57 protein-coding genes, 1 tRNA gene and 1 pseudogene (1 of these 59 running past the window's edge) are annotated in these 55259 nt (G+C 61.5%); 32 read left to right on the top strand and 27 right to left on the bottom strand.

The features are described 5' to 3' along the window. Positions 1-994: the 3' portion of a mechanosensitive ion channel family protein gene (locus ACPYOP_RS12245; protein ID WP_481410660.1), read on the top strand. It extends 1181 nt beyond the left edge of the window; 994 of the gene's 2175 nt are visible here — the last part of the coding sequence; its start codon lies off the left edge, out of view; it ends in the stop codon at positions 992-994. A 277-nt stretch (positions 995-1271) separates the two neighbouring features. On the opposite strand, the gene ACPYOP_RS12240 is transcribed toward ACPYOP_RS12245, so the two are convergent. Then, positions 1272-2330, bottom strand: a complete 1059-nt coding sequence (locus ACPYOP_RS12240; RefSeq protein WP_481410659.1) for a LacI family DNA-binding transcriptional regulator — start codon at positions 2328-2330, stop codon at positions 1272-1274. A gap of 88 nt (positions 2331-2418) precedes the next feature. Here ACPYOP_RS12240 and ACPYOP_RS12235 point away from each other — a divergent pair, with 88 nt between their 5' ends. Beyond that, the gene (locus ACPYOP_RS12235) at positions 2419-2778 is read left to right on the top strand and encodes a hypothetical protein (RefSeq protein WP_481410658.1); all 360 of its coding nucleotides are present in this window, start codon (positions 2419-2421) and stop codon (positions 2776-2778) included. A gap of 33 nt (positions 2779-2811) precedes the next feature. Here the strand turns inward: ACPYOP_RS12235 and ACPYOP_RS12230 are convergent, their stop codons facing one another. The 4 genes from ACPYOP_RS12230 to ACPYOP_RS12215 form a co-directional block, all read right to left on the bottom strand. Next, complete coding sequence (locus ACPYOP_RS12230) at positions 2812-3540, bottom strand: SDR family NAD(P)-dependent oxidoreductase (protein WP_481410657.1); 729 nt, start codon at positions 3538-3540, stop codon at positions 2812-2814. After that, on the bottom strand, positions 3537-4658 hold the full coding sequence (locus ACPYOP_RS12225; RefSeq protein ID WP_481410656.1) for an alkene reductase: 1122 nt from the start codon (positions 4656-4658) through the stop codon (positions 3537-3539). Before ACPYOP_RS12225 ends, ACPYOP_RS12230 begins: the two co-directional genes overlap by 4 nt. Before the next feature lie 136 nt (positions 4659-4794). Beyond that, a complete protein-coding gene (locus ACPYOP_RS12220; protein ID WP_481410655.1) occupies positions 4795-5601 on the bottom strand; it encodes an alpha/beta fold hydrolase in 807 nt (268 codons plus the stop codon). An 85-nt stretch (positions 5602-5686) separates the two neighbouring features. Beyond that, entirely contained in the window at positions 5687-6568 is an 882-nt protein-coding gene (locus ACPYOP_RS12215) for a LysR family transcriptional regulator (RefSeq protein ID WP_481410654.1), read from the bottom strand. 98 nt (positions 6569-6666) lie between these two features. Here ACPYOP_RS12215 and ACPYOP_RS12210 point away from each other — a divergent pair. Then, positions 6667-7412: pseudogene (locus ACPYOP_RS12210) on the top strand (sulfite exporter TauE/SafE family protein). A 47-nt stretch (positions 7413-7459) separates the two neighbouring features. Here the strand turns inward: ACPYOP_RS12210 and ACPYOP_RS12205 are convergent. Further along, entirely contained in the window at positions 7460-7912 is a 453-nt protein-coding gene (locus tag ACPYOP_RS12205) for a winged helix-turn-helix transcriptional regulator (RefSeq protein WP_481410653.1), read from the bottom strand. A gap of 109 nt (positions 7913-8021) precedes the next feature. Between ACPYOP_RS12205 and ACPYOP_RS12200 the strand changes: the two genes are divergently transcribed. Beyond that, on the top strand, positions 8022-9332 hold the full coding sequence (locus ACPYOP_RS12200) for an MFS transporter (RefSeq protein ID WP_481410652.1): 1311 nt from the start codon (positions 8022-8024) through the stop codon (positions 9330-9332). Here the strand turns inward: ACPYOP_RS12200 and ACPYOP_RS12195 are convergent. After that, complete coding sequence (locus ACPYOP_RS12195) at positions 9329-10213, bottom strand: LysR family transcriptional regulator (RefSeq protein WP_481410731.1); 885 nt, start codon at positions 10211-10213, stop codon at positions 9329-9331. The genes ACPYOP_RS12200 and ACPYOP_RS12195 overlap by 4 nt on opposite strands. A gap of 128 nt (positions 10214-10341) precedes the next feature. On the opposite strand from ACPYOP_RS12195, the gene attM reads away from it, so the two are divergent. Continuing rightward, positions 10342-11133 carry an AttM family quorum-quenching N-acyl homoserine lactonase gene (gene attM / locus ACPYOP_RS12190; RefSeq protein ID WP_481410651.1) on the top strand — a complete coding sequence of 264 codons (792 nt, stop codon included), beginning with the start codon at positions 10342-10344 and terminating at the stop codon, positions 11131-11133. Positions 11134-11232: 99 nt separating this feature from the next. Here the strand turns inward: attM and ACPYOP_RS12185 are convergent, their stop codons facing one another. Beyond that, positions 11233-12066, bottom strand: a complete 834-nt coding sequence (locus tag ACPYOP_RS12185; protein WP_481410650.1) for a helix-turn-helix transcriptional regulator — start codon at positions 12064-12066, stop codon at positions 11233-11235. A gap of 93 nt (positions 12067-12159) precedes the next feature. Between ACPYOP_RS12185 and ACPYOP_RS12180 the strand changes: the two genes are divergently transcribed. Further along, positions 12160-13056: an SDR family oxidoreductase gene (locus tag ACPYOP_RS12180; protein WP_481410649.1), complete on the top strand. Its 897-nt coding sequence runs from the start codon at positions 12160-12162 to the stop codon at positions 13054-13056. Between the two features lie 103 nt (positions 13057-13159). On the opposite strand, the gene ACPYOP_RS12175 is transcribed toward ACPYOP_RS12180, so the two are convergent. Next, positions 13160-13786, bottom strand: coding sequence for a TetR/AcrR family transcriptional regulator (locus ACPYOP_RS12175; RefSeq protein ID WP_481410648.1), 627 nt, complete (start codon positions 13784-13786; stop codon positions 13160-13162). A 172-nt stretch (positions 13787-13958) separates the two neighbouring features. Between ACPYOP_RS12175 and ACPYOP_RS12170 the strand changes: the two genes are divergently transcribed. Further along, complete coding sequence (locus tag ACPYOP_RS12170; RefSeq protein WP_481410647.1) at positions 13959-15506, top strand: FAD-dependent monooxygenase; 1548 nt, start codon at positions 13959-13961, stop codon at positions 15504-15506. A gap of 69 nt (positions 15507-15575) precedes the next feature. Here ACPYOP_RS12170 and ACPYOP_RS12165 read toward each other — a convergent pair whose 3' ends face one another. Further along, positions 15576-16469 carry a LysR family transcriptional regulator gene (locus ACPYOP_RS12165; RefSeq protein ID WP_481410646.1) on the bottom strand — a complete coding sequence of 298 codons (894 nt, stop codon included), beginning with the start codon at positions 16467-16469 and terminating at the stop codon, positions 15576-15578. Between the two features lie 153 nt (positions 16470-16622). Here ACPYOP_RS12165 and ACPYOP_RS12160 point away from each other — a divergent pair, with 153 nt between their 5' ends. After that, positions 16623-17276 carry a hydrolase gene (locus ACPYOP_RS12160; RefSeq protein ID WP_481410645.1) on the top strand — a complete coding sequence of 218 codons (654 nt, stop codon included), beginning with the start codon at positions 16623-16625 and terminating at the stop codon, positions 17274-17276. A gap of 504 nt (positions 17277-17780) precedes the next feature. Here ACPYOP_RS12160 and arr read toward each other — a convergent pair. Then, positions 17781-18203: an NAD(+)--rifampin ADP-ribosyltransferase gene (gene arr, locus ACPYOP_RS12155; RefSeq protein ID WP_481410644.1), complete on the bottom strand. Its 423-nt coding sequence runs from the start codon at positions 18201-18203 to the stop codon at positions 17781-17783. Between the two features lie 197 nt (positions 18204-18400). Beyond that, a tRNA-Ser gene (locus tag ACPYOP_RS12150) sits at positions 18401-18490 on the bottom strand. A gap of 232 nt (positions 18491-18722) precedes the next feature. Between ACPYOP_RS12150 and ACPYOP_RS12145 the strand changes: the two genes are divergently transcribed. Continuing rightward, entirely contained in the window at positions 18723-19040 is a 318-nt protein-coding gene (locus tag ACPYOP_RS12145) for a hypothetical protein (RefSeq protein ID WP_481410643.1), read from the top strand. 33 nt (positions 19041-19073) lie between these two features. On the opposite strand, the gene ACPYOP_RS12140 is transcribed toward ACPYOP_RS12145, so the two are convergent. Next, positions 19074-19352 carry a hypothetical protein gene (locus ACPYOP_RS12140; protein WP_481410642.1) on the bottom strand — a complete coding sequence of 93 codons (279 nt, stop codon included), beginning with the start codon at positions 19350-19352 and terminating at the stop codon, positions 19074-19076. 59 nt (positions 19353-19411) lie between these two features. Between ACPYOP_RS12140 and ACPYOP_RS12135 the strand changes: the two genes are divergently transcribed. The 8 genes from ACPYOP_RS12135 (at position 19412) to deoA (ending at position 27372) form a co-directional block, all read left to right on the top strand. Further along, positions 19412-20407: a BMP family lipoprotein gene (locus ACPYOP_RS12135; protein ID WP_481410641.1), complete on the top strand. Its 996-nt coding sequence runs from the start codon at positions 19412-19414 to the stop codon at positions 20405-20407. Positions 20408-20487: 80 nt separating this feature from the next. After that, positions 20488-21999: an ABC transporter ATP-binding protein gene (locus ACPYOP_RS12130; protein WP_481410640.1), complete on the top strand. Its 1512-nt coding sequence runs from the start codon at positions 20488-20490 to the stop codon at positions 21997-21999. A 7-nt stretch (positions 22000-22006) separates the two neighbouring features. Beyond that, positions 22007-23110, top strand: coding sequence for an ABC transporter permease (locus tag ACPYOP_RS12125; protein ID WP_481410639.1), 1104 nt, complete (start codon positions 22007-22009; stop codon positions 23108-23110). A 10-nt stretch (positions 23111-23120) separates the two neighbouring features. Next, the gene (locus ACPYOP_RS12120; protein ID WP_481410638.1) at positions 23121-24092 is read left to right on the top strand and encodes an ABC transporter permease; all 972 of its coding nucleotides are present in this window, start codon (positions 23121-23123) and stop codon (positions 24090-24092) included. 3 nt (positions 24093-24095) lie between these two features. Beyond that, positions 24096-24488: a cytidine deaminase gene (locus tag ACPYOP_RS12115; RefSeq protein ID WP_481410637.1), complete on the top strand. Its 393-nt coding sequence runs from the start codon at positions 24096-24098 to the stop codon at positions 24486-24488. Continuing rightward, positions 24485-25291 carry a purine-nucleoside phosphorylase gene (locus ACPYOP_RS12110; RefSeq protein ID WP_481410636.1) on the top strand — a complete coding sequence of 269 codons (807 nt, stop codon included), beginning with the start codon at positions 24485-24487 and terminating at the stop codon, positions 25289-25291. The genes ACPYOP_RS12115 and ACPYOP_RS12110 overlap by 4 nt, the downstream gene beginning before the upstream one ends. Then, positions 25288-26061, top strand: a complete 774-nt coding sequence (deoC, locus tag ACPYOP_RS12105; protein ID WP_481410635.1) for a deoxyribose-phosphate aldolase — start codon at positions 25288-25290, stop codon at positions 26059-26061. Before ACPYOP_RS12110 ends, deoC begins: the two co-directional genes overlap by 4 nt. A 3-nt stretch (positions 26062-26064) precedes the next feature. Continuing rightward, the gene (deoA, locus tag ACPYOP_RS12100) at positions 26065-27372 is read left to right on the top strand and encodes a thymidine phosphorylase (protein ID WP_481410634.1); all 1308 of its coding nucleotides are present in this window, start codon (positions 26065-26067) and stop codon (positions 27370-27372) included. A gap of 53 nt (positions 27373-27425) precedes the next feature. On the opposite strand, the gene ACPYOP_RS12095 is transcribed toward deoA, so the two are convergent. The 7 genes from ACPYOP_RS12095 to ACPYOP_RS12065 form a co-directional block, all read right to left on the bottom strand. Further along, entirely contained in the window at positions 27426-27950 is a 525-nt protein-coding gene (locus ACPYOP_RS12095) for a TIGR02281 family clan AA aspartic protease (protein WP_481410730.1), read from the bottom strand. A gap of 126 nt (positions 27951-28076) precedes the next feature. Then, positions 28077-28706 (bottom strand): uracil phosphoribosyltransferase, encoded by a 630-nt coding sequence (gene upp / locus ACPYOP_RS12090; RefSeq protein ID WP_149632695.1) that lies wholly within the window; start codon positions 28704-28706, stop codon positions 28077-28079. Positions 28707-28827: 121 nt separating this feature from the next. Beyond that, positions 28828-29796: an adenosine deaminase gene (locus ACPYOP_RS12085; protein ID WP_481410633.1), complete on the bottom strand. Its 969-nt coding sequence runs from the start codon at positions 29794-29796 to the stop codon at positions 28828-28830. Next, positions 29793-31013 (bottom strand): phosphopentomutase, encoded by a 1221-nt coding sequence (locus ACPYOP_RS12080; RefSeq protein WP_481410632.1) that lies wholly within the window; start codon positions 31011-31013, stop codon positions 29793-29795. The genes ACPYOP_RS12085 and ACPYOP_RS12080 overlap by 4 nt, the downstream gene beginning before the upstream one ends. 136 nt (positions 31014-31149) lie before the next feature. Further along, positions 31150-31722, bottom strand: a complete 573-nt coding sequence (locus tag ACPYOP_RS12075) for a TadE/TadG family type IV pilus assembly protein (RefSeq protein WP_481410729.1) — start codon at positions 31720-31722, stop codon at positions 31150-31152. 14 nt (positions 31723-31736) lie between these two features. After that, positions 31737-32372, bottom strand: a complete 636-nt coding sequence (locus ACPYOP_RS12070) for a TadE/TadG family type IV pilus assembly protein (RefSeq protein ID WP_481410631.1) — start codon at positions 32370-32372, stop codon at positions 31737-31739. A gap of 154 nt (positions 32373-32526) precedes the next feature. Next, complete coding sequence (locus tag ACPYOP_RS12065) at positions 32527-32952, bottom strand: pilus assembly protein N-terminal domain-containing protein (protein ID WP_481410630.1); 426 nt, start codon at positions 32950-32952, stop codon at positions 32527-32529. A gap of 405 nt (positions 32953-33357) precedes the next feature. Between ACPYOP_RS12065 and ACPYOP_RS12060 the strand changes: the two genes are divergently transcribed. From ACPYOP_RS12060 to ACPYOP_RS12015, 10 genes are all read left to right on the top strand, one after another. Further along, positions 33358-33540 carry a Flp family type IVb pilin gene (locus ACPYOP_RS12060; RefSeq protein WP_481410629.1) on the top strand — a complete coding sequence of 61 codons (183 nt, stop codon included), beginning with the start codon at positions 33358-33360 and terminating at the stop codon, positions 33538-33540. A gap of 93 nt (positions 33541-33633) precedes the next feature. After that, the gene (locus ACPYOP_RS12055) at positions 33634-34146 is read left to right on the top strand and encodes an A24 family peptidase (RefSeq protein ID WP_481410628.1); all 513 of its coding nucleotides are present in this window, start codon (positions 33634-33636) and stop codon (positions 34144-34146) included. A 161-nt stretch (positions 34147-34307) separates the two neighbouring features. Beyond that, positions 34308-35123 carry a Flp pilus assembly protein CpaB gene (cpaB, locus tag ACPYOP_RS12050; RefSeq protein WP_481410627.1) on the top strand — a complete coding sequence of 272 codons (816 nt, stop codon included), beginning with the start codon at positions 34308-34310 and terminating at the stop codon, positions 35121-35123. 14 nt (positions 35124-35137) lie between these two features. Continuing rightward, positions 35138-36643: a type II and III secretion system protein family protein gene (locus ACPYOP_RS12045; RefSeq protein WP_481410626.1), complete on the top strand. Its 1506-nt coding sequence runs from the start codon at positions 35138-35140 to the stop codon at positions 36641-36643. Between the two features lie 45 nt (positions 36644-36688). After that, entirely contained in the window at positions 36689-37426 is a 738-nt protein-coding gene (locus tag ACPYOP_RS12040) for a CpaD family pilus assembly protein (RefSeq protein WP_481410625.1), read from the top strand. A gap of 37 nt (positions 37427-37463) precedes the next feature. Then, positions 37464-38735, top strand: coding sequence for a CpaE/TadZ family protein (locus tag ACPYOP_RS12035; RefSeq protein ID WP_481410624.1), 1272 nt, complete (start codon positions 37464-37466; stop codon positions 38733-38735). Positions 38736-38806: 71 nt separating this feature from the next. Next, positions 38807-40288, top strand: a complete 1482-nt coding sequence (locus ACPYOP_RS12030; RefSeq protein ID WP_481410623.1) for a TadA family conjugal transfer-associated ATPase — start codon at positions 38807-38809, stop codon at positions 40286-40288. Positions 40289-40305: 17 nt separating this feature from the next. Continuing rightward, entirely contained in the window at positions 40306-41313 is a 1008-nt protein-coding gene (locus tag ACPYOP_RS12025) for a type II secretion system F family protein (protein ID WP_481410622.1), read from the top strand. Between the two features lie 21 nt (positions 41314-41334). Then, positions 41335-42312: a type II secretion system F family protein gene (locus tag ACPYOP_RS12020; protein ID WP_481410621.1), complete on the top strand. Its 978-nt coding sequence runs from the start codon at positions 41335-41337 to the stop codon at positions 42310-42312. Between the two features lie 141 nt (positions 42313-42453). Further along, the gene (locus ACPYOP_RS12015; RefSeq protein ID WP_481410620.1) at positions 42454-43098 is read left to right on the top strand and encodes a LysE family translocator; all 645 of its coding nucleotides are present in this window, start codon (positions 42454-42456) and stop codon (positions 43096-43098) included. A 34-nt stretch (positions 43099-43132) separates the two neighbouring features. Here the strand turns inward: ACPYOP_RS12015 and ACPYOP_RS12010 are convergent, their stop codons facing one another. Next, positions 43133-43960: a tetratricopeptide repeat protein gene (locus ACPYOP_RS12010; protein WP_481410619.1), complete on the bottom strand. Its 828-nt coding sequence runs from the start codon at positions 43958-43960 to the stop codon at positions 43133-43135. Between the two features lie 149 nt (positions 43961-44109). Between ACPYOP_RS12010 and ACPYOP_RS12005 the strand changes: the two genes are divergently transcribed. The 4 genes from ACPYOP_RS12005 to ACPYOP_RS11990 all read left to right on the top strand — a co-directional run bounded on the left by ACPYOP_RS12005 (position 44110) and on the right by ACPYOP_RS11990 (position 47388). Further along, positions 44110-45501 (top strand): leucyl aminopeptidase family protein, encoded by a 1392-nt coding sequence (locus tag ACPYOP_RS12005; protein ID WP_481410618.1) that lies wholly within the window; start codon positions 44110-44112, stop codon positions 45499-45501. 358 nt (positions 45502-45859) lie between these two features. Beyond that, complete coding sequence (locus ACPYOP_RS12000; RefSeq protein WP_481410617.1) at positions 45860-46204, top strand: MarR family transcriptional regulator; 345 nt, start codon at positions 45860-45862, stop codon at positions 46202-46204. 16 nt (positions 46205-46220) lie between these two features. Further along, positions 46221-47075, top strand: coding sequence for a C40 family peptidase (locus ACPYOP_RS11995; protein WP_481410616.1), 855 nt, complete (start codon positions 46221-46223; stop codon positions 47073-47075). 73 nt (positions 47076-47148) lie between these two features. Next, on the top strand, positions 47149-47388 hold the full coding sequence (locus ACPYOP_RS11990) for a hypothetical protein (RefSeq protein WP_481410615.1): 240 nt from the start codon (positions 47149-47151) through the stop codon (positions 47386-47388). 35 nt (positions 47389-47423) lie between these two features. Here ACPYOP_RS11990 and ACPYOP_RS11985 read toward each other — a convergent pair whose 3' ends face one another. After that, a complete protein-coding gene (locus tag ACPYOP_RS11985) occupies positions 47424-48389 on the bottom strand; it encodes a DMT family transporter (RefSeq protein ID WP_481410614.1) in 966 nt (321 codons plus the stop codon). 124 nt (positions 48390-48513) lie between these two features. Here ACPYOP_RS11985 and ACPYOP_RS11980 point away from each other — a divergent pair, with 124 nt between their 5' ends. Then, the gene (locus tag ACPYOP_RS11980; RefSeq protein WP_481410613.1) at positions 48514-48993 is read left to right on the top strand and encodes an Lrp/AsnC family transcriptional regulator; all 480 of its coding nucleotides are present in this window, start codon (positions 48514-48516) and stop codon (positions 48991-48993) included. Between the two features lie 21 nt (positions 48994-49014). Here ACPYOP_RS11980 and ACPYOP_RS11975 read toward each other — a convergent pair whose 3' ends face one another. The 5 genes from ACPYOP_RS11975 to ACPYOP_RS11955 all read right to left on the bottom strand — a co-directional run bounded on the left by ACPYOP_RS11975 (position 49015) and on the right by ACPYOP_RS11955 (position 54934). Further along, complete coding sequence (locus ACPYOP_RS11975; RefSeq protein ID WP_481410612.1) at positions 49015-50406, bottom strand: amidase; 1392 nt, start codon at positions 50404-50406, stop codon at positions 49015-49017. 23 nt (positions 50407-50429) lie between these two features. Continuing rightward, on the bottom strand, positions 50430-51293 hold the full coding sequence (locus tag ACPYOP_RS11970; protein WP_481410611.1) for an ABC transporter permease: 864 nt from the start codon (positions 51291-51293) through the stop codon (positions 50430-50432). Continuing rightward, positions 51290-52243, bottom strand: a complete 954-nt coding sequence (locus ACPYOP_RS11965) for an ABC transporter permease (RefSeq protein WP_481410610.1) — start codon at positions 52241-52243, stop codon at positions 51290-51292. The genes ACPYOP_RS11970 and ACPYOP_RS11965 overlap by 4 nt, the downstream gene beginning before the upstream one ends. A gap of 45 nt (positions 52244-52288) precedes the next feature. Beyond that, a complete protein-coding gene (locus ACPYOP_RS11960; protein WP_481410609.1) occupies positions 52289-53818 on the bottom strand; it encodes an ABC transporter substrate-binding protein in 1530 nt (509 codons plus the stop codon). A gap of 126 nt (positions 53819-53944) precedes the next feature. After that, positions 53945-54934: a P1 family peptidase gene (locus ACPYOP_RS11955; RefSeq protein WP_481410608.1), complete on the bottom strand. Its 990-nt coding sequence runs from the start codon at positions 54932-54934 to the stop codon at positions 53945-53947. Positions 54935-55259 lie beyond the last annotated feature (325 nt).

Here is a 55259-nt window from a genome sequence, read left to right as displayed (position 1 = left end):
TGGCGTGCGTGCGCTGATCATCACATTCGCGGCTCTTTGGCTCGGCCGGATGCTGGGGGTCGAAGCCCATGCGATGATGAGCGGCAGCGAATCGAATATCGGCCGCATCGCGCGCGGCATTCTCGGCGGTATCGTCATCCTTCTGGTCGCCGATCTCGTCTGGCAGCTGGCGAAAACCTATATCGACGCGAGGCTGATGGAATCCCTGCCCGCCGTCAGCGATTCCGAGGAGATGAGGGCCAGTCGCGCCAGGCTGCAGACGCTGCTGCCGATCTTCCGCAATATCCTGGCTGTCATCATCGGCATCATCGCCGTGATGATGGTGCTGTCCGGCCTCGGCGTTCAGATCGGGCCTTTGATCGCCGGTGCCGGCGTTGTCGGCGTTGCGGTCGGCTTCGGCGCGCAGACCATCGTCAAGGATGTCATCAGCGGCGTCTTCTACCTTTGGGACGATGCCTTCCGCATTGGCGAATATATCGAAAGCGGCAGCCACAAGGGCGTGGTGGAATCCTTCAGCCTGCGTTCGGTGAAGCTGCGCCACCAGCGCGGCCCGCTGGCGACGATCCCCTTCGGCTCGCTCGGCGCGGTCAACAACATGAACCGTGACTGGGCGATCGACAAGATCATCGTCAAGGTCACCTACGATACCGATCTGGTGAAGCTGAAGCGGATCGTCAAGGACATCGGCCAGCGCCTGCTCGAGGATGAGGACCTGAAGCCGAACATCATCCAGACGCTGAAGATGAAGGGCGTCGAGCAGTTCGGCGATTTCGCGATCGAGATCAGGCTGGCGATCACCGCCAAGCCGAACGAACTCTCCGTCATCCGCCGCAGCGCGCTGGCGCTGATCAAGCAGTCCTTTGATGAAAACGGCATCCAGTTCGCCTTCCCGACCGTGCAGGTGGCAAGCGACAAGGATGCGGCGGTCGCCGCTGCCCGGCAGCTTATCGAGATGCGGGCGGCAAATGTAGAGGGCGCGCAACAGGCGGGTTAAGGCCCGGAATCCAACCAGGGCAATTTTATATGAGGCACGTCGGCGCGCTGCGAGTTCCTTCTCCCCTCGGGGAGAAGGTGGCCCGAAGGGTCGGATGAGGGGGTGACCGGTTTGAATGCGGGGATTTTCGTGCTCTTGGCATTCCCCCTCATCCGCCTGTCGGCACCTTCTCCCCGAGGGGAGAAGGCGGACGCAGCAACGGCCTCATTTCTCATGCAATTGCTCCAGGATGGCTAACGCCGCCAAGAATTTCTCAGGCTTTGCGGGGGCCGCGAGCCTATCGCTTCGGCGCGGCAGTGCTGCCGCGCACGACCAGGGTGACGTCGATCATCTCGCGCTCGGTGGGTATAGCGTCGGCAAGGACTGCCTCTACCGCGCGGCGCGCGATCTCGGCAAATGGCTGGGCCATCGTCGTCAGGCCGGGTTCCACCATGCCGCCTTCCGGCACGCCATCGAAGCCGATGACGGAAATGTCCTGCGGCACCGAAAGGCCCTTTGCGCGCAGCCAGTTGATCGCCAGAAGCGCGATATTGTCGGACATGGCAAGGATCGCCGTCGGCGGTTCCGGCGCGGAAAACAGATGGTCGAGCCCGGCTTCGACGCTTGGCTTGTCGTTGAGCGTCTCATAGATCGGCAGGTCCTCGCGCCCAATTCCGAACGTTTCGAGCGCCTGCCAATAGCCGAGCGCACGATCGCGCGAGGTGGAATAGATCGCCCGCTCGATCCCGGCGACGTTGACCGGCCCGACATGATCGTCCGAGAGTTCGGTGGCGAGCACGCCGAAACGCCGATGGCCCAATTCCGCCAGATGCCGGGCCGCAACTGCAGCGCCGCCGAGATTATCGACGCTGATTGAGGGGATCGACCCGTCCTCGTCATTCAAGGCGAGCGCGACGAAGGGCAGTTGCCGTTCGCGCGTCAACTGCACCAGCTTCTCGCCGCCTTCCACGCAGAGCAGGATGAAGCCGTCCACCAGGGCGCTCTTGATGTTCCAGTCCAGCTTCTGCCGGTCCTTGGCCGAGACCAGGGCGAGACCCGTGCCGCTGGCATCGCAGACCTGGGACACCGCCGCCAGCAGCGCTCTGGCCCAGGGATCGTCGAAGAAATAGGCCAGCGGCTCGACGGCGGCGACGCCGATGGCATTGACTTTTCCGGCCCGCAACAGCCGCCCCGTCAGGCTCGGGCCGGCATAGCCGAGCCGTTTGGCCGTCTCGAGTACATGTTCGCGCACTTCCTCGCGCACCACTTCGGGCCGGTTGAAAACATTGGAGGCGGTTCCCTGCGATACGCCCGCCGCCTTGGCGACATCCGCGAGCCTGATGGTGCCCTTGGCCAATGAAAATCCTCCATCTGTTTCAGGTGGATATTAGCACGAACTTGTATCGGTTCAATTCTGCTTGACAATAGTTTTTCGAAGCGTACGATTGAACCGATTCAAGGCATTAATCCGAGTCGAATTTGAATCGATTCAAAAATTGAAGGATGAACCGATGCTGACCAACTATCTCTTCAAGGATCTCTATGATGAGCGATGGGGCGATCCCGCCAATCCAAACGCGGTAGACCCGCCGTCACCTGGGAACGAGCGCGGTATTGCTGGGCAAGGTATTCTGAGCCGCGTGGCAGGGCTTTTCCGCCGTCGCCGGGATCGTCCGTCAGCGTGGTCTTTCACGATTCCGAGCGAGACATCGGACACGGAAGGCGAGGCCGAGGTCCGGCGTCGCAGCTGCGACGAAGACCCGAAGTTCCTCGCGATCGCCAAAGCTCTGTCGCGGAATTGCTAGGGCAACACTATAGGTGTCGCTCCAGCGCCGGTCTCAGAAGCTTTCCTTGTAGGGCCTGAGATCGAGCTCCTGGGTCCAGGCCGAAGGATGCTGGCGATGAATGTGCCAGTAGCTCTCGGCAACGGCATCGATGTTCAGCAGGCCATCGGTATCCACATCCGGCCGGCGCGAGCGCAGCCGTTCCCCGTCTATGCCGCCATCGATGATGGTGTGGGCGACATGCAGGCCGAGCGGTCCGAACTCCCGCGCCATGCTTTGGCTGATCATTCGAAGGCCCGCCTTGGCGGCGGCGAATTGCGCAAAGCCGGCCTTGCCGCGCAGGCTGGCGGAAGCGCCGGTGAAGATCACCGTGCCACGGCCGAGCGGCGCCAGATGACGCGCCGCCTCGCGCCCGACAAGGAAGCCGCCGAAGCAGCAGACACGCCAGAATTCCTCGAATTGCGCTGCAGTGGCGGCGCGAAAGGCGATCTGGCGATTGATGCCGGCATTGAAGACAACCAGATCAGGCGGCGCGATGTCGTCACGCGGCGCGAAGGCGTGTTCGAACAGCTGGATCACCGCGGCTTCATCGGTCGCGTCGGTTTCGATAGCTTCCGCGCTGCCGCCGGATGCCTTGATGGTGGCGGCGACCTGATCGATCTTTGCCGGGGTCCGGCCGGCGATGACGACATGGTAGCCCTTGCTGGCGAGGAGCCGGCAGAGCGCGGCCCCGAGACCTTGCTCCGCTCCCACTCCAACGATGACGGCGCTTGGCGTGCTCATTCGGCGGCCTCCCTCGTATCGAGCCTCGGATAGTCGGTATAGCCCTCGACGCCACCGCCATAGAAGGTGGGGCGATGATAGGGGTTGAGGGGCGCACCGCGACGAATACGCTCCGGCAGATCGGGATTGGCGATGAAGAGACGGCCGAAAGCGATGGCGTCGGCATGGCCGGCGGCGAGCACGGCTTCGGCGGTATCGGGTCGGAAATTGCCCGCGGCGATCAGCGTGCCCGACCACGCCGGCCGGAACAATTCCGCGGCTGACGGCACGTTCTTGTGGTCGACCTCTGCCTGGCCCGCACCGCTGGCGCGCGGCTCGATCAGATGCAGATAGGCGAGATTGAGCTTGTCCAGCTCGCGAATGACATGCCCGTAGAGACGCAACGGATCGTCCTCGCCGCTGTCATTGGCAATGCCGAAGGGCGAAAGGCGGACGCCGACACGCTCCGAGCCCCAGACCTCGGAAACCGCCTCGACCACTTCCAGCAGCAGCCGCGTGCGGTTCTCGATCGAGCCGCCATATTGGTCGGTGCGCTGGTTCGTGCGGGCCTGCAGGAATTGCTCGATCAGATAGCCGTTGGCGCCGTGGATCTCGACGCCGTCGAAACCCGCCTGCTTGGCATTGGCGGCGGCCTGGGCATAGATGTCGATCAGGAGCGGCATGAGATCGATATCGATTGCCTGCGGCGTCTCGAAGGGCACGCGCTCGAACGTTGCCGTGAAGGCCTCACCCTTGGCGGCGATGGCGGAAGGGGCAATCGGCGGAGCGCCATCAGGCTGATGCGAGGAATGGGAGATGCGGCCGACATGCCAGAGCTGCAGGAAGATCCTGCCGCCCTTGCCGTGAACGGCATCTGTCACGGCTTTCCAGCCGGCGATCTGTTCCGGCGTATGAATGCCCGGCGTTGCCGGCATGCCCTGGCCGGTGCGGGAAATCTGCGAACCCTCGGAAATGATGAGCCCGCCCTCGCTGGCGCGTTGGGCATAATATTCGGCATTCAGTGCCGAAGGCACATTGCCTGGCTGGCTCGCCCGCATGCGGGTCAGCGGCGCCATGACGATGCGATGCGCCAGTTCATAGGGACCGACGGAAAGCGGCGAAAACAAATCGATTGTCATAAAATTCTCCTGCCTGGAGCCGAAATTGCTCCCCGGGGCGGAAGGGCCTGTCAGCGGCGATTCGGTCTCGGGAGTTTGAATAAGATGATGATCATCATTTATTCTAACAATCGGACGTGCGCAACTGAATCTGATGTCAGGTGGGAAGTTCGGAAAGAAAGCCGAGCAGGGCGGCATTGAACTGCGCTGGCCGCTGCAACGGGGCGAAATGGCTGACGCCGGGCAGGAGGATCAGCTCTGCACCGGGAATGTGCCGCGCGAGATAATCGGCGTGTTCCCGCTTGATGAATTCATCATGCTCGCTCTGGACGATGGCGACGGGCACGTCGATCTCAGCAAGATCGGCAATGGTGTAGTTCGGCTCCGTCCGCTGCATCAGGCCGACAGCCCCGACGAAGGCATCGAACTCGCCAGGCGTGGCGGAGAGGGCGGCATAATCCTTCGCATGACGGGAGAAGCAGCGCTCGATGATCGGCGTCGCCACGAATTCCTTCGTGCCGCTCGGGTCCATGTTGCAGGCAAAGAAGAAGACGCCGGACACGCGCTCCGGATGGGTTTTCCCAAGCACCATGCCGATGCAGGCACCGTCGCTCCACCCGGCAATGGCCGCCTTTTCGATCTTCAGCCTGTCCGTGACCGCCAGAACATCGGATGCCATCAGTTCATAGCTATACGGCCGCTCGTCACGCGTGCTGCGGCCATGACCCCGGCTGTCGACGACGATAACCTGATGACCAGCGTCGATCAGCGCCGGCACCTGATAGCCCCAATTGCCGCTGTTTCCGAGCCCGCCATGCAGGAGGATCACCGGAGCGCCGCTGCCATAGGAGGCATACCAAATACTGATGCCATCATGATCGATATGGCCCCCCGTCTCGGTGGGCGGCAGGGGTGCGACCCCCTCGGCTTCGAAGCGATGAAGCTCGTCGTCGTGAAATTCCATATCCACCTCCCATTGCGCCGTCTCCTGCCGACAGCCATGTGGCGAGACTAATCGATCCCCCTCCGGTTTTCCAACAGGGCAGTCGTCATGTCGTTGCCAGATGCTCGAAAAGATCGCGAGCCGGTGCCGGCAGGTCTTCGGCCGAGCGGACGCAAACCGAAAGCCGGCGGGTGGCCCAGCCGTCCGTAAGGCGCACAGCGGTGATTTTTGCGGATCGGCTGCAGCGGCGCGCCGCCGTTTCGGGCACGATGCCGAGACCGATGCCCTGGCCCGCCATGTCGCAGATGCTCTCGAACGTCCGCATCCGCACGCGCATTTTCAATCGGGTGCCGAGCCGGGCGGCTTGGGCGTCGATATGATCCTGCAGCGCTCCGCCCGCGAGCCCGATGAAATGCTCGTGCAGGATTTCCGCAAAAGCGATCTGCTTTACCGCCACCAGCGCATGTTCGCGAGACATCACCACCACCAGCCGGTCGATCGCGAAGGGCTGCAATATCAGGCCCGAGGTGTTGACGGCGCTGGAGAGAATGCCGATCTCGGCCAATCCGGCCGAAACGGCGCGTGCGATCTCTATGCTCTGGCGCTCCTTGAGGTCGATATCCGTCCGAGGGTGTTTTGCCATCCATTCGGCAAGGCGCGGCGGCAAATATTCGGCAATCGCCGCGGTGTTGGCGAGAAGCCGGATCGTCGCCCTGAGGCCGCTCGCATGTTCGCCGAGCTCGCCGCGCATCTGCGCCAGCTGCCGCTGAATCAGCCGGGCATGATGCGCCAGCGCCTCGCCTGCCGGCGTCGGGCGGATGCCGCGTCGCCCACGCTCCAGAAGCTGCACGCCGCCATTCGCCTCCATGTCGCGCAGCCGTTCGCTTGCGGCCGGCAGCGAAAGCCCAACATCAGCAGCCCCATGGGTGATGCTGCCGGCATCGACGACGGCAAGGAAGAGGCGAAGGTCGGTCAGGTCGAAGCGCATGGAGCGGAGAATACCGCATCTCCAGCCTTCGGCATAGCCGAAGTCTGCCTTCGCATCATCCGCATTGTGCCCGGCCTCGCGTCTGTTAGTGAAAGCGGATGATGGATCATTCGATATGGCTCGTCGCGGCGATCTTTGCGACCTTTTTCATGGCCGGCATTGTCAAGGGCGTCACCGGCATGGGCCTGCCGACCGTGGCGATGGGCGTGTTAGGTGCGCTGATCTCGCCGCTCGCGGCGGCCAGCCTGCTGATCGTCCCGTCCTTCGTGACCAATGTCTGGCAGCTTCTGGCCCGAGCTTCGGAGTGCTTGCTCGTCGCCTTTTTCTCTTGGCACTGGCTGTGATCGCCGGAACCTTCGCCGGCTCATATCTTCTGACTACTGGCGATACGCGCATGACCACGGTGGCATTAGGAGCCGCACTCATGGTCTATGCCGCTCACGCGCTTCTCGCCCGCCAGCTTCGCGTACCGCCGAAGCTCGAACCAATACTGTCGCCGATCATCGGCTTGATTACCGGTCTGCTGACCGGCGCGACCGGCGTCTTCGTCGTGCCGGCGGTGCCCTATCTGCAGGCGCTCGGACTGGAGAAGGAGGAGCTGGTGCAGGCACTCGGCCTCTCCTTCACCGTTTCGACGGTTGCGCTGGCTGCCGCACTCGCCTGGCATGGCGCCTTCCACCTCGATAATCTTGCGCTATCAGCCCTTGCAATCGTCCCGGCTCTCATTGGCATGTGGTCCGGCCAGGTCATCCGCAATCGCGTCAGCCCGGCCACGTTCCGCCGCTGGTTTCTGATCTGTCTCCTCGTGCTTGGCGCCGAGATGATCGTCAAAGCCTCTTTCTGAGGCGATCCTATATTACCTTCGTTCTCCGACATTCGCTGGCGAACGCCCTATTTCTCCTCCGGCACCTTCACGATAATCGTCTCGTCCGGGCCGATGGACCTGCCGTCCTGTGCCCGGATGTCGAGCTGCACCGGCTGTCCGCTTGCTCGATCCACCAGCAGCGAATGGTCCTCCGCCGGTGCGAAGAGGTGACGCTCGCCGAATTGCCGCAGCGCCACCATGACCGGAAAAAGATCCTTTCCCATCGCCGTCAGGCGATATTCCATGCGTGTGCCGCCCTCGCTTGTCGGAGCCAGTTCCAGGATGCCGCTTGCGACCAGCGTCCGCAGACGGTCGGTGAGAATATTCTTGGCGATGCCGAGGCTTTTCTGAAATTCGCCGAAGCGCGTCAGCCCGTCAAAGGCGTCGCGCACGATCAGGAGCGACCACCAGTCGCCGATGACATCGAGCGAGCGCGCGCTCGGGCAATAATCGCCTTTCAGGCTTTTCCGCGCGACCATCCGCTCAGCCTTCCCGATCTTTTGTCTGCAAGAATAGTTGCATGATTAAACCAATAATGTTACTCGATTTATAGTTTTATTATTAAACCGAAGAATCGGGAGCTTTGCAATGACGATCGATCAGGACGCGCCGCCGGCCGGCAGCGCGAGGGATGTTGTGCGCCTTCATTCCCTGCGAGAAGGCTCGCGTGACAGCGTCGGCTTCTCCCGAGAAACCACTTCCCCGCTGACGCGCGCGACGATTTTTCTGTTTGCCGTCGCAAGCGGCCTTGCCGTGTCGAACGCCTATTTCGCTCATCCGCTTCTCGATGTCATGGCCGATGATCTCAAGCTGTCGCGCACGGTTACCGGCCTGATCGTCGGCGCGACGCAGCTGGGCTATGGCCTCGGCCTGATCCTGCTGGTGCCGCTCGGCGATGTGGTCGATCGGCGCAAGCTCGTCATCGTGCAGTCGCTCTTAAGCGTTGCGGCACTCGTCTGTGTCGGCCTTTCTTCCAGCGCGGCAATGCTGCTCGCCTCCATGGCCGCCGTCGGCTTTCTGGCCGTGGTGACGCAAGCGCTGGTTGCCTATGCGGCGAGCCTTGCGCATCCAGCCGAGCGCGGCCATATCGTCGGCATGGTCACGAGCGGCATCGTGCTCGGCATTCTTCTGGCGCGTAGCGTCGCGGGAACGCTGACCGATCTCTCCGGCTGGAGGACCGTCTACATCGTCTCCGCCGTATTGACGCTGGTGATTGCGCTCCTCCTTTGGCGGGCGCTGCCTCGGCAGGAAAAGCTGAAGGGCGGCCTTTCCTATTTCGCTCTCATCCGATCGCTCGGGACGCTGCTCGTCGAAGAACCGGTCCTTCGCATCCGCGCCGTCATCGCCATGCTGATCTTCGCCAATATCACCACGCTGCTCGCACCGCTCGTACTGCCGCTGACCGCGCCACCTTACTCTCTGTCCCATACCGAGGTCGGCCTGTTCGGCCTTGCCGGCGCGGCGGGTGCTCTCGGCGCCATCAGGGCAGGTCGCTGGGCCGACCGCGGCCACGGTCAGCGCACTACGGGGATTGCGCTTGCCCTAATGCTCCTTGCCTGGCTGCCGATCTCATTGCTGGACTATTCGATCCTTTGGCTCATCCTCGGTGTCCTCGTCATCGATTTCGGCCTGCAGGCGGCGCACGTCACCAATCAGGGCATGATCTATCGTATCAGGCCGGACGCGCAGAACAGGCTCACCGCCGCCTACATGGTCTTCTACTCCATCGGCAGCGCCGTGGGATCGTCGACCTCAACCGTCATCTATGCCCATGCGGGCTGGATGGGCGTCTGCATATCGGGTGCGGCCATAAGCCTCGCAACGCTGCTCTTCTGGGCGCTGACCTTGCGGGCAACGCCTGAGGTGGCGACGCAAAGCGTCGGTCGCAAAAATAGCTAGCGTTCCGACGCGGAAGCCGTGCCCAGCTGCTCTTCCAGCAGCGAGAGCACCGCCCGAATCCGGGGCGGAACCGGCCTTGCTGCCGGATAGAGCGCATGCAGATCGAATCCCGGCACGGTGAATTCGGGCAGTAGGCGGATCAGCCTGCCGCTGGCCAGATCTTCGGCGCAGACCGGCTCTTGCAGGACGCCGATGCCGGCGCCATCGAGCAACAGGCGGTATAGCGGCCGCCAATGACTGGTGCTGAAGGCGATGTCGACAGTGGCAAGGTCGGTCCGCTTGTCCGGGCCGACCAACGGAAGCCGCCCGCTGTTGAAGAGGCCGGAGACCCGCAGGAAGGGGTGGTCGGCAAGCTCATCGGGCTTTATCGGCGTTCCACGCTCATCGAGATAGGCTGGTGACGCCACCAGTACGCGGCCGACATGGCCGAGCTTACGGGCGATGAAGCTGCCCTCGCCGAGATCGCCAAGGCGCAGTGAGATATCGACGCCTTCCGTCACGGGATCGACGATCCTGTCGTTGAGGATCAGCTCGATCTTGAGCAGCGGATGGCGCTTGCGCATCTGCAGCAGGATCGACGGCAGCAGGACCTCGCCGACGCCATGCGGCGCCGCGATCCTCAGCGTGCCGCGTAGCGGCTGATCGCCGTTTGCGACTGTCAGGGCATCGTCGGCACTTTCAAGCACCTGCCTGCTGCGCTCGTAGAAGGCGGCGCCGACATCGGTGACGGAAAGCTTGCGAGTGTTCCTAAGCAGCAGCCGCGTGCCGAGATATTGCTCCAGCCGATCAATCCGCTCGCTGACGGCAGGCTGGCCCATGCTGAGATCGCGGGCGGCGGCCGACATACTGCCCCTTTCCACGACTCTCACATAGACGCGCATCGCCACCAATAGATCCATGCGTGTCAATATATCGGCTCAGCCGATAAATAAAAGTGGATCATACCGCCTGGTGGCAGAGCCTTCTATCGCCGAAAACGGCACTCAATCACAAATCACAGGTCAGGCTCATGAACGATATCAGGCTTTACATGTTTCAATCGGGCACGCAGCGATGCAAGGCCCACGACATCAGAATGAACCAGGGAAACGGTGAGGAATATGAAATCCCGGTTCCCTGGTTTCTGCTCACCCATCCGAAGGGTAATACCATTATCGATGGCGGATTGGCCGCCGAGGGCATTGCCGATCCGCGCGGCTATTGGGGCGATGTCGTCGATAGCTATCAGCCCGTGATGACAGAGGGGCAGGGATGCGTCGCGCAATTGGCTAAGCTCGGCATATCCTGTGAAGAAATCCGCTTCGTTACGTTGTCTCATCTACATTCCGACCATAGCGGCGCCGTCGGCCGCTTCCAGAACGCGACCCACATCATTCAGCGCCGCGAATATGAATATGCCTTCGCGCCGGACTGGTTTGCCGCCGGCGCCTATGTCCGCCGCGATTTCGACCGCCCCGGATTGAAATGGCACTTCTTGGAGGGCGTTGCCACCGATGGTTATGATCTGTATGGCGACGGCGTGCTGCGGATGATCTTCACGCCGGGCCACAGCGTAGGCCATCAGTCCTTCCTCGTGCAACTGCCGAAGTCGGGTGCGATGTTATTGACGATCGATGCCGCCTATACGCTCGATCACTGGAACGAAAAGGCGCTCCCCGGCTTCATGGCGTCTGCCATCGACACGGTGAGATCAGTTGGTAAGCTGCGTGCGCTTGCCGAGCAGACTGATGCGATGGTGGTCACGGGGCATGATCCAGAAGTGTGGCCTGGGTTTAGACAGGCCCCGGCCTATTACGATTGAAGGCGCAATTGATTGCGCCGTGAAAGGCAGCCAAGCGGGATGGCTTCGAGCACCCATGGAACGACAAGCATGCGCATCCCTGCGTCGCACATCTCCACCCTAAAGTTTGGACAGCAGGGATCTGATCCGTTCGAGGTCATCGGGTGTTGCCGGATTGTAGACGACCATGCTGAGATCCGTGCGGCCATCGACCGAGAAGGCCGAATATTCGAATGCGAGCGGGCCGAGAACCGGATGGCGTATATGCTTGACGGCTTCGGTATGGGTGCCGGGAACGTCGTTATCACGCCACATCGCCCTGAATTCCGGGCTGATGCGGCAGAGTTCCGCAACGAAAGGCTCGATCTCCGCCGCAGCACCTGCACGGGCCGCGTCGACGCGGAATGCGCCCAGGGCAAAGCGGGCCACACTTTCCCAGTCATATTGCACGGCACGGGCGCGCGGATCGAGGAAGATGTAGCGCAGGATATTGCGCTCTTCCGCCGGCAGCGATCCGTAATCTATCAGCATGATGGTCGCCGCCTTGTTCCAGGCGATCACGTCCCAGGTGGCGGTTCTAATGAGGGCGGGGCAGGGGTCGAGGGCGTCCAGCACACGCTGCAGTCGCGGCGTCACGCCGTCATTTCTCCGATAACGCGCTTCCGGCGGACGGCCGAGGCCGAGCAGAAACAGGTGCTCGCGCTCCACCTCCGTCAGCATCAGCGCGCGGGCGATGCGGTCGAGCACGTCGGCGGAAGGTGCGCCGCCGCGCCCCTGCTCCAGCCATGTGTACCATGTCGGGCTGATATTGGCGCGCTGCGCCACTTCCTCGCGCCTAAGCCCAGGCGTACGCCGCCTTTCCCCAGCAAAGCCTAAGGCGGTTGGATCAAGCTTGGCGCGCCGGTCCCTCAGATAGGTCCCGAGGAGATTTTCCGTTTCGATGAGGTCGGTCATCCTGTTAGTGCTTTTACCATGATAAGATCACTACTTTACCAGAATAACCGATAGGCACAGATTTGTCTCCGACGAAATAAGGAGACTATGCCTATGCGTGTTTTTGTCACCGGCGCGACCGGAAACATCGGCTCGAATGTCGTGAGGGAGTTGATTGCCGCGGGTCATCAGGTGCTCGGCCTTTCCCGCTCGAAGGAGAAGGCTGTCGCGCTGGCCGCCGCCGGTGCCGAGGTTCTTCACGGCACGATCGAAGATCCGGAAATCCTGAAAAGCGGCGCCTCGCAATCGGACGGCGTCATCCATCTTGCCTTCAACCACGACTTTTCGAGATTTGCCGAAAATTGCGAGGACGACCGCCGCGTCATCGCAACGCTGGCCTCGGCGCTTGCCGGCTCGGCCCGGCCGCTGGTCATCACATCAGGCACGCCGATTGCCAATACGGTGCCGGGCGAACCTGCCAGGGAAGACAATGCAATCATGGGCGCCAACGTGCATCCGCGCGCAGCTTCCGAAGAGGCGGGGATTCTCGCCAGCGAGATCGGCGTCAATGTCTCGATCGTGCGGCTGCCGCAGGTGCATGATCCGGTCAGCCAGGGGCTCATTACGCCCCTGATCGAGATCTTCAGGCAAAGGGGCGCCTGCGCCTATATCGGAGAGGGGCTCAATCGCTGGCCGGCCGCGCATTTCTCCGACGTCGCCCGCCTTTATCGCCTCGTCGTCGAACGCGCCGAGCCGAATGCCAGATATCACGCGGTCGCCGAGGAAGGCGTGCCGATACGCGATATTGCCGAAACGATCGGCCGGCGCCTGAACCTGCCGGTCAAGTCGATCGGCAAGGAGGAGGCACAGGATTATTTCGGCTGGCTCTCCCTGTTCACCACGCACGACATGCCGGCCTCCAGCGCCAAGACGCGGCAAAAGCTTGGCTGGGAACCGACCGGGCCGACGCTGCTCGCGGATCTTGCCGAGCTGCGGGTTTCCGCCGCGTGATGCCGGCGCCCAGCATCTGATTTGCAGATATCCCAAGGCTCGGCCGATCCTGTCTGCCGAGCCTTGATCCTTTGCAGGCTGTGGCCGAGAAATTCTTTCATCGTCAGATGTAGGGCGTCCCCGCAAGTGTCGCCTCGACGCCGGTAAAGCCGCGCTCCATGATGCTCAACAAAGCTGTCTCAGGCTTTCCGTTCTCACGAAGAACGCGAAGCGCCTCGCTGTAGGCGACCACCAGTGTCGCCATCAGCATGGCTCCCGCCAGACGCGCGTCGGGATCGGAGTGCGGTCGCCCCACCGTCTCGGACAGCATCCCCGAGAGATTATCGGCGAGCGTCACCTGCAGCGTGCGCGCATGCGCCGTCAGCGTCGGGCTATCCGCCACCATGCGCCAGAACTGGATGGGCCGCTCGGTGATCCTGAACAGCGGATGTTGCGTTTCCACCAGCATGCGCATCAGCGCCTGGAAAGCACCGACTGGCGACTGGCGGCCACGATCGGCAAGCGCTTTGCGCACCAGATCCCGCACCTCGTCCTCGCGATCGAAGACCAGGTCCTCCTTGCGGCGGAAGTAGTTGAATACCGTTTTCCTGGCGACGTCAGCCTCGTGGGCGATATCGGCGACGGAAACTTTGTCGAAGCCGTGTTCGACGAACAGGCGCGTTGCAATGTCGGAGATCGCCTGACGCGTCGCCTCCTTCTTGCGTTCTCGGAGTTTGATTCGGTTTGACATGAAGATATTTATACCATAAGTAAATTTATACCGAGTGTAAAAATCGTACCATGATGACGATATCGGTGAAAACTACACAGGCTGGACGGATGGTTCTCGTGATCGACGATCGTTCGCTCGAAGCCAAGAATGCCGAGCACCCTGGAAGCGCTCTCGCTTGAGGAATTCTGCCTTGAAATATGATGTCCTGATCGCCGGAGGCGGACCTGTCGGCTTGTTTCTGGCCTGTGAGCTGCGCCTCGCAAATCTCTCGGTTCTGGTACTGGAGCAAGCCGAAGACCCGCGCTCGCCCTTGAAGCGCCTTCCGTTCGGCATGCGCGGCCTTTCGGCGCCCACCATCGACGCATTTTATCGTCGCGGCCTGCTGAACGAAATCGCGGCACCGCAACCCGCCAAGGATGGATCGGGCGGTGGCGGCGCTTCATCCGCAGCGCACTGGATGCGGCAGCCGCGCCGGCCGGGCGGTCATTTCGCCGGCATCCAGTTCTTTTACGATAATATCGACGCTTCGAAGTGGCCCTATCGTCTGCCAAGTCCGGCCGGCACCAGCATGATGGTCGAGATGGAGGCTCTCGAAGCCGTCCTAGCGACGCGAGCAGGCGCCATGGGCGTCGAGATCAGGCGCGGCCTGGCCGTCGAGGACTTCGAGGAGTCGGAGGAGGGCATCGTTGTCCGCGCGGGGGATGAAACTTTTCGCGGATCCTGGCTCGTCGGCTGCGATGGCGGCCGCAGCACTGTTCGCAAGGTTGGCGGCTTCGGGTACGTCGGCACCGATCCCGAATTCACCGGCTATTCCGCCGAAATCGAGATGGCGGACCCGGACAAGCTCCGTCCCGGCCGCCATTACACGGCGACGGGCATGTACACCTATGCGCCGCCCGGGACCATCACGATGGCCGACTTCGACGGAGGTGCTTTCAACCGCACCCAGCCGATTACGCTTGACCATGTGCAGGCCGTGCTGCGCCGCATCTCCGGCACCGACGTCACCGTGACGGCGCTGAAGCTTGCCACCACCTGGACGGATCGGGCCTACCAGGCGACCACCTACCGCAAAGGGCGCGTCCTGCTGGCCGGCGACGCGGCGCACATCCATTCCCCCTTGGGCGGCCAAGGCCTCAACCTCGGGCTCGGCGATGCGATGAACCTTGGATGGAAGCTTGCCGCGACCATCCGAGGCGAAGCGCCGGATGGCCTGCTCGACAGCTATTCGCTCGAACGCCACCCGGTCGGGGCGCAGGTCCTCGACTGGTCGCGCGCGCAGGTCGGGCTTATGCGGCCAAGCCCGAGCTCACGTGCGCTCGAAGCGATCATCCGCGATCTGATCGATACGCGTGATGGCGCGACCTATTTCGCCGAGCGCGTCTGGGGCGTTTCCCTCCGCTATGATCTTGGCGACATCAACCCGCTCGTCGGCCGCAGCGCTCCTGATTTCGAATTGGCCGACGGCAGGAGGCTCGGCGATCTCCTGAGAACGGGCAGAGGCCTGCTGCTGGACTTAGATGCCGGCGCACCGCTTGCAGCGCTTGCAAGCCGCTGGGGCGGCTGCATCGCCTATGTCGCCGGCAAAGCCAAGGATCAGCTGGGCTTGAGTGCTCTGCTTATAAGGCCCGATGGCATCGTCGCCTGGGCCGGCGGAGCTGCTTTCAACATCGGAGATGCTGCTCGGGCAGCGTCGCAATGGTTCGGCGAACCCAATAAGGCTCGCGGTCCTGCCTGAGACGGATGGCGTCCGATTGAAGCTTAAAACGAGACTGTGCGGGCTTGCGGCCTCCGCTGAGCGCAGCGTTTAGCGATCGACACCCGCAAGGTGCGGAGCCGGTTCGCAATACTCGATCAGCAATTCGGTGAGGACCCGTATCTTCCGTGCGGGATGCTGACCTGGCGGGCGGATGACATATGCACCGGCCGGAGGTGGTGGATGACGCGTCATGACCGGCATGAGCGCACCGGAAGCTATATGTTCATGGGTTAGGCAATCGGGCAGGTACGCGATCCCTAATCCCGCAGTCGCGGCGGCAACCAAAGCTATGCCATTGTCTGCCTTGAAGCGTCCCTGCGGACGAACCGTGATGATCTTGTCGCCATCCATGAGCTGCCAGCTTTCGGTGCCTTGCATGAGAGCCTCGTGCGCGACGAGTTCCTCCGGCGTTTCGGGTGACCCATGCGCCTTGATGTAGTCCGGGCTCGCAACAAGCTTCCCATGGATTGGTCCGACGCGTCTTGCGATCAAGTTGGAGTCCTGAAGATAGCCAACCCGTATCGCACAATCATACCCCTCCGTGATGAGATCGACGAAGCGATCGCTGTAGCACGTGTGGATTTGGAGCTGGGGGTGGCGCCGCGCCATTTCCGCAAGGATGGGAGCGAAGTGAGTTGGGCCGAAAGAAAGCGGCACGGCGACGCGCAAGCGGCCGCGAAGCTCGCCGGCAGGTAGGATTGTTTCCCTGGCCATGTCGATCTCGGCGCAGACTCTGGCTGCATAATCCCGGAAAGTGGCCCCGGCTTCCGTGAGGGCAGCGCCCCGGGTGGTCCGGGCAAGAAGCTGGACACCAAGTTCCGCCTCAAGCCGGGCGAGCCGCCGGCTGACGATTGACTTGGAGACGCCGAGCCGCAGCGCGGCAGGCGAAACTCCCCCGGCATCGGCCACTTCCACAAATGTCCGCAGCTCTTCGATGTCCATTTGGCGTTCCCCTTTCCGCGACACAGCTTGCCTTAGAAGGGTGCTACCGCATCTCGAACAGGAACGGCAATACTCGTTCCAGGCAACGTCGCCCCTGGCGCATGTCTCCCGCAAAACCAATGCCGCTCATATGCGGCAGCAAAGGATGTGATAATGACCTTTCGTAACGGCCTTGCTTCGCTTCTTCGTCCTGAAGACTCGGTACTTGTTCTCATCGATCACCAGCCTTACCAGCTTGCGAACCTGAACAGCCACGATCCACACATGGTGGTGAACAATACGACGGCGCTGGCGAAGGTGGCCAAGGCCTTCGGCGTCCCCACCATCCTGACCAGCGTGATTGCCGACCGGGGCGGGCTGCTCTTTCCCCAGATCACCGATGTGTTTCCTGGACAAGAGGTGATCGACCGGACGTTCATCAACACCTGGGAGGATCGGAAGGTCGTGGACGCGGTCAAGGCGACGGGCCGCAAGCAGCTGATCATCGCCGGCCTTTGGACCGAGGTATGCGTCGCGATGCCGACGATCCAGGCTCTCGGCGAAGGCTGGGACGTGACTGTTATCACCGACGCTTCGGGAGGGACTTCGGTCGAGGCCCATGAGGTCGCCATCCAGCGGATGATCGCAGCCGGCGCGAATATGATGACCTGGCTGGCGCTGGCTTCCGAATGGCAGCGTGACTGGGCCCGCACCGAGCATGCCGCCGAGCTGACGGACGTGCTCAAGCACCATGTCGCCGGCAGCGGCATCGCATATCTGTGGGAACAGCAGTTGCTCAACACGCCGGTGCCGAAGGTGGCGGGCTGATCTTGGCGGGGATGACGCGCGCTTAAGACGATTTATTGCGAACGGAATGATCGTTCATCGAGTTGCGCCGTCCCCGTCCGACATGCCGGCTGCCTATGCCTGAACGCAGGGCGGCCAGCGCGATCGACGACCACTTTCCAGCCATTCCCGGGCGTTGACCTATCGCAGGCCATTCACTAGCAGCCCGGCCTAGTCGTCGTCATCCGCGGCTCAGCAGATGAACCGCAAGTAGTGATCGATCTCGAACAAAGGACCTTGCAAAACCATCGACAACCGTTCGGCACAAGGTTGTCACCCATGTCCTAGGTACGTTCTGTTACCTATCTCTTCAGTATGGACAAAGGCCGATATAGCGGGCCAAAGCCGACGAAATGGAGAGCTACGTCTACGCCATAGCCCCACAAAATTAAGGCAAGAGCGAATGGCTACAATGGGGAGGAAAGCTGATCGTCTCCTTTTGGCGATTCGATCGCGTCATGAGCACGAGATGCGTGTCGCCTCGCATTAGTTGATGATTTCGCCTCGTTCGTCTGAGCGCAGTGCCGTCAGTCGTTCTCTCCACACCTGTAGTGCTTCGGGCGTCAATCTGGTCCAATGCGTGATTTCGCCAATGACCTTGAGCGGCGCGCTGCTGCGATACGACCGAGTGGGATTGCCGGGAAATTTCTTGTCGGTCACGTTTGGGTCGTTCTCGAATGTCCCGGTCGGCTCTACCACATAAACACGCGGGACTGCGCCGCCTTCGGTGAGTTCAGCCGCGATTTCAGCGGCAAGCCCGGCACCGTCCATAATGGCAGTGAAGTAGATGTGGTTCATCACCACTTCAGGACGATAGTTCGACCGGTATCCTGCGGTGAGGAAATCACCCACGCGCAAATCCGCGATTGTGCCATGAAAGAACGGTCCCTCGTCCAGCACTTCTGCCATCGTCACCGTCCTTATATTGTGAGTCTGCTTGTAGTCGGTGAGCTAAGCGGTGCCAACGTCCGCGATGAGGTCGCTTACGACCGTTGCTGATCTTCAAGTCATGTCAGGTCGCAGCGGTAGAATCATCGGTTTTCAGCGCCGCTTGGTGATGCGGTGTTCGGCGGCAATATCGCGCTATAAAGGGAAATCGCGGTGAATGGCGGACAAGGTGGGATTCGAACCCACGGTACGCTTTCACGCACACACGCGTTCCAGGCGTGCGCCTTAAACCACTCGGCCACCTGTCCATCTGCACTTTCGCATCCGATAAAGGAGCTATTGTGGGAACGGCGCGATATATACCGATGAATTTTCTAGGATCAACCCGAATCTGACAGTTTTTTGACTTCTGGACAAAAAACTCTGCGTCTCGTCCCCATTGCGCTTATTCCGCGCGCAAATTATCTAAAGAGAAGATGAGGCGGCGTAAGACCGGCTGGCCCGAAAAGGCTGGGCGGAGTTGAGTATCCGGAGGGGTTCATGCGTTTCCTATTGCGTTTTGCCAGCCTTGTCGCACTGGTGGTGGCGGTCATCGCCGGCACCATCGATTCCATTCAATCCGTTGCCGCTTCTGCCGTGGTGCTGACCCCGATGGGCGATGCGTGGAACGACGTCAGCCCTTCGTCGCTGGCAAGGGTCCGCTCGGTAATCGCCTATTACGTCCATCCCCGCTTCTACGACATGGCGATGCAGTGGCTGCTGTTTCAGCCCGCTTTCGCCGTCTTCCTGGTTCTCTCGCTGCTGCTGTGGATGGTCGCCTACAAGCGCCGGCCGGCAGCCGGACGCTTCAGCGCATGAGGGGATCGCAGGGCGATCTTGGGCCTGTGCCATTCAGGGAATTCGACATTGTCGGAGGGTGTTTGGCAGCCGGCCCATAGCGTCGTCACGAATGGTAGAGCTCGCGATTGCGCAGCGCCGATCAGCTGTTCTTCTGACCAATAAAATTGCAGTTTCAGGCCGAAATTGTTTAAAAAACAGCTCGCCAGAATGGGTTTTCAGCAATTCCCACAAATCTTTACCAACTGAAAAATTTCTCGTGAATTTTTCGTGCAGCCATGCAAGGATGCGCGCCAGCTTGGCCTCGGGGGAGGCCGGCAGTTCCGCAGACATGCCCGGTCAACGGGCTTGCGGGAGGACCCAACAAGATAGAAACAATAGGGCTGCAACTCATGAAAAAATCCCTTTTGACGCTTTTCGCCCTGGCCGCCATGTCGGCAACGGCGCTTGCGGCCGATATCAAGCCGGCAATCGTCTATGGAACCGGCGGCAAGTTCGACAAGTCCTTCAACGAGGCCGCCTATAACGGCGCCGAAAAGTTCAAGAAGGAAACCAGTATCGCTTATCGCGACTTCGAGCCGACGGGCGACACCCAGGGCGAACAGGCGCTGCGCAACTTTGCCAGCAAGGGCTTCAACCCGGTCATCGCTGTCTCCTTCGCCTGGACCTCCGCGCTCCAGAAGGTCGCCGCCGAATATCCGAAGACCCAATTCGTCCTGATCGACGACAGCCTCGACCTGCCGAACGTCCGCTCGGTCAAGTTCAAGGAAAATGAGGGCTCCTATCTCGCTGGCGTCATGGCCGCCATGGCTTCGAAGACCGGCAAGGTCGGTTTCGTCGGCGGCATGGATATCCCGCTGATCCGCAAGTTCGAATGCGGCTATGAACTGGGCGCGCGCGCCACCAACGCAAAGATCGAAGTCTTCCAGAACATGACCGGCACCACGGGCGCGGCCTGGAACGACCCGGTTCGCGGCGGCGAGCTCACCAAGAACCAGATCGACCAAGGCGCTGACGTCGTTTACGCTGCTGCCGGTGCGACCGGCCTCGGCGTGCTGCAGACGGCTGCCGACAACAAGAAGCTGTCGATCGGCGTCGACAGCAACCAGAACTACCTGCATCCGGGTTCCGTTCTGACCTCCGTCGTCAAGCGCGTCGACCTCGCGGTCTACAATGCCTTCAGCGACGCCAAGAACGGCAAGTTCACGCCCGGCACGCAGGAGCTCGGCCTGAAGGAAGAGGGCGTCACCGTTGCCCTCGACGACAACAACAAGCCGCTCGTCACTCCGGAAATGCAGGCTGCCATCGATAAGGCTCGTGCCGGTATCGTCGGTGGTACCATCAAGGTCCACGACTACACGACCGACAACGCCTGCCCGAAGAGCTGATATGAAACAAGGGCGTATGACGTAGCAAACCGTCATACGCCCTTTTCTTATCCGGAATCCGGTTTCTGGAGCCCCCTATAGTGAGCCAATCACCTGCCATCGAACTCGTGGGCATCGACAAAAAGTTCGGTGCCGTTCACGCCAACAAAGATATCAACCTGACCGTCGCCAAAGGCTCGATCCATGGGATCATCGGCGAAAACGGAGCAGGGAAATCGACGCTGATGTCGATCATCTATGGTTTTTATCACGCCGACGCCGGCGAGATCCGCGTCAACGGCACGCCGATCTCGATCCGCGACAGCCAGACGGCGATATCGGCCGGTATCGGCATGGTGCACCAGCACTTCATGCTGGTCGATAATTTCACCGTCCTCGAAAACGTCATGCTGGGCGCCGAAGGCGGAGCGCTGCTCGCCAAGGGCGTCGCCGCCACCCGCGCCGAGCTCGACCGTCTGGAGAAAGACTATGGCCTGGAGGTCGATCCGGATGCGCTGATCGAAGAGCTGCCCGTCGGCCAGCAGCAGCGCGTCGAGATCCTGAAGGCGATGTATCGCGGCGCCGAGATCCTCATCCTCGATGAGCCCACCGGCGTTCTGACGCCGGCCGAGGCCGACAATCTGTTCCGCATTCTTCGCGTGCTGCGCGACCAGGGCAAGACGATCATCCTTATCACCCATAAGCTGCGCGAAATCATGGCGATCACCGATACGGTGTCCGTCATGCGCCGCGGCGAGATGGTCGCCACCCGCAAGACGGCGGAAACCACCGTCGAGGAACTGGCCGAATTGATGGTCGGCCGCCGCGTGCTGCTGCGCGTCGAAAAGGGGGCGCCCAATCCCGGCGAAGTGCTGCTGTCGGTGCGCAACCTCACCGTCAAGGACGGCCGCGGCGTTACCATGGTCGACAACGTCTCCTTCGACGTTCGCGCCGGCGAGATCGTCGGCATTGCCGGCGTCGCCGGCAACGGCCAGTCGGAATTGCTGGAGGCGATCGCCGGCATCCGCAAGCCTGCCTCGGGCGAGATCTACCTCCATGGCAAGCCGATCGGCACGGCCGATCCGGCTGCCCTTCGCGACCTCGGCCTTGCCCATATTCCCGAGGATCGTCATCACATGGGCCTCGTCCTCAAGTTCGAGGAATATGAGAATTCCATGCTCGGCTATCACCGCGACGTCAAATATGGGCGCGGCGGCATGCTCGACCTCGATGCCATGCACAAGGATGCCATCGAGAAGATCGAGAAATACGATATTCGTCCACCGAATGCGCGGCTGAAGACCGCCAATTTCTCCGGCGGCAACCAGCAGAAGATCGTCGTCGCCCGCGAGATCGAGCGCGATCCGAAGGCTCTGCTGATCGGCCAGCCGACGCGCGGCGTCGATATCGGCGCCATCGAATTCATCCATCGCCGCATCATCGAAATGCGCGATGCCGGCAAGGCGATCCTGCTGGTTTCGGTGGAGCTGGATGAGATCCGTGCGCTTTCGGACCGTATCCTCGTCATGTTCGCCGGCCATATCGTCGGTGAGAAGTCGGCTGAAGCCGGTGAACAAACGCTCGGCCTGATGATGGCCGGCATTGCCGCGTGAGGCGTATATGAGCACGGCTTCCGTTCCGCTCCCCAATTGGATCAACTATGGCTTGATCCCAGTTCTCAACCTGGTCGTTGCCTTCCTGATATCGGGCCTTGTGGTCTGGTTCATCGGCGAGAGCCCGCTCGATGCGCTCGTCCTGCTCCTGCAGGGTGCTCTCGGCAGTGGCGAAGGCATCGGCTTCACCCTCTATTACGCCACGAGTTTCATCTTCACCGGCCTTTCGGTTGCCGTTGCCATCCATGCCGGCCTGTTCAACATCGGCTCGGAAGGCCAGGCCTATGTCGGCGGTCTCGGTTGTGCCCTCGTGGCGCTGGCGCTCGATAAATACGTGCCCTGGTATGTGACCATGCCGTTCGCGGTCATCGGTGCGGCGATCTTCGGCGCGCTCTGGGCCCTCATCCCGGCCTGGCTGCAGGCCAAGCGCGGCAGCCACGTCGTCATCACGACGATCATGTTCAATTTCATCGCATCGGCGATGATGAACTTCCTGCTGGTGCATGTGCTGATCGTGCCGGGCAAGATGGCGCCTGAAACCCGCACCTTCCTGGCGGGCGGTCAGCTGCCCAAGCTCGATTGGCTGATGGGCGTTTTCGGCTCGACCATCGGTGCCGCTCCGCTCAACGTGTCCTTCCTGATCGCGCTGGTCATGTGCTTCCTCGTCTGGGTGCTCGTCTGGCGCACCAAGCTCGGCTATGAGATGCGCACGCTGGGCTTGAGCCCGACGGCCGCGGTTTATGCCGGCATTCCCTATGCCCGCACGGTCATCATCGCCATGCTGATTTCGGGTGGCCTTGCCGGCATGATGGCGCTCAATCCCGTCATGGGCGCGTCGGCGCGCCTGCAGGTGGAGTTCGTGCTCGGCGCGGGCTTCGTCGGCATCGCCGTGTCGCTGATGGGACGCAACCATCCGCTCGGCATCATCCTGGCTGCGATCCTGTTCGGTATTCTCTATCAGGGCGGCGATGCGCTGTCCTTCGATATGCCGAACATCACGCGCGACATGATCGTGGTGATCCAGGGTCTCGTCATCCTGTTTGCCGGCGCGCTTGAATACATGTTCCGGCCGGCACTCGTGCGCATCTACCAGACATTCGCCAGGGCGTGAGGATCAGACCATGGAATATTACGATCTTCTCATCAGCATTCTCGGCTCGACCATCCGCCTGTCGATCCCGCTGATCTTCACCGCGCTTGCCGGCCTCTTTTCCGAGCGCGCCGGCATCTTCGACATCGGTCTCGAAGGCAAGATGCTGGCCTCCGCCTTCGCGGCCGCCTGCGTCGCCTCGATCAGCGGCTCGCCCTGGGCCGGTCTCGGCGCCGGTATCGTCATCTCGGTGATCTTCGGTCTGCTGCACGGTTTCGCATCGATCACCAACCGTGGCAACCAGATCGTCTCGGGCGTCGCGATCAACTTCCTGACCGCGGGCTTGACCATCGTTCTCGGTCAGGCCTGGTTCGGGCAGGGCGGCCGCACGCCGACCTTGCCCGGCACGGCCCGCTTTTCCGGCATCACCTTGCCGGGTGTCGATGCCATCCGCGGTGTGCCGTTCATCGGGCCGCTTTATGCCAATGTCATCTCCGGCAACAACATCCTGACCTATCTCGCCTTCCTTGCGGTGCCGATTTCCTGGTGGATCCTCTATCGCACCCGCTTCGGCCTGCGGCTGCGCGCCGTCGGTGAAAATCCCGGCGCCGTCGATACCGCCGGCATCTCGGTCGAATGGCTGCGCTATCGCTCGCTGATCGTAGCCGGCATTCTCTGCGGCTTCTCGGGCACCTATCTCGCCATCGCCCAGTCGGCGGCCTTCATCAACAACATGTCGGCGGGCAAGGGCTATATCGCGCTCGCCGCGCTGATCTTCGCCAAATGGAAGCCGGTGCCGGTCATGTTCACCTGCCTGTTGTTCGGCTTTCTCGATGCCTTCGCCAATTTCATGCAGGGCAAGGCGGTTCCGGGCATCGGCGAGGTGCCGGTGCAGATTTTTCAGGCGCTGCCCTATATCCTCACCTGCATCCTGCTTGCAGGCTTTATCGGCGTCGCCAAGCCCCCGAAGGCCGGTGGCGTGCCCTATACCAAGGAGCGCTAAACCATGTCGCATGATCTGTTCGAGGCCGCGCGCGGCGCGATGGCTTTCGCGCATGCTCCCTATTCGAAATTTCCGGTCGGCGCGGCGATCCGCGCCGAGGATGGCAAGATCTATACCGGCGCCAATATCGAGAACCTGTCCTTCCCCCAGGGGTGGTGCGCCGAACCGACGGCGATCGGCCAGATGATCATGGGCGGTGCCAAGAAGATCGTCGAGATCGCCGTCATCGCGGAGAAGCTGCCGCTCTGCCCGCCCTGCGGCGGCTGCCGGCAGAAGATCGCCGAATTTGCCAGCAAGGAGACACGCATCTATCTTTGCGACGAAACCGGCGTGAAGAAGACCATGACGATGGGCGAAATGCTGCCCTTCAGCTTCGAAACGGAGGTACTCGGATGAACGCCGCCGTCGATATCCTCACCGAGAAGCTCGGCGAGCTGAAGCCGCGCTACGGCATCATCCTGGGCTCCGGCCTCGGCTCTCTGGTGGATGAGGTCAAAGACGCCCTGCGCATTCCCTATGCCGATCTGCCCGGCTTTCCGGTCAGCGCTGTTTCGGGCCATGCCGGTACGCTGGTGGCAGGCAAGCTCGGTGATGTCCCCGTTATCATGCTCTCGGGCCGGGTGCATTATTACGAAAAGGGCGACGCCAATGCCATGCGCGAGCCGATCGAAACCCTGAAGGCCCTCGGCGTCGATACGCTGATCCTGACGAATTCGGCCGGATCGCTGCGGGAGGAAATGCCGCCGGGCTCGGTGATGCAGATCACCGATCACATCAACTATTCCGGTATGAACCCGCTGATTGGCGAGGAGAGCGACAGGCGCTTCGTCGGCATGACCAGCGCCTATGACATCGACCTTATCATGCGCATGCGCAAGGCGGCGGAAAAGGCCGAGATCAAGCTGTCGCACGGCGTCTATATGTGGTTTTCCGGACCGAGCTTCGAAACGCCGGCCGAGATCCGCATGGCGCGCATCCTTGGCGCCGATGCCGTCGGCATGTCAACCGTGCCGGAAGTCATCCTGGCGCGTCTTTTCGGCCTGAGGGTTGCCGCTGCCTCGGTCATCACTAACTATGGTGCTGGCATGACCGGTGGCGAGCTCTCGCACGAGGAGACCAAGGACATGGCTCCGGTCGGCGGCGCGCGTCTCGCCGCCATTTTGAAAGAAATGATCGCTGACGAAGGAGATCCACAATGACGGGCCATTCCCTCAGAGAAACGGCAGCCGTTGCGCTCTCCCTTCTCGACCTCACCAATCTCAGGGATGACTGCACGCCAGCGCAGATCGAGACGCTCTGCGCCCGCGCGCAATCGCCCTATGGCAATACGGCCGCCATCTGCATCTGGCCGCGTTTCGTCGCGCAGGCGCGCGGCATTCTCGGAACCGATCACGCGGTGAAGATCGCGACCGTGGTGAATTTCCCCGGTGGCGATATGGAGGTGGTCGATGTGGCCGCCGAGGCGCGGGAAGCCATTGCCGATGGTGCCGACGAGATCGATCTGGTCATTCCCTATCGCGCCTTTCTGGCCGGCAACGAGCAGGCCGTCACCGACATGGTCGCTGCCGTTCGGGCCGAATGCAAGGGACCGGTCCTCCTGAAAACTATTCTCGAAACGGGCGAGATCAAAGACACCGCCCTCATTCGGCGCGCATCGGAACTTGCGATCGATGCCGGCTCCGATTTCATCAAGACGTCCACCGGCAAGGTCGCCGTCAACGCGACGCTCGAAGCCGCTGACATCATGCTGCGCGCCATCCGCGCCAGCGGCCGCAAGGTCGGCTTCAAGCCGGCAGGCGGCATCGGCTCCGTCTCTGATGCGGCTCTGTATCTCAGCCTTGCCGAGACCATCATGACGCCCGATTGGGCCATGCCGTCGACTTTCCGCTTCGGTGCGTCGAGCCTGCTCGACGATATTCTGAACGTGCTGGCCGGCGGCGACTCCAAGGCAGCATCTTCGGGCTATTGATCCATGATCCCGCAGGAAATCATCCGGCAGAAGCGTAACGGCGCCACCCTTTCGGCCGCCGACATCGATGCGTTTATCGGTGCTTTGGGGCGCGGCGAACTTGCCGAAAGCCAGATCGGCGCCTTTGCCATGGCGGTCTGGTTTCGCGGCATGACGCGGGAAGAGACGGTGGCCCTGACGCTCGCCATGGCCCGCTCCGGCGACACCCTGTCCTGGGAAGGCATCGGCAGGCCGGTGGCCGACAAGCATTCGACCGGCGGTGTCGGCGACAATGTCTCGCTGATGCTGGCGCCGATCGCGGCTGCCTGCGGTCTTGCCGTGCCGATGATTTCTGGCCGTGGCCTCGGCCATACCGGCGGCACGCTCGACAAGCTGGAGTCCATTCCCGGCTACGGGATCACCCCGGACGCGGCCCGCTTCCGCAGGGTGGTCGACGAGGTCGGCTGCGCCATTATCGGTCAGACCGGGGCGCTCGCCCCCGCCGACGGCAAGCTCTATGCGGTGCGCGACGTCACCGCGACTGTCGATTCCGCGCCTCTGATTACGGCGTCTATCCTATCGAAGAAGCTGGCCGCAGGGTTGGAAACGCTGGTGCTCGACGTCAAGATCGGCAGCGGCGCCTTTATGACCTCGCGAGAGGAAGCGGAGACGCTGGCGCGCTCGCTGGTGGACGTGGCGAATGGCGGCGGGGTCAAGACCTCGGCCTTGATCACCGACATGAACCAGCCTCTGGCCGATGCCGCCGGCAACGTGGTCGAACTTTATAACTGCCTGGATTTCCTGAAAGGCAACAAAGCGGGCACGCGGCTCGAAACGGTCGTCCTGGCCTTCGCTGCCGAAATGCTGGTACAGGCCGGCATTGCCGCAAGTGCTGCCGATGCGGAGGGTAGGGCACGCGAGGCTTTGGCATCGGGCCAAGCGGCCGACATCTTCGGCCGCATGGTGCATGCGCTCGGCGGCCCGGCGGATCTGCTTGAACACCCGGATCGCCATTTGGTGAGCGCGCCGGCACAGAAGCCCGTTCTTGCCGCCGCCGACGGCTGGCTTGGCGCTTGCGATGCGCGAGCAATCGGCATGAGTGTGATCGATCTCGGCGGCGGCCGCCGCCGTCCGCAGGACAAGATCGATCATCGCGTCGGGTTCAGCGATATTCTGCCGCTCGGCACGAAGGTGAGCAAAGGCGACCGTATCGCGACGGTTCACGCGGCCGACGAGGCAAGCGCGGAGAAGGCTGTCGCCGATCTATCGGCCAATTATCGCCTCGTCGACAAAGCACCCGCTGCGTCGCCCGTTATCATCAGCAGGATTTGACGGACGGCAGCGCAACGGGTGTCGTAGGCGGCTCCACATGGGGCTCGTCCATTCTACTGCTTCAACAGCAAATTGCCGTTCTGGACTCCGAAGGAGTTCAGCTTCTTCATGAAGCTCATGCCGATCAGCGTCGTGCTCAGCGCGCCGTCCTTCGCCACCACGGCATCGACATCGCGAACGCGGATCGTGCCGATCTCCAGGCGGTCGAGTTTGACATGGGCGACCTTGGATGTGCCGTTCGCCGTTTGGATCGGGTAGCGATAGTCGAGATCGACGCTGCTGAAGCCAAGGCTGCGCGCGGTGCTTTCGTTCATCGCCACATAGGTTGCGCCGGTATCGATCATCCCGTGCACGGAGCGGCCATTGATGGTGAAATCACCTTCATAATGGCCGCCCGCATTGGCGCGCAGCTGAACGCTGCCATAGGAAACGGGAGCCTCGGTCTTCGGCGGTGCAAGCGAGGCCGCTTCGACCGGCGCCGGCTTTTTGGCATGCTCGTTATAGCTATTCACCAGCATCGGCACCTGAGTTGCCGCAACGGCAATGACACCGGCAAAGATTAGAACGCGAACGAGCATCGGCACGGCCCCTCCTGCGGGCCATGCCATCTATAAGCCAACTGTGCTGAAAGGACGCTAAAGCAATCAATAAAAAGCCCGGCAGTTGAGTAACAGCCGGGCCTTATAAAGGGTATAGCGGCAGATTTACTTCGTGCCGTACATGCGGTCGCCGGCATCGCCGAGGCCGGGCACGATGTAACCCTTCTCGTTCAGATGGCTGTCGATGGCGGCGGTGAAGACCGGCACGTCCGGGTGCGCGCTGCGGAAATTGGCGATGCCTTCGGGAGCCGCCAGCAGGCAGAGGAAGCGGATATTATGCGCGCCGCGTTCCTTCAGCTTGTCGATCGCGGCGATCGAGGAATTGCCTGTCGCCAGCATCGGATCGACGACGATGATCAGACGTTCGGAAATATCCTCGGGCGCCTTGAAGTAATATTCGACCGGCTGCAGCGTTTCGTGATCGCGGTAGACGCCGATATGTGAGACGCGCGCCGAGGGCACCAAGTCGAGCATGCCTTCGAGCAGGCCGTTGCCGGCGCGGAGAATCGAGGCGAAGACCAGCTTCTTGCCTTCGAGGATCGGCGCATCCATCGGCTGCAGCGGCGTCTCGATGGTTTCGATCGTCAGTTCGAGGTCGCGCGTCACTTCGTAACAGAGCAGCGTTGAAATCTCGCGCAGCAGCCGGCGGAAGCTGCCCGTCGACGTGTCCTTCTTGCGCATGATTGTGAGCTTGTGCTGCACAAGCGGGTGATCGATGACAGTGACGCCGTCCATGGTTTCAGCCTTCCAGTAATTCCGTGATATGAGATGGTTCTTCCACGGAAATCGCCTCTGGTGCAAGAAAATAGGCCGCTTTGCGAGATTTCATCCCCAATCTGCGGCCTAAACCACGCTTTTAAAGCCTCGCCAGCAATGCCGCCCGCGTCGCCTCGTCCACGAATGCCGCCTCGATCGCCGTGCGCGTCATCGCGTTGATCTCGTCGTCGCTGAAGCCGAAGGCTGTCGATGCCAGCTCGTATTCGCGCTTCAGCGAGGTGTGGAAGAAGGGCGGGTCGTCGGAACTGATCGTCACCCGCACGCCGGCGTCGCGCAGCTTGCGCAGCGGATGCGACTGGAAATCCGGGAAGACGTTGAGCGCGACGTTGGAACCGGGGCAAACCTCGAGCACAGTGCCGAGATCGGCGAGGCGCCTGACGAGATCCATATCCTCGATGGCGCGCACGCCATGGCCGATACGGTGAGGGCGCACCAGGTCGACGGCATCGGCGACGGAAAAAGCGCCGCAGACCTCGCCGGCATGAATGGTGATGCCGAGACCGGCCTCACGGGCGATGTCGAAGGCGCGGGCATAATCGGCGACGCGGCCCATGCGCTCTTCACCGGCCATGTTGAAGCCTGATATCAGCGGATTGTCGCTCTTGGCGGCATATTCGGCCGCCTTCACCACGCGCTCAGGCCCGAAGTGGCGTTCGCCTGTCACGATCAGCCGTGCCTCGATGCCTGTCTTTGCCTTCGCGGCGCGGATACCGGCTGAGACACCCGCCATGTAGGCATCGGCGCCGAGGCCGATGCGGTCGCCGTGGTCGGGCGAGACGATGAGCTCGCTATAGATCGTGCCGATCTCGGCAAGCTCTTCCAGATAGGTTTCCGTCAGCAGCGCATAGTCTTCCTCGGTGCGGTAGACCTCGGAGACCTTGTCGTAGCAGACGAGGAATTCGGCAAAGTCTTTCCAGAGGTAGATGCCGTCCCTGAGGAAAGCGCTGGTATCGACACCGTATTTTTCCGCCTGTGCCAGCGTCAATGCCGGCGGGGCTGCGCCTTCCAGATGGCAGTGCAGCTCCACTTTCTTCAAATGCGATGTCAAAGGAAACTCCTCCCATGCGGCCCTGCCGCAATTCCCAGATGACGCGCGATCGTCTCGCCGATATCGGCATAGGTCTGGCGGACGCCGATGGAGCGGGAACGAATGCCCGGTCCGTAAGCCATGACAGGCACACGCTCGCGCGTGTGATCGGTGCCCCGCCAGGTCGGGTCGCAGCCATGATCGGCCGTCAGAATGACGAGATCGCCGGCCCTCAGCTTCTCGTGCACGTCAGGCAGCCGCGCATCGAAGGCTTCGAGTGCCGCGGCATAGCCCGGCACGTCACGGCGATGGCCGTAGACCATGTCGAAATCGACGAAATTGGTGAAGACAAGATCACCGTCCTCGGCCTCGTCCATGGCTGTCAGCGTCGCATCCATCAGCGCCATGTTGCCATTGGCCTTGATGACCCTGGAGATGCCTTGATGGGCGAAGATATCGCCGATCTTGCCGACGGCATGCACCGTGCGCTCGGCCTTGACGAGGCGATCGAGCAGCGTCGGCTCCGGCGGCAGCACGGAGAAGTCGCGGCGATTGCCGGTACGCTCGAATGTGGCTGCAGTCTCGCCGACGAAGGGGCGGGCAATGACGCGGCCGATATTATAGGAGTCGAGCAGCGTGCGTACGATCGTGCAGAGGCCAATCAGCCGATCGAGGCCGAAATGCTGCTCGTGCGCGGCGATCTGGAAGACGGAATCAGACGAGGTGTAGCAGATCGGCTTGCCGCTGCGGATATGTTCTCCGCCGAGCCTTGCAATGATATCCGTACCCGAGGCATGGCAATTGCCGAGAATGCCGGGCAGATCGGCCGCCTCGCAGATGGCTTTCACCAATTCCGGCGGGAAGGCGTCGCCCTCGGCCGGAAAGTAACCCCAATCGAACATGACGGGCGTTCCGGCAATCTCCCAATGGCCGGACGGCGTGTCCTTGCCGCGGGAAACCTCGCTCGCGCAGCCATAGAGACCATAGGGCTTTTCCGGCAGCGGCATGCCTGCCGGATAGCTGCCCGTTGCCGCCTTGGCGATCTCCAAGAGGCCGAGGCTGGACAGATTGGGCAGTAGCAGCGGTCCCCGGCGCAAGCCTTCGCGGTCGGCAGCGCCCGCCGCGCAGAATTCGGCGATGTGGCCGAGCGTATCCGCGCCTTCATCACCATAGCTTGCCGCATCCGGCGCACCGCCGACGCCGAAGGAATCCAGAACGAAGAGAAAGGCGCGCGCCATACATCACCCGATAAGAATGTCGTCACCCCGGAGGAGGTCTTCCGGGACATTGGACGTCACCCATATAACGGAGGCATCGTGTTGGCAATTTTCCCTTTGGAATGGCCGGCCGAGACCCGGTCCCGACGAGAGGGGATCAGCAATCGCTGCAGCTGATCGAATTGCCGACGCGCTGACGATAGTAATATTGCCGGCTGATGGTGATCTGGTTCGTGCCGCTCGGCAGGAAATTGGCACCGAAGCTGATGAGCTGATAGGGAAGGGAAAGCTCGCTGCGGACCAGGAAGGTGCTTGCCTGGTTCATATTGGCCGGCACGGTGATGGTCGTGCCGGAAGGATAGGGGGCCGTCCCATCCTGTGCCCAGGACCACGCCACCGTTGCCTTGCCTGTCGCGTCGACGGCAATGCCGGTGATCTTCAACGTCATGCCGGTCGTGCCATAGGGCGCAAAGATCGCCCCCGCTACCGAGGGCATGGTGGCAAGCACCGATTTGGTAACGCTCGGCTGCTGCGAGACGATATCGGCGATCGATCCTGCCGAGCGGCTGGCGCGCTTGGAAACATTGAGGCCGACGGTGAGCTCGAAGGCGCCGAGGTAAAGCATCAGCAATACGGGAAAAAGGATGGCGAATTCGATCGCGCCGACGCCGCGCTCATCGCGGGCAAAGCGCCGCAGAATGCCCGATGACATCCTATCCTTCTCGATCATGGTCGCGGGGCCGCTCACGGATAGTTCTCGTTCTGGAAGGCGGCGGTCGCGACGATGAGATAGACTGACGCCGAGCCGTCGGATGGACGTACATTGCTAAGATAGGGACGCAGCAGATCCGTAATGACCTGCCAGCGGTAATAGGCGCGCACCATGTTGAGCGACTTGGCGCCGCCGGGCGCGAAAGCAAAACCCGAAGTATTGAGATCGGAATAGGGATCGGTCGACGACTTGCGAGGGATCGTCGTCGGCATGGATGCGAAGCTCGAGTAGCTTTCCACATCGAGGTAGAGGTTTGCCGGCGTCTGAAGTTCGGCTGCGGAGCAGGTGATGAGTACGGCAATCTCGTTGCAGAATGACTGCCGGAACTGCTGCGACGTCGTATAGGAGCTCTTGTTTGGATCGGCCGTGATCTGCCCCGTCCTGATCTGTCGCGCCAGGGTATCGACGGCGTTCGAAACAACCTGTTCGGCGGTAAAGGCGACGAAGGTCTCGATGATGGCAAAGACGATCAGGAAATAGGGAATGGCAAGCATGGCGAATTCGATGGCCGCAGCGCCGTCCCGGGAACGCAGCAATTCGCGCAAGCCGCCTCGGGCACGTGGCCTGGCAGAACTTATATTGGCGAGAAGATCACTATCTGGCGTCATCGGAAATCCGCGGCGATTTATATCCGCAGGACACTAGAATTGCTTTCTTGATAATCCGTTTCTCTTCTCTATCCATATTTAGAGGAAGTCGGGATTATTACTTGGAACGCAATTCCTTGAAGCTGTTTTAGAATATTTATATTATCGAATGTAATTATTGTCCCGTCGCCGGGGCCGCCGTCGCCGTGTTGTTCTGTTGGGCATGCTGTTCGCAATTGGGCGTGCATGACAATACGGCGCGATCCGTCTGCCGGAAAACACGGACCGTATTGCCTTCATCGATCGACACCAGGATCTGCTCATCGACGATGGCGTTGCCGTCGGTATCGAGCAAGATGATATTCGTCGTTCCGAAGCTGCGGCCGGTCAGAACGATGGTCTTTGGATCGGCAACGGTCGCGTCGGCGACCTGTGAATTGCCGACGATGACCTTGCTGACAGGGCGATCGAGCTTCAGGACTCGCGCGTGATCCATGTAGACGCGCAGCAGGCTTTCTCCGGCAGCGCTGGAGAGCTGCGGCATCAAGCCGGCCATGGCGACGATGGCGGCGAGGATTGCGGTTCTGCCGCCGATTGGCATGGCTTGGCCTCTTGGAAAGCGTATGGCGAAAGGGTTTGTCGGACAGAATGGGAAAGAATGGTGAATGAACGATTAAGGGCGACGACGGCCGTGTATTTATGATGCAAACGTCCCGTAAATGGCCTTCATCTTCCTTGCGCATGTCTCATATGGCTTACTTTGAGACGAATCGTATAAGCTACTAATATTCATGCATCTAATAATTTTCTTTTGGCTGAAGAAGTTCTTTAAAAATGCACGGCAAGACATGAATTCGATATTTACTATTCTTTTTTCACTTGATTATTCAAAGTTCGTTAACCCAATTCCTTAAAGCGATAGAAACGGCGGACGACTACCGTGCAGTTCATCCGATCAACGGCAAACAGTTGACGGACGTGCTGTCAACAAAGTGGAGTTAAACTTATGTCCAAGCTTTTTTCGCGTTTCCTGAAGGATGAATCCGGCGCGACCGCAATTGAATATGGCCTGATCGCCGCCCTGATCTCCGTCGCCATCATCACCGCTGCTACTACGCTGGGCACCACGCTCAGCAATACCTTTACCTCCATCTCCAACAAGATGAACAACGCTGCTGCAAAGTACTAAGCGTTAGCGATACGCGCTGCGGGTACATACGACAGGAAACCGCCCAAATATTGGGCGGTTTTTGGATTTCATAACTTAGCACGGGCGCTCGAGATGATTGAAGCCGCGACATTGCTGATTTTCCCTCTTTGCATGTCGGTTGCGGCCATCTCCGATCTTCTGACCATGACGATACCAAACCGGATATCGCTCATTCTTCTCGGCACTTTCGCCGTGCTCGCGCCGCTGTTGGGATTGCCTTTGACTGAGGTCGGGGTGCACGTTGGCGCCGCGGCTGTGGTCTTTTGCTGCTGCTTCGTGCTGTTCGCCATGAACGTCATGGGCGGGGGCGACGCAAAGTTGCTGGCAGCCTCCGCACTTTGGTTTGGCCTTGATCCTTCCCTTCTTGCTTTTCTGGTTTACGTCTCGCTCCTTGGTGGGGTGTTGACGGTCGTCGTTCTCCTGCTGCGCTCTCAATCCGATGTCATCACGGCAATAGGCTTGCCACTGCCGAATTCATTGCTGGGTGCCGAGAAGATCCCTTACGGTGTCGCTATTGCCATCGGTGGTTTCCTCGCCTTCCCAGCTTCGCCGCTCATTATCGCAGCGACACACCGGATGCTCTAAACAGCAACGCGCGCGTACAATTTCTTCTTATGTGAAGAAGGCCTAATGTAAATCAAGTAATTATGGTTAAGTAATCATAAATGTAACATACCATTAACCATAATTACACCAATTGCCGGTCATTCTACAGGGCGAAGAATCCTGTTCCTCAAGGAATGACCATGAAACCCGCTCGCATAATGATACTCGCAGTGGCAGCCGCCGCGGCCGGGATGGCCGGCCTGCTGGCGATGCGCCTGGCTGGTTCGCGCAATATCGTGCCCCAGCAGGTTGCGGCGATCGTGGAAAAGGAAGCGACGACCAATGTGCTGGTTGCGAGCGCCAATCTGCCCGTCGGTTCCCGTCTCAATGAAAAATCAGTTCAATGGATGGCATGGCCGGAAAGCGGTGTCGTCAAAGGTCTCATTACCCAGAACGAGCGGCCCGATGCCTTGAAGGACCTCAATGGCGCGGTCGTTCGCCTGCCGATATTCGAGGGCGAACCGATCCGCGAGGAAAAGGTCGCGGATTCTAGCAGCCGCATCCTCTCTTCATTGCTACCGGCCGGCAAACGGGCCGTCGCCACCGAGATTTCCGTTGCCACCGGTGCCGGCGGTTTCATCCTCCCGAACGACCGCGTCGACGTGATTATGGTCCGCAAGGGCTCGCAGCAGCAGCTCGTCACGGAAACGGTGCTGAGCAACGTGCGGGTCCTGGCCGTCGATCAGCAGATCGAGGAAAAGCAGGATGGAAGCAAGGCTGCGGTCGGTGCCACCGCGACACTCGAGCTGACGCCGGACCAGACGAAGGTTCTGGCCGTCGCGCACCAGATGGCCGACCGCCTGACGTTGGCATTGCGCTCCGTCGCCGACGCGCAGCAGCCCGATACGACGGCGGCCGACTATCTTCTGGCCGGCGACAATGGCGGTGGGCTTGTCCAGGTCATCAAGTCGGGAGCGATCGTGACCGATGGCCCGACCGGGCCGAAACCACAATGAGAAGGGGCGACATCATGTTCAAGACAAGCAACAAGGCCAGCCTTCCTCTCGCCGCAATCCTCTCCTTCTCGGTCGCCTTTGCCGGTCTGCCCCTGGCGGACCTTCCGGCCTTTCTGCGCACTCCCGCAGCCTTTGCTGATGGCTCCGACAGCATCGTCACCATCGCCGGCCTTGGCACGAAGCGCACATTGAAGCTCGGCCTCAACAAGGCGCTCGTCGTCGACCTGCCGGCCGATGCGCATGATATCCTTGTTTCCGATCCCAAGATGGCGGATGCGGTGACGCGCACCTCGCGTCGTATTTACCTTTTCGGCAAGACCGTCGGCCAGACCAACATCTTCGTCTTCGGGGCAGACGGCAAGGAGATCGTCAGTCTCGATCTCCAGATCGAGCGCGACATTGCCGGGCTGCAGGCCAATCTCAAGCGCTTCATCCCTGACTCCGACATCAATGTCGAGATCGTTTCCGACAACATCGTGATGACCGGTACGGTGCGTACGCCCCAGGATGCGACAAGGGCCGAGCAGCTTGCGCAGGCTTTCCTCAAAGGCGGCGAAGCGACGACACGAAACCAGACAGCCTCTGGCAGCGGCGACAACAATGCGGTGGCCATTTTCGCAGAAACACGGCAGACGTCGCAGATCGTCAATATGCTGCAGATCGAAGGCGAGGATCAGGTGACGCTCAAGGTCACGGTCGCCGAAATCAAGCGCAGCGTGCTGAAGCAGATCGGCTTCGACAATCTCGTCCGCAATTCTTCCGGTCTGACGGTAGCCCAGCTCGGCAGTCCTGTCTCGGATGGGACGGCGGCGGCCGGCGGCGGAGGTCTGGCCAGCTTGTTCAAAACCGCTATCGGCAAATACGATATTAGTACTTATCTCAATGCTCTTGAGCAGGCAGGCGCCGTCCGTACGCTGGCTGAGCCGACGTTGACGGCGATCTCCGGCCAGGCCGCGACCTTCAATTCGGGCGGACAGACGCTATATGCCGTTACAAACAAGGACGGGACCGTCACGGTCACGCCTTTCACCTACGGCATCAGTTTGGCCTTCACGCCTGTCGTGCTGTCTGCCGGACGAATTGCCCTGCATGTGCAGACCCAGGTTTCCAATCCGGTTGGCACGGCTAACGCCGGCACGGCAACCTACAACCAGCGCGCCGCTGATACTTCGGTGGAGTTGCCGTCCGGCGGCTCGATCGCTTTGGCCGGCCTCTTGAGCGATACCATTCAGCAGACCACCAATGGCACGCCGGGCGCCTCGAAGATTCCAATCCTTGGCGCGCTGTTCCGCCAGAAGAGCTTTCAGCGCGACGAAACCGAGTTGGTCATTATTGCGACGCCCTATCTGGTGCGGCCCGTGGCCCGCGGTCAGCTTGCTCGTCCCGACGACAATTTCTCGCCGAGCAACGATGTCAGCGGCTTCTTCATGAACCGTGTCAACAAGATCTACGGTCGCAGGGATGGGCCGCCGGTCGCCGACGCCGATTTCCACGGCACCGTCGGCTTCATCTACAAGTGAGGGATCAGGATGCGAGCCTTTTCAACCGGTTCAACCACACATCAAATGACGGGCAGTCTTGCCGGTAACGCGCCACGCTCGCTCTGCTCCAGCTTCCCGGCCCTGGCATTGATCGCACCGGCCTTGATCCTCACCGTTGTCCTTGGCGGCTGTGCCGGTTCCCCGGATGGCCTGAAGACGAGCGCCATCAAGGACGATTATCGCCAGCGCCATCCGATCGTGTTGACGGAGAAGGAACACAATATCGACATACCGGTGGCAACCAGTGACCGGCAATTGACCGTTGGCATGCGCGATACCGTTCGCGGTTTTGTGCAGGACTATCGCGGGCATTCAACCGGTACGGTCGAAATCCTGTCGCCGCGCGGATCCATGAATTCGCAGGCCGCATCAACCCTGCGTCAACAGATTCGGAGAGAGTTCGTCGCGAATGGCATTCGCTCCAATCGTATCGTCGAAAGCTATTATGCAGCCGGTGATACAGGTGACGCTGCTCCGATCCGCTTGCGCTTCACCGCCACGACGGCAGCCACCAACACCTGCGGTCAATGGCCCGACGATCTCGCCGACAACGCCATCGACAATCAGAACTACTATAATTTTGGCTGCGCGACCCAGCATAACCTGGCGGCGCAAGTCGCCAATCCGACGGATCTGATCGCGCCGCGCGCCGTGTCGCCGATCGATACCGATCAGCGCAGCAAGGTAATCGACAATTACCGCAAGGGCTCGGTCCCGATCAGCACCGCTACCCTCGGTGGCTTCAGCGGAGCGGGTCAATGAGCAAGACGATTGGCCGCCGGCGGAACGGGATGAGATCATGAACGCCATCGAATACGATATTGACTCGACCGTCGCGGAGGCCGAAGGCGTCTCGCGCGGGAGCAATCTCGACAATCTACGGCCGTTGCCGCGCATTTCGGTGCATGCCTTCTGTGAAAGCGAGCAGCTGCAGGGGGTGATGGACCAATGCGCCAACGACCGGCGTATGTCGAAGGTCAGCTTCCGGATCACCAGCGGCAGCGTCGCGGCGGCGGCAAATATGTTCGCCTCGGCGCCGACCCCCAATCTGATCATCCTCGAGACGCGCGCCAATCCGCGCAATCTGCTGGCCGAGCTTGAGCCGCTAGCCGCCGTCTGCGATCCGAGCACCAAGGTCGTCATCGTCGGTTACCACAACGATATCGGCCTCTATCGCGAGCTGATCCGCAACGGCATCTCCGAATATATCGTGCAACCCACCGACATGGTCGACCTGATGACGGCAATGGCGTCGATCTTCATCGATCCCGACGCCGAACCGCTCGGCCGCAGCATTGCCTTCATCGGCGCCAAGGGCGGGGTGGGCGCATCCACCATCGCGCATAATTGCGCCTTCGGCATTTCAAGCCTTTTCTCCACCGAAACCATCCTTGCGGATCTCGATCTGCCCTATGGCACGGCGAATATCGACTTCGATCAGGACCCGGCGCAGGGGATTGCCGAGGCCGTCTACGCGCCGGAGCGCCTGGACGAAGTCTTTCTCGATCGATTGCTGACAAAGTGCTCGCAGCACCTGTCACTGCTGGCAGCGCCTTCCATGCTAGATCGCGCCTATGATTTCGAGGGCCAGGCCTTCCTGCCGGTGCTCGACGTTCTCCAGCGCAGCGCGCCGGTGGCGGTTCTGGACGTACCTCATGTCTGGACGGAATGGACGCGCTCGGTGCTTGCCGCGGTCGATGAGGTCGTCATTTGCGCGGCCCCCGATCTCGCCAACCTGCGCAATGCCAAAAACCTGCTCGACGCCCTGCGCAAGCTGCGGCCCAACGACAAGGGACCGCACCTCATTCTCAATCAGGTGGGCATGCCGAAGCGGCCGGAAATCAACCCTTCGGAGTTCTGCGCTCCGCTGGAGACGGACCCGATCGCCGTCATCCCCTTCGATATCAATCTGTTCGGCAATGCCGCCAATAGCGGCCGGATGATTTCGGAGACGGATCCCAAGTCGCCGATCGCCGAGACCTTCTCGCAGATATCGCACATCGTCACCGGCCGTGTCGCTTTGAAGAAGGCGAGAAAGGGCGGTCTGCTTGGCCTCCTGAAGCGGAAGTAGTCGTTTGATTTCGCATGAACTTCGAAGGCGGGCCCTTGAAAATCATGCAGTAGTAGAATTGGATCGAAAGCATGTTTGGCAAGCGCGGAAATGAAGGCTCTGCAAAAGGCGGCGGTACGATACCTCCGCCGGCGCCGGTGCGTGCGCCGGCTGCAACCGCGCCCGCGGCACCGGCCGTGCTGATAGAGCCGTCGCGCGATTCCGCCCAGCCGCGCCAGCAGGTCGCGCCGCCGCCGATGCAGACGCCCAGCCGTCGCCGGCCGGCCCGCACGGAGGAATACTACGATACGAAGTCGCAGGTCTTCTCCGCCCTCATCGATACGATCGACCTCTCGCAGCTTTCCAAGCTCGGGCCGGAAGCGGCGCGCGAGGAAATCCGCGATATCGTCAACGACATCATCACCATCAAGAATTTCGCGATGTCGATTTCCGAGCAGGAGGAATTGCTCGAGGATATCTGCAACGACGTGCTCGGCTACGGTCCGCTGGAGCCGCTTTTGGCTCGCGACGACATAGCCGACATCATGGTCAACGGCGCCGGCCAGACCTTCATCGAAGTCGGCGGCAAGACCGTCGAATCGGAAATCCGTTTCCGCGACAATGCGCAGCTTCTTTCCATCTGTCAGCGCATCGTCAGCCAGGTCGGCCGCCGCGTCGATGAATCCAGCCCGATCTGCGACGCGCGCCTGCCCGATGGTTCGCGCGTCAACGTCATTGCGCCGCCCTTGGCGATCGACGGTCCGGCGCTCACCATTCGTAAATTCAAGAAGGACAAGCTGACGCTCGATCAGCTCGTCCGCTTCGGCGCCATTACGCCGGAAGGCGCAACGCTGCTGCAGATCATCGGCCGCGTGCGCTGCAACGTCGTCATTTCAGGCGGCACGGGTTCGGGCAAGACGACGCTTCTGAACTGCCTAACCAACTATATCGACCGCGACGAGCGCGTCATCACTTGCGAAGATACCGCCGAACTGCAGCTGCAACAGCCGCATGTCGTGCGCCTCGAAACCCGCCCGCCGAACATCGAAGGCGAGGGGGAGATCACCATGCGCGATCTGGTCAAGAACTGCCTGCGTATGCGCCCCGAGCGCATCATCGTCGGCGAAGTGCGCGGACCCGAGGTCTTCGACCTGCTGCAGGCGATGAACACGGGCCATGACGGTTCCATGGGGACGATCCACGCCAACACGCCGCGCGAATGCCTGAGCCGTATCGAATCGATGATTGCCATGGGCGGCTTCAGCCTGCCGGCCAAGACCGTGCGCGAGATCGTCTCCACCTCCGTCGACGTCATCATCCAGGCCGCCCGTCTGCGTGACGGTTCGCGCCGCATCACGCAGATCACCGAAGTCATCGGCATGGAAGGCGACGTGATCATCACGCAGGATCTGATGCGCTACGAGATCGAAGGCGAAGACGCGAATGGCCGCATCATCGGCCGGCACGTTTCCACCGGCATCGGCAAGCCGCATTTCTGGGATCGTGCCCGCTACTACAATGAGGAGCGGCGCCTCGCGGCCGCGCTCGACGAGATGGAACAGAAGGCGCAGTAGGCGCAGTAGGCTTTACGATGTTCGGTGTCGATCCAATAGTGCTGTTGATTGTCCTGCTAACGGCGGTGTCGGCTGCTGCTGTCTGCTACGGCATTCTCTATTCGCGGATCGAGGCCCAGAAGAAGGCCGCAAGCCGCGTCAATCGGGTCAAGCAGGCCGAAACCGACCGTGTGAAGGTCAAGGCGGCGCGCGACCGCGTCCAGGAAATGTCCAAGCGGCGCAAATCCGTCCAGGACTCGCTCAAGGATCTGGAGCGTCGCCAGACTGAAAACACTAAGAAAAAGCAGTCGCTCAAGGCGCGCCTGTCGCAGGCCGGTTTGTCGCTGACACCGTCGCGCTTCTACGTTTTCAGCGTGCTGTTCGGCCTGTTCGCGGTGCTGATCTTTTTCATTGTCGGCGCTCCGCCGCTGGTCATCCTCGGATTGTTCTTCGCCGTCGCTTTCGGTCTGCCGCGCTGGATTCTCGGTTTCCTCATCAAGCGTCGGCAAAATAAGTTTCTTGAGGAATTTCCGAACGCGCTCGATCTCATCACCCGTTCCCTTCGCTCGGGCCTGCCGCTCAATGATGCGGTGCGGCTGGTGGCCTCCGAGGCGCGCGATCCGGTCAAGTCGGAATTCCGACGGGTGGTCGAAGCGCAGCAGGTCGGTCTCAGCATGTCTGAAGCTTGCGCGCGCATGACGAACCAGATGCCGCTGCAGGAAGTGAATTTCTTCTCGATCGTCATCACTATTCAGGCCCAGGCCGGCGGCAATCTGTCGGAAGCTCTGGGCAACCTCGCGAAGGTGCTGCGCGACCGCAAGAAAATGAAGGCGAAGGTCCAGGCACTGTCGATGGAAGCAAAAGCATCCGCCGTCATCATCGGCGCTCTGCCCTTCATCGTCATGCTGCTCGTCTATCTGACGTCGCCGCAATACATGATGATCCTGTTCACCGATCCGCGCGGCCATCTGATCCTGGTCGGAGCCGCTATCTGGATGTCGTTTGGAATCTTCATCATGCGCAACATGGTCAATTTCGAGATCTGAGCGGAAGGAGCCGCGTAGCCCATGTCCGATCTGGCCGCCAAACTGACCGATCCCGGCACCCTTCTTGCCGTCGTCGTTGCCATTGCCGTCTTTGCCACCTTCTATACGATCGCCATGCCGCTGCTGGAGCGCGGCGATCTCAACAAGCGCATGAAGGCGGTATCGACGGAGCGCGAGCAGATCCGCGCACGCGAACGGGCACGGCTGGGCGCCGATGGCGGCAAGGCATCGCTGCGCAGCCATAACAATCGAAACGCCCGGCAGATCGTCGAGCGCTTCAACCTGCGAAACGCGCTGGTTGATGCCAATACCATGAATCGCCTGCGCGCCGCTGGCCTGCGGTCCGAAAACGCGCTGAACATGTTCCTGGTGGCGCGGTTCTTCCTACCGTTCCTGTTCCTGGCGGCTGCGATCGTGCTGGTTTTCGTTCTCGGCTGGTTTGCCGCAAAGCCCCTGCCGATCCGTCTGCTCGGCGTCATCGGTTTCGCCTATCTCGGCTTCTATGCGCCGAATATCTATGTTTCCAACCGAATGACCAAGCGCCAGAAGTCGATCAAGCGCGCCTGGCCGGATGCTCTCGACCTGATGCTGATCTGCGTGGAGTCGGGCATATCGATCGAGGCCGGCATGCATCGCGTGTCCGAGGAAATGGCCGAGCAATCCCCGCCGCTCGCCGAGGAAATGGTGCTGACCACGGCCGAACTTTCCTTCCTGCAGGATCGCCGTACGGCCTTCGACAATCTCGCCGCCCGCACCCAGATCGATCTCGTCAAATCCGTGACACAGGCCCTTATCCAGGCCGAACGCTACGGCACGCCGCTCTCACAGGCACTGCGCGTCATGGCGCAGGAGGGCCGCGACGAACGCATGAACGAGGCGGAGAAGAAGGCAGCTGCGCTCCCGCCGAAGCTGACCGTGCCGATGATCATCTTCTTCCTGCCGGTCTTGATGGCCGTCATTCTCGGCCCGGCGATCATCCAGGCCATGGACAAGTTCTGATCCACCGGCTTGTCTGCTGCGTGTGGATGTGATTAACCTTCGATCCGACGTTGTGGACGGCCGGAAGCGGAAATCCTCGGCATGCCCTAGAGGCTGCCGTCCACCGGCAAATGGATGTCCAGCTGTATCGGGAGGTGTCGTATGTCGTCCATGGCAGTATTTTTAAGTGTCATCGCTGCAGTCCTGATCGGCGCCGTTAGCCCCGGCCCGAGTTTCGTGCTTGTCTCCCGCATCGCCGTTTCCCGCTCGCGAAAGGCGGGCCTTGCCGCGGCTTTCGGCATGGGGACGGGCAGCGTTATTTTCGCGACCTTGGCGCTGTTCGGCTTGAGCGCCCTGCTGATGAAGGTCGAATGGCTGTATCTGGCGCTGAAAGTCGCCGGCGGTCTCTATCTGATCTATGTCGGCATCCGCATCTGGCGCGGCGCGGCGGACGATCTTCCGATCGATTCACCGGCGACGCCGAAGGCCGCGGGCGCAGCGCGTAATTTCCTCTTTGCGCTTGGGACCCAGCTCAGCAATCCGAAGACCGCCATCTTCTATGGCAGTATCTTTGCAGCCCTCCTGCCGGCGGTTCCTGCGCCCTGGCTGCTGGCGGCCGTTCCTCCGGCGGTCTTTTTGGTCGAGGCCGGATGGTACACGGTGGTGACGATCGCCTTCTCGTCAAACCGCCCGCGCGCAATCTATCTTGGTGCCAAGCTCTGGATCGACCGCGTGGCCGGCGTCGTGATCGGCGCGCTCGGAGCGCGGCTGGTGGCCGAAGGCCTGCCGCGTCATCTCTGGCGCTAAGGATCGAGGCGGCCGAGCAATTCCTTGGCCGTTTTTATTCGACTGTTTTCCTGGCGTCGCCGCTGGCGGCAAGCTTCTGCCAGGAATTCCGCTGTGCCAGCATGCCCCTGAGATAGGCGACATTGGCATTCGCCTGCTGCGGCGTCAGCTCCTGGCGTGCGATCTGTTCCGCGTCGGCAAAGCGGCCCTGCAGGCCGACGACGAGTGCCAGGTTCTGCCGCACGCGGCTGTCGGCGCCCGGCTGCGAGACGGCCGAGCGAAGGTAGTTTTCAGCGTTCTTGAGATCGCCGGTCAGCACGTAGGACATGCCGAGATTGGAAAGAATTGTCGGCTCGTTCGGGGCAAGCACCAGCGCATCGCGATATTTGGCGCGCGCATCGGCGGAGCGTCCGAGCTGGTCGAGGATGGCACCTTGCGCGGAAACCAGACGCCAGTCCGGCCGGTCCGGCAACTCGGCGCGATCGATGGTCGACAGCGCTTGATCGAGCTGGCCCGCCGCCGCCTGTGCCTTACCATAGGCGGCAAGCACGCCGCGATCGGTCGGATTGGCGATTGCCACCTGCTGCATGACGGCGAGCGCCTGGTCGTTGCGGCCGCTCATGCGCAAGGCATTGGCATAATTGACCCCGGCATCGCGATCTCTAGGATTGGCGTCATAGGCCTTGCCATACGTGGCAGTTGCCTGCGCCAGATCAGTGCCGTTCATCGCCTCGAGAGAGTTCGACGTGTTGGGGATCGAACCGGTCGTCATCCGGTCTTTTCCTGTCGTCGAGCAGCTTGCGAGCGCCAGTGCCAGAAGCGCTGCGGAAGCACCCCGGAAAAGAAAGGTCCTAAGTAAAGACGCAGTTGAAACGGCGGGCATTTCGCTTATCCCTGAATTCCTTAAATCTTGCGCGAGGCCTGGAATCGGAACAGGGAAAGGTTCGACGCAATGTTCGCTCCAGCAATAATCTGTTAACCCTAACAGACGGTTAACTCTCGATTCCCTGAAGTCATTGCCAAAGGATAGTCATGGCCCCCTACCAATATATCGAGCGTGCGACGCCCTTCAATTCCAAGGGTGGTGCGACGCTGCCGATCTTTGCCGTTACCCCGGCACATATCGAGACCGGCACCATCGATCCCATCGCGCTCGATTGGGCCCGCAGGGCCGGCTACAAGGCGGAAAGCGGCTCGCTGCTGTTGATCCCGACGGCCGATGGACATTTGGGCGGGGCCTTGTTCGGGCTCGGCTCCAATCCCTCCGAACAGCCCTTCCTGACGGGAAGGCTCGCGCGCAGCCTGCCGGCGGGCGATTGGCATGTCGAGACGGCGCCGCTGACGGCGAACCGGCTTTCGCTCGGCTTCGGCCTCGGCAGCTATCGCTTCGAGCGCTACAAATCCGAGAAGGCGACGGCACCGACGCTGATGATCCCGCGCGATGCCGACGCCGCCGACATCAAGCGTCAGCTCGCCGGCGTCTTTCTCGCCCGCGATCTCATCAATACGCCCACCAACGATATGGGACCGGAGCAGCTCGAAGCCGCCTTCCGGGTGCTTGCCGAACACTACAAGGCGGAAATGTCCGTCATCATCGGCGATGATCTCCTGAAGGAGAATTTCCCGCTCGTGCATACCGTCGGCCGCGCCAGCGCCGATGCGCCGCGCCTCTTGGAACTGCGTTGGGGTAAGAAGGGCCATCGCCGCATCACGCTGGTCGGCAAGGGCGTCTGCTTCGACACCGGCGGCCTCGACATCAAGCCGGCATCCTCGATGCTGCTGATGAAGAAGGACATGGGCGGTGCGGCGAACGTCATGGGCCTGGCGCTGATGATCATGGACGCCAAGCTCAAGGTCGACCTGCGCGTTATCATTCCCGTCGTCGAGAACTCGATTTCGTCCAACGCCTTCCGGCCCGGTGATATCTACACGAGCCGCAAGGGTCTAACGGTGCAGATCGACAATACGGATGCGGAGGGGCGGCTGATCCTGGCCGATGCACTTGCCTATGCCGATGAGGACGCGCCGGACCTGATGATCGACATGGCGACGCTGACGGGTGCTGCCCGCGTCGCGCTTGGCCCCGACCTGCCGCCCTTCTTCACCGATGACGACGATCTCGCCCGTGATCTGACCGAAGCGAGCCTGGAGACGGACGATCCGCTGTGGCGCATGCCGCTCTACATGGGCTACGACAAGGATATCCGCACGAAATTCGCCGATATCACCAATGCTCCATCAGGCGGCATGGCCGGCTCCATCACCGCCGCCCTGTTCCTCAAGCGCTTCGTGACCAGGACGCCGAGCTGGGCCCATTTCGATATCTACGGCTGGGCGCAGAGCGAACGACCGCATTCTCCCGGTGGTGGCGAGGCGCAGGCGATCCGGGCGCTGTATCATCACATCAGGCAAAGCGTGCGGTAGGGGCTGTCGATGCAGGTAGGTGGGTTCTCGAATAGCCGAGCCGCTGTACCCCCCTCTGTCGCTGTCGCGACATCTCCCCCACAAGGGGGGAGATTGGTAACTCGTTGCTTATGCCTGCCATAAGCTGACGTTGAACCTGCTGAAATCCTGAGACCCTGTTTTGCGGATAACGAGTGGCAAACTCCCAACGATCTCCCCCCTTGTGGGGGAGATGTCACGAAGTGACAGAGGGGGGGTGCGCACTCTCAACAAGTTCCGGTGCGCGCTTCTTAACAGCGACTGGGAAGTTCACCCCTTGAAACCGCCACTATCTTGGCCGAGACTGGAACGGGAGCGTAACGAATTTCGGGGTTTGCCCTTGCCGCTTGAACTCTCTGCCTCGCAGGCTCTCGGCCTCTGGCATGGCGTGACGCTCGCTCAGGTGCGCCGCGAGGACCATGATTTGACCTTGCGGCAGACGGCGATCCTGCTGCAGATCTATCTCGTACCGCCGCCGCATACCGTGCGCGGCCTTGCCGCGACGCTCGGCGTCACCAAGCCGGTCATAACCAGGGCGCTTGACACTATGGGCGTGATGGGATTGGTCGACCGCGTACGCGACGAGCGTGATCGCCGCAACGTCATCATTAAGCGTACGGTCACCGGCGCGCTCTATCTTGAAAAACTCGGTGATCTCGTCATCGAGCACGGCCGCAAATTGTAACCTCGGGAATTTCTCCATGACGCTCGACCGCCGCCTCAATGCTTTCAGGCCCGATCTCGCCGAGGCCGTTCTTAAGGGCAAAGTCGAGGCCGAGCGTTTCGTCGAGGGCGGCAGCGCACGCGTCGCCATCCCAGTCGTCCCGCTTCGGCCGAAGCCGGATCTCGCATCGGGCATCGATACCGAATTGCTCATGGGCGAGGAGGTCACGGTTTTCGAGCGCCGCGATGGCTGGTGCTGGGTAAAGGCGCTGTCCGACGGCTATGTCGGCTACCTTCCCGAGACGGCGATCAAGGAAGGCGCGGCAGCGCCGACCCATGTCGTTATCCCCCAGCGCACCTTCCTCTATCCCGAACCGGAACTGCGCAAGCCGCATACCGCAATCCTCTCCATGGGCAGCCTCGTATGCGTAACCGGCACGGCGGAGGCGCGCGGCAATCACTATGTGGTCCTGGAGGACGGCACCGCCATCTTCGCCAAGCATGTGCAGCCGATCGGCGACAACAGGGGCGGCGATTTTGTCGACGTCGCCTTGCGCTTTATCGAGACGCCCTATCTCTGGGGCGGCCGCTCCGGGCTTGGCATCGATTGCTCCGGCCTCGTGCAGCTGGCGCTGTCGATGACGGGCCGCGCAGCACCACGCGATACCGACATGCAGGCCGCCGGCCTCGGCCGGCCGATTGCCCGCGATGAGCTGAAGCGCGGCGATTTCGTCTTCTGGAAGGGCCATGTCGCCATCATGGAAGATCCGGAAACCATCGTTCACGCCAACGGTCATACCATGACCGTCGCACGCGAGAATTTTGCCGCTGCCGTCGAACGTATCGGCTGGCTCTACGAACAGCCGACGGGTTATCGCCGTTTCGTCGACTGATCCACTCCGGAACCGCTCTTTCTCTCGCCCGTTATCTCTTTGATCGAGATATCCTATCGAAAGGAGAAGACGCATGCCCATCACGGCAATGGAAAAGACGGTCCGGGATATTCTGCTCGACAGCCATATGCGCAGAAGCGGCAAGATCGACAGGCTACGCGAGCTGCAGAGCGAGGCTCGGGCTATCCAGCGCGCCGGCAGCGAAAGCGCGATGAGCGCGGATGACGGCCTTCAGGATGATCTGCGCGTTATCGAGAAGGCGTTGGAGGATCTCCACGCCGACGTCAAAGAAAAAGGTGCCGCAACACTTTAGGCGACGACACCCGCAATTGCTTTCACCAGGCGTTCTTACTGTGCGCGCGGTCGCGCGATCCAGATCCCGGCGATGATGACGATGCCGCCAAGGGCCTGTATCAGCGTGACATTTTCGCTGAACAGGAACCAGGCGAAAAGCGCGGCTGCGATCGATTCCAGGAAAATGACGAGCGAGGAGAAAACGGTCGGCAGCCGTCCGAGCGCCACCGAAAGCAGGCCCTGTCCACCGGCATGGCTGATGAGGCCGAGCGCCAGAAGCACCCACCATCCCGAAATTGACTGCGGCAATATCCGCGGCTCGAAGAAGAAGGCGACCAGGAACAGGATCGTGGCGGTGATGACGCTGAGTTCGAAGGTGACGCGTGCCGCATTCGTCGTTGGGCGCGCCGCGCCGACCGCCAGAAAATAGAGGCCGAAGAAGGCGCCGGTGATGATGGCAAGCGCGTCGCCGACAGCGCGGCTCGGATTGAATGCAAGGCTCTGCGCCACCAGCGCCGTGCCGCCGGCAAGGCAGACCAGAAGCCCGATCAGCGTGGTGCGATCGACCCTCTGCCTCAGCAGAAGCCAGCCGAAGATGACGACCCAGAGCGGCGCCATGGTCGCAAAGAACGTGGCATTGGCAATGGTCGTGCGCATGATGGCGAGGTGCCAGAAGAACAGGTCGCCCGTAAAGGCGATGCCGGCAAGAATGGTCGGCAGCGTAAAGCTGGCACGGGGTGCGGTGACTTCCGAAGCCTCCGCATATCGCATCCAGACCCAGAGGATGGGCAGCGCCAGGAAGACGCGCCAGAATGCGCTGGCGAAAGGCCCGACATCGGCCAGGCGCACGAGGCTTGGCGAGATGCTCATGGCCAGCGCCGCAAGCAGCATCGCCACCAGCCCGAAAAGGAATCTTTTCGAGGCGTCGGAGCCTGTCTTATCGGCAGCATGACGGTTTGAACCCGTCCTCTCGCCAAGATCTGCGGCGCCTGTATCGTAATCGGTGTCCGGCTGTGACATTCTCGTGCCTTTGCAAGTCAGGTGATTTGTGGCGCAAAGCTAATACATAGGGAAAGAGGATTTGGCTCCATTGCGACAAGTTTCATGCAATTTTGTTTCTTCTTTGCGGTAAGGATGATTTGAAATGCGCAAACCCGCCGATCTCGATGAATTCGACCTGGCGATTCTCGATCTTCTTCAAAAAGACAACACCGTTCCGCAGCGCAAGATCGGTGAACTCATCAATCTATCGGCGCCCGCCGTGCAGCGGCGTATCAAGCGCATGCAGGCCGATGGCGTCATTGAGGCGAATATCGCCGTCATCGATCCGGCAATGATGGGCTTGCCGATCACCATCATCGTCGAGGTCCATATCGCAAACGAGCGTTACGACCTGATCAATGCGATCAAGCGCAGCTTCCTGGACGCGCCGGAAGTTCAGCAATGCTATCAGGTCACCGGCGAAGCGGATTTCGTGCTTGTCGTCGTCGCGGCCAGCATGTCCGACTATGAGGCGCTGACGCGGCGTCTGTTTTACGACAATCCGAACGTCACGAAGTTCAAGTCGCTCGTCACCATGGACCGGGTGAAGATCGGCCTTTCCTTGCCGTTGGCGCGGGATTAGCCAGCTTTCTGCAGCTGCTGTTCATCCCGGCCGCCTCGGCCAGTTCGTCACGCCGCCGGTCCAGTCCTCGAAGGCTTTGGAAAGTCTAAGCACCAGCATGTCGCCGAAGCGCGGGCCGACGATCTGCAGGCCGATCGGCATGCCGGAGCGGGAAAAGCCGCAATTGATCGACGAGGCCGGCTGCTCCGACATGTTCCACGGAACCGTGAAGCCGATGTGCTCGAAGGGCAGGGCGGGGTCGTTGGTGGGCGAGGCCCATTCGGCGGGATAGGAGACGATCGGATTGGTCGGCGAAAGCACGGCGTCGACTTCGGTGAAAAGCTTGCCGCAGCTCTTGCGCATCTCGATCGTCTGGTTGAAGCCGCGAACGGCATCGACGCCGCTGACATCGGCTCCACCCTTCGCCCAGCTATGGATATAGGGCAGGATGCTGTTTCGCCGCTCCTCGCTCAATCCCATGATGTCGCCCCAGAAGCGCGCGCGCCAGAAGAGATCGAGCCCGTCGAGCATCTGCCTGGTCAGCACCGGCGCGACGTCGATAATAGTTGCACCTGCTTCCTCGAAGCGCTTGGCGGCGGCAAGGACCGCGTCGCGCACCTCGTCATCGACGGGCAGGCCGCATCCGGCATCGAGCATCAGGCCGATCTTCATGCCGCTGACGTCGACGCCGAGATCCATCCAGTCGATCTCGTTCGGCGGCAGGCTGGTGCCGTCGCGCCAGTCGGGACGCGACAGCGTCGCCATGGAGAAGGCGGCATCTTCGACCGTGCGGGTCATCGGCCCGGCGCATCGCCCGACATAATAGGGGTCGACCGGAATGCGGCCATGGCTGGGCTTGAAGCCGAAAATGCCGGTCCAGCCGGCCGGCAACCGCACCGAGCCGCCGATATCGGTGCCGATATGCAGCGGCCCGTAGCCGGCTGCGGCCGCCGCCGACGCGCCAGCGCTGGAGCCGCCCGGATTTTGGCTGGGATCCCACGGATTGCGGCTGAGCTTGTGAAAGCTGGAGAGGCCGGAGGAGAGCATGCCGTAATCGGGGCAGGTGGTTTTCGCGAAAATCACTGCGCCATCCTCGCGCATGCGGGCGGCGATCGGCGCGTCCTCGGCGGCGGGAACCAGCTCGACGGCCGCCGTGCCAAGCGGCACCGGCTGTCCCTTGGTGGCAATCAGCTCCTTCAGCGTCACCGGAATGCCGTCCAGCGCCCCAAGCGGCGCACCCTTAGCCCAGCGCTCCGTGGAGGCGGCCGCCTGCTTGCGTGTGCCTTCGGGATCATAGGCATAGAGAGCAGCGATTGTCGGCTCCCATGCCTCGATATGGTCTTCAAGTGCCAGCCAGTATTCGCTGGGGGACAGGCTCTTGTCGGCAAACTTGCGCCTGAGGTCTCGGATCGAAAGATCGGTCGGTTCACTCATGATCTATACTCTTCATGTCTCTCTCAGCGCGTCGCCTCACGGGGGTCGAGTAGATCGCGCAGCCCGTCGCCGAGCAGGTTGAAGCCGAGGACTGACATCGCGATGGCAAGACCCGGCAAGAGAGCCAGCCACGGCGCGACTTGGAAATAGGTTTGCGCATCGGCCAGCATCCGGCCCCAGGTCGGCGCCGGCGGCGGCACGCTCAAGCCCAGGAAGGCAAGCCCGGCCTCGGTGAGGATCGCAAGGCCGAGCTGGATCGTCACCTGGACGATGATGCTGCCCATGATATTAGGCAGAACATGGCGCAGCGTGATCGCAAGCTGCGTATTGCCGATGGCGCGCGCCGCCAGCACATAGTCCCGGCTCCAGGCTTGTAGCGCCGAGCCGAGCGCGACGCGGGCAAAGACCGGCACCATGAAGACCGCAATGGCGATGATGGCCGTCATGCGCCCCGTCCCGAGAAATGCGCCGAGGATCATGGCCGAGAGGATCGGCGGCAGCGCGAAGATCACGTCGCAGGCCCGCATGACCAGCGCCTCGAACAGGCCGCGTTGGGCGGCGGCGGAAACGCCGATGATCGTTCCGAGCGTCCCGCCGATGGCGACGGCCGAAACGGAGATCGACAGCGAATTCCAGCAGCCGGCCATCAGCATCGATAGGACATCGTGGCCAAGCTGATCGGTGCCGAGAAGCCCGAAGCCGAAGGGCGGCTGCAGCTTGTGGGTGATCTGCATCTTCGCCGGCGGCACCGGCGTCCAGAACAGAGAGATGACGGCGACACAGGCAAGGGCGACGGTGATTAATGCGCCGACCATCAGGTTCGCGCGTCGCAGCGCCCGAAACCGGCGGGAGGGCTGGGCGGCGGCTCTGGTTTCGGCTGCAGTCATCGCGCACCTCCCGCCCGCAGCCGGGGATCGATGGCAAGATAGGAAAGATCCACCAGGAAATTCACGACGATGACGAGGCCGGCAAAGAACAGCACCACATCTTGAAGCACGATGATATCGCGCTGGCTCAGCGCCTGATAGGCCAGGCGGCCGAGGCCGGGCAGGGTGAAGACGTTTTCGATCAGCACGGCGCCGGCGACCAGAAAGGTGAATTGCAGCCCGAGGATGGTCAGCACCGGCACCAGCGCATTCGGCACCACATGCCCCCAGAGCACGCGGCTGCGCGAAAGGCCCTTGGCGGTCGCGGTGCGGGCAAAATCCTCATGCAGCGTGTCGAGCACGGCCGAGCGCGCGACCCTTGTCAGCACCGCCGCCTGCGGCAGCGCAAGCGCGACGGCAGGCAGCACGAGCGATTTCAGGGCTGGCCAAGCGCCGCTGTCCCAGCCGGGAAAGCCGCCGGCCGGCATCCAGCCGAGCGAGGTGGCAAACAAAAGCACCAGCAGCAGCCCCACCCAGAAGCCCGGCACGGCAATGCCCATCTGTGAAAACAGCGTTGCGAGGATATCGAGGAAGCCACCGCGTCTGGCGGCTGCCGCGACGCCGAGCGGTACGGCGACGAGGACGGAGAACAGGATGGCAAGGGCGGCAAGCGGCAGGGTGACGGCGAGCCGCTCGGCAATCAGGCCGGCAACCGGGACGCCGTAAGTATAGGACCTGCCGAGATCGCCCGTCAGCGCGCCGGCAAGCCACTGCCCGTAGCGGATGATCAGCGGCTGGTCGAGGCCCATCTCATGCCGAAGCGCCGCCAGCGTTTCCGGCGTCGCCGAAGTGCCGAGCGTGATCGCAGCCGGGTCGCCCGGCAGCAGTGCCATGACCGCAAAGACCAGCAGCGAGACCGCGATCAGCGTCAGGATCAGTCCGAAAATCCGGCGGGTGAGCAATACGATCATAGCATGTCCGTGGCCGAGCAAGCCGGCATCGTCGCGCGAAAGCGGTCAGTCTTCCCAGGAGACGTTGGTCAGTACATTGGAGGGGATCGGTTCGTTCTCCCAGAGACCCTTCAGCTTCTTGTCCCAGACGCCGAGCTTCGGCATGACGAAGAGGAAAAGGGCCGGCACATCCGCGGCAAGAATGCTCTGCGCCTCTCCATAGAGCTTGTTTTGCTCGGCCGCATCGGCGGTAAGCTGGATCTTCTTCATCAGCTCGTTGAAATCAGGGTTCTTGTAGTTGAAGTAATAGGGATCGCGCGAATAGATATCGATATCGAGCGGCTCGGCATGGGCGACGATGGTCATGTCGTAGTTGCGGCCGCTGAAAACGTCCTGCACCCATTTCGCCGGAAATTCCGTCGGCTCGATATTCATGGTTACGCCGATATCGGCAAACATCGCCTGCATCACCTGCGCGCTTCTGGGAGCATAGGCCATCTGCGGCGTTTTGATAGTGAAGCTGAAACCGTTCGGATAGCCGGCTTCCGCCAGCAGCGCCTTGGCCTTGGCGGCATCGTAGGGCAGCGTGCCGGTCAAATCTATGTAGCCGGGGTCGTTCGGCGTGTAGTGGCTCCCGATGGCGGTCCCCAGGCCGGACCATGCGCCCTCGATGATCGTCTTGCGATCGAGCGCCATCATCAGGGCCTGTCGCACGCGCTTGTCATCAAAAGGCTTGCGGGTGTTGTTCATGCCGGCCACGACCTTGAGCTCGGTATTGCCGATCTTGGTCGTCAGCCTGGCATCGCCGTCGAAGGAACTCATGAGTTCAGGTGCTGCGAATTCCGGAAAGGCATCGAGGTCGCCGGCCTTCAGCGCCGCGGCCTCCGCCTGCGGGTCGGAAATGAAGCGGAAGGTCACCTTCTCGAGCTTCACATCGACCGACTTGTTCCAGTAATCCGAATTTTTCACGAGGTCGACATGGTCGCCCTTGGCCCAGGCGGAGAATCTGAACGGGCCGGTGCCGACGGGCGCCGTCTTGTCATTGGCGGAGGATTTCGGCCCGACCATGACCGAGCTCGGCCAGCCGAGCCAATAGAGCAGACTGCCGGTCGGTGAGGAAAGATGCAGCACCAGCGTTTCTGCATCCGGCGTGTCGATCGAGGCGATGGTTGCAAAGAAACGCTTTTGCGGATTGACGGATTGAGCGCCGCGGGCGCGATCGAGCGTGAACTTGGCGGCGGCGGAATCGAAGGCCTGACCGTCGTGGAATTTCACGCCGGTCTGTAGCTTGAAGGTATAGCTCAGGCCATCGGGTGAGATCTCCCAGCTCTTGGCGAGCTGCGGCACGATCTTGCCGTTTTGGTCGATGGCAACCAGCCCTTCGAAGATGTTCTGCCAGGTGACCTGGCCGATCGCGACGGGCGCGGCGATCGTCGGATCGAGCCCTGTCGGTTCGACGCTCATGCCGAGATTGAGCGTCGTCTTGGCAGCTTCGGCCGGGGTCAAACCCATCATAAGCAGGCCGGTAGAAAGTACGGCGCTAAAGGCAAGCCGGCGCGCAAAGTCGCTAAGGCTCGGGCATGAAAACTTCGTCATCTCTGTTCCCTTGCATTGCCCGCGAGGCTCGGCTTCCCTCCGACACGCGGTCTTTTTCACGATAGTGTCATCTCGCAGGCGCACACACAATTCTGAAAATTTGTGCTTATGCGGTGGGATCTGTTGTTATCCGCCGAAACGATCCCGCCATGCGGGCTGCCCACCTTCGATCGGCAACGCTGTTGCCTCATAGACGCCGCGGGCGATGGCGCGCGCCATGACTGTCGTGGCGAGGTGGCAGAGCTCCAGGAAACCTGGCATGTCATCGCGAGCGTGCCTGCCAGTGGACGCGGCAAATACGGTATCGCCGTCGAGCGGCAGATGCGTCGGCAACAGCGCGCGGGCAAAGCCGTCGTGAGCGCAGATGGATAGGCGATGCGCCTCCGCCTTGGTCAATTGCGCGTCGGTGATGACGGCACCGATGGTCGTGGCGGTGATGTTGGTGCCCTTCAGCCGCAGGCGCGAATCGACCACCTGCGGCATGCCGAGGCCGCCGAATTCGCCATTCTCTTCGAAGGGCGCGGCCCAGAAATGCGGGCCGTCGCCGATGGTGGCCGAGCCGAGCGCATTGACGGCGACGATGGCGGCGATCCTATATCCCCTGCTGCTGACGGCGCTGGCGGACCCGAGCCCGCCCTTCACCGTCGCCGTCGTGGCACCCGTTCCCGCACCGACCGTACCGAGCGCGAAGGAGCCCTTGCTCGCGGCTTTGAAGGCCGCATAGCCGAGGTCGCGATAGGGGGAATGCAGCCCCCAATCCTTGTTGCCGCCATTGATGAGATCGAACAGGATCGCCTGCGGCACGATTGGCACCAGCGCATCGCCGACCTTGAGGCCGCGGCCGATCTCCCTCAAGCCCGCCTGCACCCCACCTGCGGCATCGAGCCCGAAGGCCGAGCCGCCTGAAAGCACGAGCCCATCCACCGCGCCGACGGTCATCGCGGGGTCCAGCAATGCCGTGTCCCGCCCGCCCGGCGCGCCGCCGAGAACGGTGCAGGAGGCAACCGCCGGTTCATCGAAGATGATGGCGGTGACGCCGGAGCCGAGCGCAAGATCGGTGGCATGACCGACGGCGACGCCTTCGACATCGGTCAGGAGATTGAGGAGGTCAGCCAATGAAAAATCCTTCGCCATTCAACGCGCGAGGTCGTCACGGCGATAGGATCGTAAAGAGAGTGAAAACACAAGACGGGTTTGTGTGTGTTGGGGCCGACCCTCGTGGTTCGAGGCTCCGGCTTTCAGCCTGCGCGCCTCACCATGAGGGCGGGGAGAATGTCGCGACTCGACGAGAGTGCGTGGCAGCTTGGCGGGAAGGACCAGCCCTTGTATTAGGCGGGTGTGTTTTACTGGTGCATCCTTAGGGATGCCGGGATCTGGATGACGGTCCAGATCCCGGCGACGGGGATGGATCGTTTAGCCCTTAGCCTTGGCGAAGCCTTTG

Source organism: Rhizobium sp. KNZ2-6A (assembly GCF_056755475.1).
This window is presented reverse-complemented; position numbering and strand designations above follow the sequence as displayed.

Bases quoted from the DNA above. Each gene is read 5' to 3' on its own strand.
- ACPYOP_RS12230 (WP_481410657.1), bottom strand. From the start codon at position 3,540: ATGAGCACGCCAAGCGCCGTCATCGTTGGAGTGGGAGCGGAGCAAGGT.
- ACPYOP_RS12225 (WP_481410656.1), bottom strand. From the start codon at position 4,658: ATGACAATCGATTTGTTTTCGCCGCTTTCCGTCGGTCCCTATGAACTG.
- ACPYOP_RS12220 (WP_481410655.1), bottom strand. From the start codon at position 5,601: ATGGAATTTCACGACGACGAGCTTCATCGCTTCGAAGCCGAGGGGGTC.
- ACPYOP_RS12215 (WP_481410654.1), bottom strand. From the start codon at position 6,568: ATGCGCTTCGACCTGACCGACCTTCGCCTCTTCCTTGCCGTCGTCGAT.
- ACPYOP_RS12205 (WP_481410653.1), bottom strand. From the start codon at position 7,912: ATGGTCGCGCGGAAAAGCCTGAAAGGCGATTATTGCCCGAGCGCGCGC.
- ACPYOP_RS12200 (WP_481410652.1), top strand. From the start codon at position 8,022: ATGACGATCGATCAGGACGCGCCGCCGGCCGGCAGCGCGAGGGATGTT.
- ACPYOP_RS12195 (WP_481410731.1), bottom strand. From the start codon at position 10,213: ATGCGCGTCTATGTGAGAGTCGTGGAAAGGGGCAGTATGTCGGCCGCC.
- attM (WP_481410651.1), top strand. From the start codon at position 10,342: ATGAACGATATCAGGCTTTACATGTTTCAATCGGGCACGCAGCGATGC.
- ACPYOP_RS12185 (WP_481410650.1), bottom strand. From the start codon at position 12,066: ATGACCGACCTCATCGAAACGGAAAATCTCCTCGGGACCTATCTGAGG.
- ACPYOP_RS12180 (WP_481410649.1), top strand. From the start codon at position 12,160: ATGCGTGTTTTTGTCACCGGCGCGACCGGAAACATCGGCTCGAATGTC.
- ACPYOP_RS12175 (WP_481410648.1), bottom strand. From the start codon at position 13,786: ATGTCAAACCGAATCAAACTCCGAGAACGCAAGAAGGAGGCGACGCGT.
- ACPYOP_RS12165 (WP_481410646.1), bottom strand. From the start codon at position 16,469: ATGGACATCGAAGAGCTGCGGACATTTGTGGAAGTGGCCGATGCCGGG.
- ACPYOP_RS12160 (WP_481410645.1), top strand. From the start codon at position 16,623: ATGACCTTTCGTAACGGCCTTGCTTCGCTTCTTCGTCCTGAAGACTCG.
- arr (WP_481410644.1), bottom strand. From the start codon at position 18,203: ATGGCAGAAGTGCTGGACGAGGGACCGTTCTTTCATGGCACAATCGCG.
- ACPYOP_RS12145 (WP_481410643.1), top strand. From the start codon at position 18,723: ATGCGTTTCCTATTGCGTTTTGCCAGCCTTGTCGCACTGGTGGTGGCG.
- ACPYOP_RS12140 (WP_481410642.1), bottom strand. From the start codon at position 19,352: ATGTCTGCGGAACTGCCGGCCTCCCCCGAGGCCAAGCTGGCGCGCATC.
- ACPYOP_RS12135 (WP_481410641.1), top strand. From the start codon at position 19,412: ATGAAAAAATCCCTTTTGACGCTTTTCGCCCTGGCCGCCATGTCGGCA.
- ACPYOP_RS12125 (WP_481410639.1), top strand. From the start codon at position 22,007: ATGAGCACGGCTTCCGTTCCGCTCCCCAATTGGATCAACTATGGCTTG.
- ACPYOP_RS12120 (WP_481410638.1), top strand. From the start codon at position 23,121: ATGGAATATTACGATCTTCTCATCAGCATTCTCGGCTCGACCATCCGC.
- ACPYOP_RS12115 (WP_481410637.1), top strand. From the start codon at position 24,096: ATGTCGCATGATCTGTTCGAGGCCGCGCGCGGCGCGATGGCTTTCGCG.
- ACPYOP_RS12110 (WP_481410636.1), top strand. From the start codon at position 24,485: ATGAACGCCGCCGTCGATATCCTCACCGAGAAGCTCGGCGAGCTGAAG.
- deoC (WP_481410635.1), top strand. From the start codon at position 25,288: ATGACGGGCCATTCCCTCAGAGAAACGGCAGCCGTTGCGCTCTCCCTT.
- deoA (WP_481410634.1), top strand. From the start codon at position 26,065: ATGATCCCGCAGGAAATCATCCGGCAGAAGCGTAACGGCGCCACCCTT.
- ACPYOP_RS12095 (WP_481410730.1), bottom strand. From the start codon at position 27,950: ATGCTCGTTCGCGTTCTAATCTTTGCCGGTGTCATTGCCGTTGCGGCA.
- upp (WP_149632695.1), bottom strand. From the start codon at position 28,706: ATGGACGGCGTCACTGTCATCGATCACCCGCTTGTGCAGCACAAGCTC.
- ACPYOP_RS12080 (WP_481410632.1), bottom strand. From the start codon at position 31,013: ATGGCGCGCGCCTTTCTCTTCGTTCTGGATTCCTTCGGCGTCGGCGGT.
- ACPYOP_RS12075 (WP_481410729.1), bottom strand. From the start codon at position 31,722: ATGATCGAGAAGGATAGGATGTCATCGGGCATTCTGCGGCGCTTTGCC.
- ACPYOP_RS12070 (WP_481410631.1), bottom strand. From the start codon at position 32,372: ATGACGCCAGATAGTGATCTTCTCGCCAATATAAGTTCTGCCAGGCCA.
- ACPYOP_RS12065 (WP_481410630.1), bottom strand. From the start codon at position 32,952: ATGCCAATCGGCGGCAGAACCGCAATCCTCGCCGCCATCGTCGCCATG.
- ACPYOP_RS12060 (WP_481410629.1), top strand. From the start codon at position 33,358: ATGTCCAAGCTTTTTTCGCGTTTCCTGAAGGATGAATCCGGCGCGACC.
- ACPYOP_RS12055 (WP_481410628.1), top strand. From the start codon at position 33,634: ATGATTGAAGCCGCGACATTGCTGATTTTCCCTCTTTGCATGTCGGTT.
- cpaB (WP_481410627.1), top strand. From the start codon at position 34,308: ATGAAACCCGCTCGCATAATGATACTCGCAGTGGCAGCCGCCGCGGCC.
- ACPYOP_RS12045 (WP_481410626.1), top strand. From the start codon at position 35,138: ATGTTCAAGACAAGCAACAAGGCCAGCCTTCCTCTCGCCGCAATCCTC.
- ACPYOP_RS12040 (WP_481410625.1), top strand. From the start codon at position 36,689: ATGACGGGCAGTCTTGCCGGTAACGCGCCACGCTCGCTCTGCTCCAGC.
- ACPYOP_RS12035 (WP_481410624.1), top strand. From the start codon at position 37,464: ATGAACGCCATCGAATACGATATTGACTCGACCGTCGCGGAGGCCGAA.
- ACPYOP_RS12030 (WP_481410623.1), top strand. From the start codon at position 38,807: ATGTTTGGCAAGCGCGGAAATGAAGGCTCTGCAAAAGGCGGCGGTACG.
- ACPYOP_RS12025 (WP_481410622.1), top strand. From the start codon at position 40,306: ATGTTCGGTGTCGATCCAATAGTGCTGTTGATTGTCCTGCTAACGGCG.
- ACPYOP_RS12020 (WP_481410621.1), top strand. From the start codon at position 41,335: ATGTCCGATCTGGCCGCCAAACTGACCGATCCCGGCACCCTTCTTGCC.
- ACPYOP_RS12015 (WP_481410620.1), top strand. From the start codon at position 42,454: ATGTCGTCCATGGCAGTATTTTTAAGTGTCATCGCTGCAGTCCTGATC.
- ACPYOP_RS12010 (WP_481410619.1), bottom strand. From the start codon at position 43,960: ATGCCCGCCGTTTCAACTGCGTCTTTACTTAGGACCTTTCTTTTCCGG.
- ACPYOP_RS12005 (WP_481410618.1), top strand. From the start codon at position 44,110: ATGGCCCCCTACCAATATATCGAGCGTGCGACGCCCTTCAATTCCAAG.
- ACPYOP_RS11995 (WP_481410616.1), top strand. From the start codon at position 46,221: ATGACGCTCGACCGCCGCCTCAATGCTTTCAGGCCCGATCTCGCCGAG.
- ACPYOP_RS11990 (WP_481410615.1), top strand. From the start codon at position 47,149: ATGCCCATCACGGCAATGGAAAAGACGGTCCGGGATATTCTGCTCGAC.
- ACPYOP_RS11985 (WP_481410614.1), bottom strand. From the start codon at position 48,389: ATGTCACAGCCGGACACCGATTACGATACAGGCGCCGCAGATCTTGGC.
- ACPYOP_RS11980 (WP_481410613.1), top strand. From the start codon at position 48,514: ATGCGCAAACCCGCCGATCTCGATGAATTCGACCTGGCGATTCTCGAT.
- ACPYOP_RS11975 (WP_481410612.1), bottom strand. From the start codon at position 50,406: ATGAGTGAACCGACCGATCTTTCGATCCGAGACCTCAGGCGCAAGTTT.
- ACPYOP_RS11970 (WP_481410611.1), bottom strand. From the start codon at position 51,293: ATGACTGCAGCCGAAACCAGAGCCGCCGCCCAGCCCTCCCGCCGGTTT.
- ACPYOP_RS11965 (WP_481410610.1), bottom strand. From the start codon at position 52,243: ATGATCGTATTGCTCACCCGCCGGATTTTCGGACTGATCCTGACGCTG.
- ACPYOP_RS11960 (WP_481410609.1), bottom strand. From the start codon at position 53,818: ATGACGAAGTTTTCATGCCCGAGCCTTAGCGACTTTGCGCGCCGGCTT.